We start from the raw sequence: 49930 nt of genomic DNA on the forward strand, positions 1-49930 counted from the left end.
GGCGGGGGCGCGGGCCAAGCGGTTGGCCAAGGCGTTGGAATCTTCATCGGGTTGAAGGGCCTCATCGCGGGCAAGCCTTGCTCCCACAGGTGCAATGCCAAATGACAGTCTGCTGAAGACCTTTGGGAGCAAGGCTTTCGCTAGACCTGTGGGAGCAAGGCTTGCCCGCGATGGCGTCAGCACTGTCGACACAAGTCCCCAAACTGTCATCAAGTCTGAATAGGCTCCGAAGGTTCAACCCTGCGAGCCCCAAGTATGTCCAAAGGCTGGTTCCTGATTCCGCTGTTGTTGCTCAACCTGAGCGCCCACGCCGAAGACTGGCCCGGCGAGCAATGGCCAAGCGGCCCGACGCCGAGCGGGCCGGCCATCGAAGCCTTGGCGCAATACGCCTTCCCACCCCGGGACGATGAGAGCCGCGAGGGCATCCGCACCGATGCGCTGCTGGTGATCCAGGATGGTCGGCTGGTCTATGAACGCTACGCCGGGCCAACCACCGCCCAGACCCCGCACCTGACCTGGTCGATCAGCAAAAGCCTGCTGGCGACGGTATTCGGCGTGGCCTATGGCGAACAGCGCTTTGCCCTGGACGATCCGGCCGCCAAGTACTACCCGCCGCTGAACCGACACCCGGGCCTGACCCTGGCCGATCTTTTCCATTGGGCGTCCGGCCTCGACTGGCAGGAAGACTACGAATACGCGCCGCTGAAGTCATCGGTGGTGGCGATGCTCTACACCCGCGGGCGTCATGACATGGCGGCGTTTACCGCGCAGCATGAAAGCTTCAGTCCGCCGGGGCGGGCGTTCCGTTATTCCAGCGGTGACAGCAACCTGTTGGCGGCGGCCCTGAAAAATATCGTCGGCCCGGCACGTTATCCCGATTACCCCTGGACCGCTCTGTTCGAACCCTTGGGCATCCGCAATGCCACCTGGGAAACCGACGCCAGTGGTACGTTCGTGGGGTCGTCCTACGCCTACCTGACGGCGCGGGATTTGGCGCGTGTCGGCTTGTTGATGCAACGGGACGGCCGCTGGGGCGAACGGCAGCTGATTTCCAAGGCTTGGGTCGCGTTCAGCCGTGAACCGTTCGTGCACTTCCAGGCCGGCCAGGATGAAGCCGTGCCGGGCGGGCACTGGTGGCTCAACCGCGCCGCCGATCCGGCGATCCACCCCTGGCCCGACGCGCCGCCGGACACCTTCGCCGCCCTGGGCCATTGGGGCCAGGCGCTGTACGTCATTCCCAGCGCCAAACTGGTGATCGTGCGCTACGGCGACGACCGCGACGGCCGCTATCGCCATAACGAACTGCTCAAGCGGGCCATGGCGGCGTTCGCCGGGACGGTGCAGCCATGAGGCGCAACGTGTTGCTGACCCTGCTGTCGGCGGTGCTCATCGCCCTGTTCAGTTGGATGTGGCTGGAGCGGGTGGCGTTGCGGGCCTTTCCCGACATCATTAGCGCCTACACCGCCAAGGAATACTGCTCGTGTCGCTATGTGATGGAGCAATCGGCGGACTACTGCCGTGGCTATGTGAAGCAGTCGGTGCCCACCAGCGACTTTCTCGAGACCGCAGACGCGAAACGCATCACCGTCAGCGGGTTGGGGCGTAGCAACAGCGCGCGGTGGATGGGGGAGCGGCAGGGGTGTCGGTTGGAACCCTGAAAGTTGATTCGATGATGGCTTTTGTGGCGAGGGAGCTTGCTCCCGCTGGGCTCTGTAGGAGCTGGCGAAGCCTGCGATCTTTTGATCTTTCGCTTGAGACTCAAGTGTCTGGGGAAAGATCGCAGCCTCGTTGCACTCGACAGCTCCTACGGCCCAGCGGGAGCAAGCTCCCTCGCCACAAAGGTTATGTGCGCAGCAGCGATGTTCTGAAACAGACAGTTTGCAAGCGCCCTCGGCCCGGTTAAGGTTCGCCACAGGTTTATCTACCCTCCGAGTGCATATGTTCAAGCGGTTCTTCCCACGCGTGGTCGCCAGCGTGCTGCTGGCCTGCGCAGCGCTGCCGGCCCAGGCCGACTGGTACCTGGACGGCGAGTCGTCGCGGCTGTCGTTTATCAGCAGCAAAAACGGCAACATTTCCGAGGTCCAGCGTTTCCTGGTGCTGCACGGCCAAGTCCAGCCCGACGGCTTGGCGCGCCTGGAAGTGGAACTCGAATCCATCAACAGCGGTATCCCCCTGCGGGATGAGCGCATGCGCGCCGAGCTGTTCGACATCAAGCAATTCGCCGAGGCCACGGTCACCGCCAAGATCGACCTGATGCCGATCCAGGACCTGGCCAACGGCGCACAGCTGGAATTGCGCCTGCCGCTGACGGTGAACCTGCACGGCAAGCAGCATGAATATCCCGTTGAGTTGCTCGCGACGCGCCTGGATGAGCGTCGCTTCCAAGTGGTGACCCTCGAACCGGTGGTGCTCAACGCGGCGGATTTCGATTTGGCGCCGGGCCTGGAAAAGCTGCGCAACCTGGCCGGGTTATCGGCCATCAGTTTGTCGGTGCCGGTGAATGCGGTGCTGATTTTCACGGCGCGCTGACATGAGCGGCCCGGTCTTTCCCTGGCGTGAAGGCAATCGCTTCGAGCTGTTGGTCGACGGCCCGGAATTCTTTCCGCGCATGCTGGTGGAAATCGCCCGTGCCCGGGAACAGGTCGAGCTGGAACTGTACCTGGTGGAGGCGGGGGCCTGCGCCGAAGCACTGGTCCAGGCACTGGTCCAGGCCGCCGAGCGTGGCGTTCGCGTGCGCTGCCTGTTCGATGACTACGGCAGCCTGGCGTTTACCCTGGCCCTGCGCAAGCGTCTGACCGAGGCCGGGGTGGAGTTGCGTTTCTACAATCGCCTGAGCTGGCGGCGCTGGGTGCGCAATCTGTATCGGGATCATCGCAAGCTGTTGTTGGTGGACCAACGCCTGGCCGTGGTCGGTGGCACCGGGGTGACCGATGAATTCTGGAACCCCCTCGACGACCGCAGTGAGTGGCACGAAGTGATGGTGGAAATCGTCGGCCCGCTGGTGCTCGACTGGCAACTGCTGTTCGACCGCCAGTGGCTCGCCAACCGCCATCGGCGTGCCTGGAAACCGGCGTCCAACTTCGGCTTGCCGCGCCTGCCTCGCGTGCCGCCGGTGGGCGAGGGCATGGGCCGGGTGGCGTATGCCGACGCCCGTCAGCATCGCGACATCCTGCAATCGCTGTCCCGGGCATTGAACAGCGGCCAGAAACGCATCTGGATGGCAACGCCGTACTTCCTGCCGACCTGGAATGTGCGCCGCTCCTTGCGCAAGGCCGCCGCCCGCGGCATCGATGTGCGCCTGCTACTGACCGGCCCACGCACCGATCACCCGTCCGTGCGCTACGCCGGGCACCGTTACTACCCGCGACTGCTCAGGGCCGGCGTGCAGATTTACGAGTACCAGCCGTGTTTCCTGCACTTGAAGATGGTGCTGGTGGATGATTGGGTCAGCATTGGTTCCTGCAATTTCGATCATTGGAACCTGCGTTTCAACCTGGAAGCCAACCTCGAAGCCTTGGACTCCAAGCTCAGCAGCGCCGTGGCGGCCAGTTTCGAGCGGGATTTCGCCCAGAGCCTGCAAGTCAGCCTCGACGCCTGGCAGCGCCGACCGCTGTGGAAGCGGTTCAAGCAGCGGCTGTGGGGGTGGGTGGATCGGTTGGTGGTGAATCTGCTGGATCGGCGGGGTTAAGCGCAATCCTTGAAAACACATGGAACCCCATGTGGGAGCGGGCTTGCTCGCGAAGGCGGTGTGTCAGCCGACTCAATTGCTGACTGATACACCGCCTTCGCGAGCAAGCCCGCTCCCACAGGGTCATGCATGTTGTTGGGTCAGAGCAACTCAAAACTCTGCTGTTTCACATCCTGGGAGTCCAGGCCGATCTGCACGTTGAACTTGCCCGGCTCCGCGGCGTACTTGAGCTGGGCGTTGAAGAACTTCAGGTCGTCTTCGGTGATGGTGAAATGGATGACTTTCTTCTCGCCGGCCTTGAGCATCACCTTGCGGAAGTTCTTCAGCTCCTTCACCGGGCGGATGATCGAGCCGGTCACGTCCTGGATGTACAGCTGCACCACGGTCTCGCCGTCACGCTTGCCGGTGTTTTCCAGCGTCACGCTGGCATCGAGCTTGCCGGTCTTGTTCAGCGTGGTCGACGACAGCGCCATGTCCGACAGGCTGAATTCGGTGTAGCTCAGGCCGTAGCCGAACGGGTAGAGCGGGCCGGTGGTGTCGTCGAAATACTGCGAGGTGTAGTTGCCCGGCTTGCCCGGCGTGAACGGCCGGCCAATGCTCAGGTGGTTGTAGTAGGTCGGAATCTGCCCTACCGAGCGTGGGAAGGTGATCGGCAGCTTGCCAGACGGGTTGTAGTCACCGAACAGCACGTCCGCGATGGCGTTGCCGCCTTCGGTGCCGCTGAACCAGGTTTCCAGGATCGCATCGGCCTGCTGCTTTTCTTCCAGCAACGACAGCGGACGGCCGTTCATCAGCACCAGCACCAGGGGCTTGCCGGTGGCCTTCAGGGCCTTGATCAGCTCGCGTTGGCTGGCGGGGATGTTCAGCTCGGTACGGCTCGACGATTCATGGGACATGCCCCGGGACTCACCCACGGCGGCCACCACCACGTCGGCGGACTTCGCGGCCTTCACCGCTTCGTCGATCAGCACTTGGGCCGGGCGCGGGTCATCCACCACTTCCGGGGCGTCGAAATTGAGGAAGTTCAGGTAGTCCAGGACCTTCTTGTCGCCGGTGATGTTGGCGCCACGGGCGTAGATCAGCTTCGACTCACCGCCCAGAGCGCGGGTCATGCCGTCGAACAGGGTGACCGACAGCGCCGGGCGCCCGGCGGCAGCCCAACTGCCCATCATGTCGATGGGGGCCTTGGCCAAGGGACCGACCAGGGCGATCTTCGCGGTTTTCTTCAGGGGCAGGGTCTGGTTGCGGTTTTCCAGCAGGACCAGGCTGCGGCGCGCCACATCCCGGGCATCGGCGCGGTGCATGCGGCTGTCGGCGTAGACGTCGGCGGGGTCATCCTCGGCCTTGCCGATGCGCAGGTACGGGTCCTTGAACAGGCCCATGTCGTACTTGGCCGCGAGCACTTCGCGCACCGCATTATCGATGTCGCTCTGCTCGATCTCGCCAGCTTTCAGCAGCCCTGGCAACTCCTTGCCGTAGAGCGAGTCGTTCATGCTCATGTCGATGCCGGCCTTGATCGCCAGCTTCGCCGCTTCGCGACCGTCCTTGGCGACGCCGTGCTTGATCAGTTCGAAGATGGCGCCGTGGTCACTGACCGCGAGGCCCTTGAAGCCCCATTCCTTGCGCAACAGGTCGTTCATCAGCCAAGTGTTGGCCGTGGCCGGCACGCCGTTGATGGAGTTCAGCGCGACCATCACCCCGCCGGCACCGGCGTCGATGGCGGCGCGGTAGGGCGGCAGGTAGTCCTGGTACATTTTCAGCGGACTCATGTCCACGGTGTTGTAGTCCCGACCGCCTTCCACGGCGCCATACAGGGCGAAGTGCTTGACGCTGGCCATGATGCTGTCGGCGGCGTTGGCCCCGGTGCCCTGGAACGCCTTGACCATCACCCCGGCAATGCGCGACACAAGATAAGTGTCTTCGCCGAAGCCTTCTGAAGTCCGGCCCCAGCGCGGGTCGCGGGAAATATCGACCATGGGCGCGAAGGTGATGTCGATGCTGTCGGCCGCCGCCTCCTTGGCTGCGATTCGGCCGGAGTGGTAGATGGCGTCCATGTCCCAGCTTGAAGCCAGGGCCAGGGGGATCGGGAAAATCGTGCGGTGGCCGTGGATCACGTCATAGGCGAAGAACATCGGGATCTTCAACCGGCTGCGCATGGCCGCGTCCTGCATCGGACGGTTCTCATCACGGGTGATGGAGTTGAACGTGCCGCCGATGTTGCCGGCGGCGATTTCCTTGCGAATCATCTCCCGGGGCATTTCCGGGCCGATGCTGATCAGGCGCAATTGGCCGATCTTCTCTTCGAGGGTCATCTGCTTCATCAGGTTACTGATGAACGCATCCTTGTTCTCCATGGGGGCGGGCAGGTTGTCGGCTAATACGGAGTGACTGGCCAGACTGACAAACAGGCCCAGCAAACACAGCTTCTTCATGAATAATTTTCTCGCAAGCCTAAAGGGCGGTGATCAAGACACGCCGGTCAGCCAAAATGTGAGGAGCGGCTATTGTTGTTCAGTTAAATGCAGCAGACTTTCGAACCCATTGGGCTGAACTTAGTTTCGCACTGCGCATCTTTTAGCCCATCGGCCCGTTTCAATCCAGCGCGACGGCAGATTATGCCCCAGACGTCGGCGGGATAGGTGGCCGGGTTTTCCTATGTCATGCAAGGGAGCGCCATATCCGATGAATCCTCGACTGAATCACCTTCGCAGCCTGCCGATGCTGGCGCTGATGCTGCTCACCACGTTGTTGGCCGGTTGCGGCATCAACAACATCCCGACCCTGGACGAACAGGCCAAGGCCGCCTGGGGCCAGGTGCAGAACCAGTACCAGCGCCGCGCCGACCTGATTCCCAACCTGGTGGAGACCGTCAAGGGCTACGCCCAGCACGAGCAGGACACCCTGACCGCAGTGATCGAGGCGCGGGCCAAGGCCACGTCGATCCAGGTGGACGCCAGCACCTTGGACAACCCGGAAAAACTCAAGCAGTTCCAGCAGGCCCAGGACCAACTGAGCGGCGCATTGAGCCGGCTGATGGTGGTGGTCGAGCGTTATCCGGACCTCAAGGCCAACCAGAATTTCCTGGCGTTGCAATCGCAGCTCGAAGGCACCGAGAACCGCATCGCCGTGGCCCGCCGCGACTTCATCCTGGCGGTGCAGAAGTACAACACCGAGATCCGCACGTTCCCGGGGCGCCTGTGGCACAGCGTGATGTACAGCGACCTGCCGATCCGCGAAACCTTCGAGGCCACCAGCCCCAATGCTGAAAAAGCCCCTGAAGTGAAGTTCTGAAAAAACTGTGGGAGCGAGCCTGTGGGAGCAAAGCTTGCTCGCGATGAACGATAACGCGGTCATTAAAAAGACCGAGGTGCCTTCATCGCGAGCAAGCTTTGCTCCCACAGCAGCTCGCTCCCACACAGGAGTTGCGATGCGAGCGTTGAAATTTGGCCTGGTGCTGGTGCTCTGGGCGTTTGCCATCACGGCCCAGGCCGAATTGAAGTTTCCGGAACTGACCGGGCGGGTGGTGGACGCCGCCCAGATGCTCGAACCCTCGGTGCGCACGCAATTGGACTCGCAGCTCCAGGCCCATGAACAGGCGACCGGCGAACAGGTGGTCGTCGTGACCCTGGCGGACTTGCAGGGCAGCAGCATCGAGGACTTCGGCTATCGACTGGGGCGACATTGGGGCATCGGGCAAAAGGATAAAAACAACGGCGCGCTGCTGATCGTCGCTCGGGATGACCGTAAACTGCGCATCGAAGTGGGGTATGGCCTGGAGGATCGCCTGACCGACGCCCAGAGTTCGGTGATCATCCATCAGGTGATCACACCGGCCTTCAAGACGGGCAACTTCAATAAAGGTATCAGCGACGGCGTCGCGGCGATGCTGGTGGTGCTGGGCGGCAACCCGCTGGACGAGCCCGCGACTGCTTACAATGCAGATGGGCAGCAGGGCGATTTTGTCGAGCGTCACCCGGGGCTGTTCATCTTCCTGGTGATACTGTTTATTTTGACGGTATTGGTCTGCCAGATGCTCGGTATCCTGCCGGCCGGACGCGGTGGCTCCAGCGGCTCGGGCGGTTACGGTTACGGTGGCGGAGGCTTTGGCGGCGGAGGCGGTGGGGGCGGCTTCAGCGGCGGTGGTGGCAGTTTTGGGGGCGGCGGTTCGTCGGGCGGCTGGTGATAATAATAATGAGCAGGCACTTTTAACCATGGCATTACTGACTGAACACGAACAACGCAAGGTTGCCGAGGCCATCGCCCGGGTCGAGCGGCATACCGACGCCGAACTGGTCACGGTACTGGCCGCCCGCGCCGACGACTACGCCTATATCCCGCTGCTGTGGGCCAGCTTGCTGGCCCTCGTGGTGCCCGGCGTGGTCCATTACCTCAGCGGGTGGCTGGCCGTGCACAGCCTGCTACTGGTGCAGTGGGTCAGTTTCATCGTGTTGTGCCTGGTGTTCCGCATCCCCAAGATCACCACGCACCTGATTCCCCGTTCCGTGCGCCACTGGCGGGCCTCCAACCTGGCGCGCCGGCAATTCCTCGAACAGAACCTGCACCACACCGTGGGCAGCACGGGTGTGCTGATCTTCGTCTGCGAGGCCGAGCGGTATGTGGAAATCCTCGTCGATGAAGGCATCTCCAAGCACCTGGACAACACCTGCTGGGACGCCATTGTCGCAGCGTTTACCCAGCAGGTTCGCCAGGGGCAGACCTTGCAGGGTTTCGTGACGTGCATCGAAGCCTGCGGAGAATTGCTCAAGGAACACGTGCCGCTGACCCAGGAGCGCAATGAACTGCCGAATCGGTTGGTGGTTTTAAGCTGATTGTCGATCACCATGGCCAGAGCCGCTTTTGTGGCGAGGGAGCTTGCTCCCGCTCGGCTGCGAAGCAGTCGTCGATTTGCGAGCTCGTTGCCCGACCTTGGAGCCGATGGGGACCGCTTCGCGGTCCAACGGGAGCAAGCTCCCTCGCCACAAAAGCTCCCTCGCCACAAAAAAGCCCCAGTGAGCCACAAAAAGCTCAGTGAGCCGCAAAAGCCGGGGCCTTCGTAAAAAGGGCCTGGATTTTCTACCACTGGGGAAATTCCCCGTGCCCTCGCTGCCCATCCCCCCTAAAATACCCGCCATTCCCGATCCGCCCGCCCCGAGGCCGCTTGTTCATGTCCGCCACCGCAACTCCAGCCCGTCCCGCGCCGGATCACCACGCCCAATTCATCGAGCTGCTGCGCACCAGCCTTGAACAAAACGCTTTCATCAAACTGGTACTGGCCAAGTACGTGGGGGACGAAGCGGACCTCCAGCGGCTGATCATCAAGCAGCTGACGGTCAAGGACCAGCCATGCCTGTCTTTTGTCTACCGCTACAAGACCCGCGACATCACCAAGAATTTCCCACTGGCCGAAGGCGTGGACACCATCGCCGCGCTGTTGCCGGCGTCGTTCAAGAACGCGCATTTGCTGGCGGTCACCGACGAGGCGCAGTTGGAGTACAGCAAGAAGGGCAAGAGCTCACTATTCAAGAGCAAGCCCCAGCAACTGCGGGAAGTGCCGTCTGCCGAGCACAACCGTGAGAAAAATCGCTTTCTCGACCTGAACCGGCCATTTTTGGCTGACCTGGGCGTGACCAACCACAAGCACGAGCTGATTCCGGCAATGTCGCGCAAGTGGAAGCAAATCAACAAGTTCATCGAGGTCTTCAGCCATGCGCTGACCTCTTCGCCCCTGGCCTTGGACAAACCGGTGCGGGTCTCGGATTTCGGTTCGGGCAAGGGCTACCTGACCTTCGCCATCCATGATTACCTGCGCAACACCTTGCAGGCCGAGGGCGTGGTGACGGGTGTCGAGCTGCGCGAAGACATGGTCAAGCTGTGCAACGAAGCCGCCGCGCGCCTGGAGCACCCGGGCCTGAGCTTCCAGCACGGTGACGTGCGCAGCGTGGCGCCGAGCGCGGTGGATGTGATGATCGCCTTGCACGCCTGCGATATCGCCACCGACTACGCGATCCACATGGGCATTCGCTCGGGCGCCTCGATCATCATGTGCTCGCCGTGCTGCCACAAGCAGATCCGCCTGCAGATCCAGAGCCCGGCGTTGCTCAAGCCGATGCTGCAATACGGCCTGCACCTGGGCCAGCAGGCGGAAATGGTCACTGACAGCTTGCGGGCGCTGTTCCTCGAAGCGTGTGGCTACGAGACCAAGGTGTTCGAGTTCATCTCCCTGGACCACACCAACAAAAACAAGATGATCCTGGCCGTCAAACGCGCCGAACCGGCGGACCCCACCGAGCTGCTGGCAAAAATCGAAGAACTCAAGGCCTTCTACCACATCACCGAGCACTGTCTCGAAACGCTGCTGCGGGCGGATGGCTATCTCGCCTGACCTCGCCCTGCTAGCACCAACCCCCTGTGGGAGCGGGCTTGCTCGCGAAAGCGGTGTGCCAGCCGACTGAATAGCTGACTGACACACCGCTTTCGCGAGCAAGCCCGCTCCCACGATATGCAGTCCGTCAGGTTATCAGCGCTTATCCCTCACCTACCGACGTACCGGGCTACCTTTAATGCGTCAACCCCTCACGCATTCCCAAAGGAGCCCTTCCCATGGCCGCCAAGAAAATCCTGATGCTGGTCGGCGATTACGTCGAAGATTATGAAGTCATGGTGCCGTTCCAGGCCTTGCAGATGATCGGCCACACCGTGCACGCCGTGTGCCCGGACAAAACCGCGGGCCAAACGGTGCGCACGGCGATCCACGATTTCGAAGGCGACCAGACCTACAGTGAAAAACCGGGGCACTTGTTCGCCCTCAACCATGACTTCGCCAACGTCCAGGCCGCCGACTACGACGCGCTGCTGGTGCCGGGTGGGCGGGCGCCGGAATACCTGCGCCTGAACGAAGCCGTCCTGCAACTAGTGCGTGATTTCGATCTGGCGGGCAAGCCGATTGCCGCGGTGTGCCACGGTGCGCAATTGCTGGCGGCGGCGGGCATCCTCGAAGGGCGTGAATGCAGCGCCTACCCGGCGTGCGCCCCGGAAGTACGGCTGGCGGGCGGGACCTATATGGACATTCCCGTGACCCAAGGCCATGTCCAGGGCAACCTGGCGACCGCACCGGCCTGGCCTGCGCACCCGAACTGGCTGGCGGGATTCCTGACGCTGCTGGGCACGGCCATCACTTTGTAATAACGCCGCACAGCGGACTGGCAAGGCAAGCGCAACGGGTCTTTACTCTCGGGGCATGTCTTCATTGCCAGGAGAGAAATCATGTCCGGATGGTACGAAATCAGCAAAAGCAGCAGTGGCCAGTTTCGGTTTGTGCTCAAGGCGGCCAACGCCGAGACAATCCTGACCAGCGAGTTGTACACCACCCGCAGCGGCGCCGACGGCGGCATCGCTTCGGTGCAGAAAAACAGTCCACTGGCCGAACGCTATGAGCTCAAGACCACCAAGGACGGCCATCCGTACTTCAACCTCAAGGCCGGCAACCACGAAGTGATTGGCAGCAGTGAGGCGTATTCATCGGATGCAGCCCGGGACAAAGGCATCGCCAGCGTCAAGGCCAATGGACCGACGACAGTCATCAAGGACAAGACCGTGGCTGCGCTCTGAACCCATCCCTATGGGAGCGAGCCTGCTGTAACGAGTGGGCTTTTGTGGCGAGGGAGCTTGCTCCCGCTGGACCGCGAAGCGGTCCCCATCGGTTCCAAGACCAGGCAGCAGGCTCACAAAATGACGACTGCTGCGCAGCCGAGCGGGAGCAAGCTCCCTCGCCACAGTCATGCGCTGACCTGGCATTGAGTTTCCAGGTCATGTAGTCCGAGGCTAAACCTCCACCGGCACCGACAATTTCGGATCGCCCAACGGATGGCTCTTGGCATCGAAGAAGCGCAATTGTACGTCCAGCCCCTCGAACACCTTGGCGTAATGCCGCTTCTGATGCTGGATGAACGCCTGGCTTCGCGGATAGATCGAAACCGCCACGGTTTTCGGGGCGGCCAGGCGCAGGGCATGGACAATGTGCCGGTCCTGCTCGCCGAGGGCATGGCCGAACAGGCACAGATTATCGCCATGCTGCAGCAACTGGTCGTAGCAGAACGACAGGTAATCGCTGCTGCGGATGGTCTTGAGCTTGTCGGTGCTGGGACCTTCATTGACGAACAGCGGCACGTCGTCGAGGGTCTTGATCGTGTTGTTGATGGCGAAACTGCCCAGCAAGGTGCCTTCGGTGGACGTGAGTTTGCGCGCCGTGCCGTCCTGGTTGCGCACCAGGTGCAGGCCGCCGTGGAGATACAGTAGGCGTGGTTTGTCCGCGCCCGCCTGGCTCAGGTCGAAACTGTGGTCATCGCCACAGAACAGATCGCTGAGGGTCTCGGCCCCATGCTGGATCGCCCAGTAATTGAGCAAGTCGTAATTGGTGGTGAACACCGTGCGGTAGCGGCTCAGTTCCTGATTGATCGTCGCCAGGGTCGATGGCTGCACCAACCGCCACGGGATATGCACCGCATGCACGGTGTTGATCAGCGCTTCCTTGATTGCGTAGTAGCGGTTACGCGGGGCGGCGGAGCTGACGGCCAGGGCCTTGTTGACCCGACTGGTGGTTTTCAGCGCCCCGAGCACCTGTTCGAAGCTGCGCGTCTGCATCGCGTCGAACACGCTCAGTTCCGACGGGCTCAAGGGTTTTTCCTCAACGGTGCGGGCATTTTCGAACAGCGAGTCATAGCCGAAATCGTCCCACACCGCACGGCTGGCGCCATTGCCCAGCAGCAGGCCGCTGAAGGCAGTGTCGGCGCGCAAGGCCTCCCAGTCTTCGAGCCGGGTGTCGTATTCCTGGAAATCGGTCATCGCAAGGATCATCTCAAAACGTGGCAAAGGCAGGCCGCGACTTTATCACGACCCAGTCTTGAGCCAGATCAAGATACGTCGTGACTACTCGGTCAATCCTGTACGCCCCTGCCGATTCGGCCTCTTCCAGGAGCGTGTGCCATGAGCAGCACTTTTTTCATCCCCGCCGTGAACATCATGGGTCTGGGTTGCCTCGACGAGGCCATGACCGCCATTCGCAACTACGGCTTTCGCAAGGCGCTGATCGTCACCGACGCAGGGCTGGCCAAGGCCGGCGTCGCCACCAAGGTGGCCGAGTTGTTGGCGCTGCAGGACGTCGACTCGGTGATTTTCGACGGTGCCAAGCCCAACCCGAGCATTGCCAATGTCGAGCTCGGGCTGGGCTTGCTCAAGGAAAGCCAGTGCGATTTCGTCGTGTCCCTGGGCGGCGGTTCACCCCACGACTGCGCCAAGGGCATCGCCCTGTGCGCCACCAACGGCGGACAGATCCGTGACTATGAAGGGGTGGACCGTTCGAGCAAGCCGCAACTGCCGCTGATCGCCATCAACACCACGGCGGGCACCGCCAGCGAGATGACCCGTTTCTGCATCATCACCGACGAGACCCGCCATGTGAAAATGGCGATTGTCGATCGCAACGTGACCCCGCTGATGTCGGTGAATGACCCAGCGTTGATGGTGGCGATGCCCAAGGGCCTGACGGCCGCCACTGGCATGGATGCGCTGACCCATGCGATCGAGGCTTATGTCTCCACCGCCGCCACGCCGATAACCGATGCCTGCGCCCTGAAGGCCATTACCCTGATCAGCAACAACCTGCGCCTGGCCGTGCGCGACGGCACCGATCTGGCGGCGCGGGAAAACATGGCCTATGCGCAATTTCTCGCGGGGATGGCGTTCAACAATGCGTCGTTGGGTTTCGTGCACGCGATGGCGCATCAACTGGGTGGTTTTTACGACTTGCCTCACGGCGTGTGCAATGCCGTGCTGTTGCCCCATGTACAGAGTTTCAACGCCTCGGTGTGCGCCGCTCGCCTGACTGACGTGGCCCATGCCATGGGCGCCGATACACGGGGTTTCAGCCCGGAAGAGGGGGCCCGGAACGCCATTGCGGCGATCCGCAGCCTGGCCCAGGACGTGGACATTCCGGCCGGCTTGCGTGATTTGGGCGTGCGCCTCAACGACGTTCCGGTGCTGGCCGCCAACGCCTTGAAAGACGCGTGTGGCCTGACCAACCCACGGGCGGCGGACCAGCGGCAGATCGAGGAGATTTTCCGCAGCGCGTTCTAGGCTTTGTATGAAAAGTCGCCGAGCGGCGATCAGGCAAGGCGAAAACAGGCGAGGAACGGCCGGGGTCGCGCTCGACTTGACGGTTGTCAATGAGCATTCTGCGCCTGTTTTCAACGCAGCATGATCGTCGCGCAGGCACTTTTCGTACAAAGCCTAAGCGACCCGGGGTGGCACGAACCTCACACAGAGCATCGCCGCCGCCCCCAGCAGTGCGCACAACGCCGCCAGCGGCCAGGCTTGCTGGCTCAACAGCAGGCTGGCCATGGCGCCGATCACCGACGCCATCAATTGATGCAGGAACCCGCTCAATGCCATGGCATAAGCGCCGGCCACCGGTGAGCCTTCATTGGCCAGGGACAGGCTGATGGGGTAGATCAACGACTGGCCGAACACCGCGAAGCAGTACGGCAGCCAGAAGAGCAACGCGATGCCGCTCAGGGTGAGGCTGCCTGCCAGCATGGTCATGCTGCCGCCGAGCACCAGCGCGATGCCCCAGCCCATCATTCGCCGTTGACCGGTGCGCAGCACAAAGGCGTTCACCGCCAGTGCCCCGAACAGGTACGCGGCACTGATCGGCCAGCCCAGCAAGCCATATTCAATGGCCGACCAGTGGAAGCTCTCCTGCAGGATCAGCGGCGCGGCGGTATTGAACGCGACGATCACGCCGTAACCCAGCCCACCGGCGAAGGCCGGCAGCAGGAACGCCCGTTGCCGGAATATCTGCCCGTAGATGCCCCACGCCGATTGCCCGTTGCTGCCCTGTATCAGCGCCGGGAAACGGGCCCTGGACACCGCCGCTGCCATGGCCAGGCTGACGGCGCCCAATCCCTGGAAAATCGCCTCCCAGCCAAACGCCGCCTGGATCAGCGAGCCCAGGTACTGGCCAATACCGAGGGCAATCACAAAGGCGATCGATATCCAGGACAGGGCCTTGGCCAGCAGGTCACCGCTGAAGCTGTCACGAATCAGGACCCGCGCCATCACCGAGATACCGCTGGCGCCGATGCCCTGGATCAACCGGAGCATCAGGAACGCCTCGATTGTCGTGCCCAGCGGCAAGGCCAGGTTGCCCAGGCCGTACAACCCCAAAGCCGCCAGCAAGACCGGCTTGCGCCCCAGGCGCTGGCTCAGGCTGCCCCACAACAACATGGGCAGCGCCATGCCGATCAGGTACACCGACAGGCCCCAGGACACCCGGGATGCATCGGCACCGATATCCCGGGCGATATCCGGCAGGGCCGGCAAATAGATGCTCATGCCCAGTTGTGCCAGGAAGACGGTGGTGCAAGTGACGATCAGGGTTGTACGGTTCTTCATCAAGCGTCCTGTCTCAGGGGCGGAGGTCACGCCCGTGGGTCAGCAGCAGTTCGGTGATCTTTTCGCAAAAGGAGCGAATCACGTCAGGCTCCATGTCGGCGCGCAGGGTAATGCGAATGGCGGCCTTGCCTTGCGGCACCACGGGAAAAAACACCGCTGAGGTGAAATACCCCAGTTCGGCCAATTCGACCGCCAGGCTGTTGGCCAGGGATGCTTCACCGCAAGGCACCATACGGATCGCCATGGGAGTGCCGCGCTGTCCGGTCCGCACGAGGCTGTCGAAGAGGCGGATATTAGCCTGCAAACGCGCCTGCAAGGCGCTGAATTCCAGACTGCGGTGCAGGCGGATCGAAGCCATGCCGGCACCGATGGCCGCTGCGTTCAGGCTCTGGGACCAATTGCTCGGTCCACCGTAACGCTGCACCAGCGCCTTGTGCCGTTCACTGCCAAACATGACCAGCCCGCCACTGGCGCCGAATGACTTGGCCAGCGAGGCGACGACCAGGGTGCGCTCGTCCACCGCCGGGATACGCGAACGGACCAGGCCGGCGCCGGATTCCCCGACCGCAGACAGGGCGTGGGAATCGTCCAGGTAAAGAAACAAGCCATAGCGCTGCTTGAGGTACATCAGGCTGTCCAGGTCCGCCATCCCGCCCATGCTGTAGGCGCCGTCGGCTACATACGCCACCTCGCGCTGGCGTTTGCACACGTCCTCGATGAAATCCATGTCGTTGTGCGGGCAGGTGATGACCTGGGTTTCGTCGGCGCAGGCGGCCTTGCTGTGGTTCATCGAATAATGGGCCTGTTTGTCGAACACCATGACGGGCGCACGATTTTGCGTGAATGCACCGCTGGCCAGCAGCGGCAGGATTCCGGCGCTCGCCGCACTGCAAGACAGGGCGCTGAGACAACAGGCGCCAAACAGCTCCGACAACTGGGTTTCGTACTGGTCCAGGATCGCCAGCTTGCAGCGATTCCTTGAATTGGCGACCCGCAGGGTCCCGGCCTCCCACAGGGCGGACATGGCACCGTCCAGCAACGCAGGGTGATAGTCCAGGCCCAGGTAGGATGTCGTGCAGAAGTGATGAAAAGCCCGGCCGTATTGGTCGACCAGCACGTTGGGTGTATTGACCTCGACATTCAGCCCTGAGATTTTCCCGGCTTCGGTGCTTTGCCAATCCTGGTCTGCAAGGGAAATGAGTTTGCGGTAGTTGGTGAAGTAATGAGGTGATTGAGCCGTCTGGTTCATGGTGCGTTTACATTCCTTGGTGAGTGGTGCTGTCCGTGGGGTGTTTCGATTGCGGCGTGTTTCCAGACTTTACAGATTGTTGTGCAGGGCTTTGAATCGGCTGTTTCCGGCGTGCTTGAGTGTCACTGGAGATTTCTGCGTAGGACTTTGCCTAGGACCTTGGACGGGGAATCCATCAATAGTGTCGGAGCTTCGGAGCACCGTGGATTTGCCCCAAGCCCGCTGGGTTATCACTCTTTTCGGAAGGTAGCTTGCTGATGCTCTCAGGTCTCAATCATCTGACCCTTGCGGTCACCGATCTGGATCGCAGTGTGGCTTTTTATGGCGAGCTCTTGCAGCTGCGTCTTGAGGCCAAATGGAACAGCGGGGCATATTTGTCGCTGCCGGGGTTGTGGTTGTGCCTGTCTCTCGACCCGTTACGCGGGCCCGAGCCGGCGGCGGACTACACCCATTACGCGTTCAGCATCAGCGCCGGCCATCTCCCGCTGCTGGTGGCGCGGCTGAACGCGGCCCAGGTGTCGTCGTGGCGAGACAACCGCAGCGAGGGGGATTCGTTCTACTTTCTCGACCCTGACGGGCACAAGCTGGAGGTCCATGTGGGTGACCTCGCGTCGCGGTTGAAGGCTTGTCGGCAGGCACCGTATGCCGGCATGGTGTTTTTTACAGAGCTGTGATGGGGCTGTGTCGAGTCGCGTGGCTGATCTACTGGGCGTTTCGTCCACTACGGTTGATTGCCTGCGCTATCCTCACCGGTATTGGGTACGTTGGTCACGCACTGACCATCACCCGCTTCGTTCACCGCTGCATTACCCGGATGACCTCCAGCCCCATGGACACTTCAAGTTCCGCGCCGCTGGCCAGCTACATCGACCTTCTGCTGGACGCCGTGTGTGCCGTCGACGGTCAAGGGCGTTTCGTGTTTGTCAGTGCCGCCTGCGAGCGTATTTTCGGCTACACCCCGCAGGAGCTGATCGGCCAGCCGATGATCGATCTGGTACACCCCGCCGACCGCCAGCGGACCCTCGAGGCGGCGCGGGAAATCATGGGGGGCGAGCCCAAGCTCAATTTCGAGAACCGCTACCTGCGCAAGGACGGACGGGTGGTGCACATCCTGTGGTCGGCGCGCTGGTCGCCGGTGGACCAACTGCGCATTGCCGTGGCCCGGGACATCACTGAACGCAAGCAGGCCGAGTCCCGGCAAGCGGCGTTGTATGCGATTTCCGAAGCGGCCCATGCCGCGGCTGACTTGCTGGCGCTGTTCAAGCGCATCCACCTGATTATTGGCGAGTGGCTGCCGGCGCTGAATTTCTCGGTGGCGCTGTATGACGAACAATGCTCACAGTTGAATTTCCCCTATCACGTCGATGACCGGGAAGGGCAACCCGAATTGCCGGGCACGGTCACCGGGCGTTTGTGCGCCGAGGTGATTCGCAGTGGCCAGCCGATCCTCCTGACGCCTGGTGGCAGCGCGTTGCCAGCGGGGTTCGACGATTTGGTGGCGCAACCGGACGCGCCATGCTGGCTGGGCGTGCCGCTGAACGCCCAGAGCGGCACGATTGGCGCGCTGATCGTCAAGAGTGCGCCGGACAACGAACGCTACACCGAACAGGACAAGGAGCTGCTGCAATACGTTTGCGCACAAATCACCGTCGCCATCGAGCGCAAGCAGTTGCACGCACGGTTGCAGCACATGGCTCAGTACGATCAGTTGACCCAGGTGCCCAACCGCGAATTGCTCCGTGAACGGTTCAAGTGCGCAGTGGCGGCCGCTCGTGCTGCGTCCGGGCGCATGGCCTTGTTGTATATCGACCTGGATCGTTTCAAGCAGGTCAACGACACCTATGGCCACGGCGTGGGTGACATGCTGCTGCAAGCGGTGGCCAGTCGCCTGAAGGGCTGTATCCGCGACACCGACACCGTGGCGCGTATTGGTGGAGATGAATTCGTGGTCCTGCTGCACAGCATCCAGGCCTTGGAGGATGCCCATCGCGTGCGGGACAAAATCCATCATGCACTGGCCCAGCCGCTGCGTCTGGACGGGCATTGCTTGAGCATCGAACCGAGCATCGGCGTGGCCTGCTTTCCCGACCATGGCACTGAAGACATCGCACTGTTCCGCCACGCCGACGAGGCGATGTATGCCGCCAAACGCCACAATCACCGGGCGTTCGGCATCTGAAAACGCGTCACCGTTCGTCGTGGCGCCCGCAGCTTTCTCAAACCTTCAGCCCGCATCCCATTCGAATATAGGGCAGGGCCCGCGCGCCCGGCATTCACGAATACGGAGGGCTGAACCATGCCTGGTTCAAGCAGTATTTATCCGACAAACAGTGCCCATGATCGAACGAAGGTGTCCGAAGCAGGTCGCAAAAGTGGGAGAACCACCATCACGGCCGTCGATCGAAACCCGCCGAAAGCCGAAATTGGCCGAAAACCGGGCCGGACGTCTCGCTGAATACTCATGGGTGGTTCTGATTCAAGGTGGATAACCCACTAGAACTTTTATCAGAGGAGGGCGCGATCATGAGCCGTATGGCCAGTTTATTTCGCACCACCAGTCTCGTCGTGCTGATGGGCCTGGGTGCCAACAGTGCCTGGGCCCAATCGCCTGTCGAATTCATCAACGATGCTTCCGCCAAAGGCATGGCCGACATCGAGACCAGTCGCATGGCCCATGGGAAAGCCGAATCCAGGGAGGTCAAGGACTACACCATCATGGTGATCAACGATCGCACCACCGCCAATCAACATCTGGCGAAGATTGCCAAGAAGCTCGACTTGCCCGTCGCCCCCCGGGAGGAAGTGGCCGACAAGGCCAAGGCCTTGATGCCGCAGGTCAAGGATGGCGAGTCGTTCGAAGCCGCGTATGCCGCCAGCCAGGTCAAGGCCACCGAGGAGGCCATCGCGCAGATCCAGCAGGAAGCCCAGACCACCGAAGTGCCGGAAATAAAGGCTTTCGCCGACGAAACCCTGCCCAAGTTGCAGACCCATCTCGAAATGGCCAGGGCGCTGCAGGCCAGCCGTTGACCTGCCGCATCTGGTTTTACATTCAGGACCGGGGCGTCAGCGTCCCGGCAGATTTTGCCCGCCGAAAAGGAGAACCTCGATGTCCACACGCCGAGAACCCAACCAATACGCGATGCAGAACCCACTGACCCAATATCCGCGCCCGGAATTTCCCGACCAACCGCAATCGCCGCCTGGCATCGATCAGGACATGCTGCCGCAACCCGATCATGGCGAAAAAAGTTACCAAGGTTTCGGCCGCCTGGAGGGGCGCAAGGCGCTGGTCACTGGTGGCGACTCGGGGATTGGTCGCGCCGCGGCGATCGCCTACGCCCGAGAAGGTGCCGATGTGGCGATCAACTACCTACCCAGCGAAGAGCGCGACGCCCGGCAAGTTATCGAGTTGATCGAAGCCGAGGGCCGCAAGGCGATTGCGATTCCTGGCGACCTCAAGGACGAAGCGTTCTGTGTGCAAATGGTCAAGATGGCGCAACAACAGCTCGACGGGCTGGATATCCTGGTAAACGTTGCCGGTAAGCAGGAAGCGCAAAAAGACATTGCCGACATCACCACCGCGCAGTTTGACGACACCATGAAGACCAACATCTATGCGATGTTCTGGATCTGCAAGGCAGCGGTGCCGCTGATGCCGGCAGGGGCGACCATTATCAATACCGCCTCGATCCAATCCTACGACCCGTCCGCGACCTTGCTAGATTACGCCACCACCAAAGCGGCCATCGTAGCGTTTACCAAGGCGCTGGCTGGGCAGGTCATCGGCAAGGGCATCCGGGTCAATGCCGTGGCACCGGGGCCGATCTGGACCGTGCTGCAACCGAGCGGCGGTCAACCTCGGGAAAAGATTCCCACCTTTGGCTCCCAGGTACCCATGAAGCGCCCGGGCCAACCGGCCGAGTGCGCGCCGCTCTATGTCCTGCTGGGATCGCAGGAGTCGAGCTACATCACCGGGGAAGTATTTGGCGTGACGGGCGGTAACCCGTTGCCTTGATGCCAGACAAATGCGCGAGTGGTTGACGCCACTCGCGCATAGGCATCAGCACTGGTTCAGGTCGATCTTGTTCTTTTGTTCCACGCCATCAAGGCCCTTGGCTTCGTCCTTGCCCATGTCTTGATAGCGCTTGCGCAGCGCTTCAAGTTGCTTGAGGTCCAGCGACTCGAGGCCGAGCATTGCGTTCTGTGCGTCCTTGGACGCCCGCAGCAATTCATCCACTTTCAAATGCAGGATGTCCGTATCGCGGTTCTGGGTGTTCTGGATCAGGAACACCATCAGGAACGTGATGATGGTGGTCGAGGTGTTGATGATGAGTTGCCAGGTGTCGTTGAAGCCGAAGAAAGGTCCGCTGGCGGCCCAGATCGACAACAACACGATGGCGCCTAGAAAGGTTTTGGGGCTCCCCGCCCAAAGGGATAGTTTTTGCGCGATTTTTGCGAACGTCATTGCCGTGTTTCCTTATGGGATGCACCTGTCTGGTGTGACAGCAACGAGTCGGCGAAAATTCTACTTACATTTCAATCGCAAACATCCGTCGACGTTCATCGTCCGGCACGAAGACAGTCGCAACCATTGCCACGCTCGCAGGTCACTCCTTAAAGCCCCAGCATCGGAGTCCATCATGAATTTCGCCCGCACTTTTTGCCTCGCCTGCTGCTTGTTCGCCCTGCACGGCTGCTTCGACAACTCGGATAACGAGACCAAGGACAATACCGACGGCACCAAGTCTTCGGTGCAGATGCAGGAGTCCAAGTCAGAGAATAAATAGCCCTGGCATGGCTATGTAAAAACTGTGGGAGCGAGCTTGCTCGCGATGGCTGTGTGTCAGGCACCCAGGATATTGCTGACCCGACGCCATCGCGAGCAAGCTCGCTCCCACAGATTTGTGTGTCGTCAATGATTGTTCACCGGCCTTGTTGCAACACCTTCAGCGCTGCCGACGCCAGGAAGCCGGAGCGGCTCTTTTCTTCAGGATGGTGCAACACATATTCATCGATACGATTGAGCAGGTAGCCGGGCAGCGTGATGTTGAGTTTCTGCGCCTTGCCCAGGTATTTGGTCACATCGATGTCCACCAGTGCCCAGGTGCAACCGGTGTATTGCGGGTTGGCAGCGTGCAAGGTGACGGTGTTGGCCGGTGGAATCGGCGAGCCGTCTTCAGCCAGAATTTCAAAGTGCCCCTCGATGGCTTCCCGCGCCATCGCCATGGCCTCGTCCAGGTCATCGCCTGCGGAAAAACACCCCGGAATATCAGGCACTTCAACACCCCAGGCGTGCTTGTCATCGCCCATGGAAATCGCAATCGGATAAAGCATATTCATCGTCCTCCGGGAACGTCGCGCAACGGGCCGGCTGAAGCAGCGCCTGTTGCAAAATACTGATGGCCGTTTTCTTGAGCAGGTCCTTCTTCGGATGAGGAACCGTGACCAACCCCGGTTTGGTCGGGTGCTTGAAGTGATGGTGACTGCCTCGAACTCGAACCAGATACCAACCGTCTGCAATGATCTGGCTTATCAAAAATCGGCTATTCACAACACCTCCGTGTGGTGTGCTTGGTAGGTACTATACCTACTGAAAATGAATGATCAACACTATAACCACCGAAGGTGATCTCGGTAGGCGCACGCAGTCGCTGCAACAAAGTCTAGAAGCGGCGGCGCGCAAGGGCGGCGGAGGGGAGGGCGGGTTTATTTCGGGATGTGAAACCGGGCGAAAATGCTTGTGTGTGGCGAGGGAGCTTGCTCCCGTTGGGCTGAGAAGCAGCCCTGGAATTTGAGCTGTAGCTGAAAAAAGTGCGAAAAAACCGGCCACGTTGGACCGGTTTTTCTATTTTGAGATGCTGCTGCAGATTGGTGTGGAGTCGCTATGTATTACGCAACGTCCGCCAGCAGACTCTCGTAAGGGATTCGCAATCCATTATGCAGGCGTTTTATCATCGCCAGACTCAGTTTGCGTTTGCGGTTCAGTACTTCAGACACACGCCCGCTCGAACCAAGGAATGGTTCCAAGTCGCGCGCGGTCAAGCCTTGCTGATCCATCCGGAATTTAATTGCCTCAATTGGATCGGAGGGTGGCATTGGGTAGTGCTCGTCCTCGTACTTTTCTATTAACAAGGCAAGAATTTCCAGCTCATCACCTTCAGCCGAATCAACTTCCGCACCCCAAAGCTGTTCGATGCGAGCAAAGGCTGCATCCAGATCGTCCTGGTTGCGAATGGGTTTGATGTTCATCATACGGTCTCCGCGTTGATTTGGTCGTACTGGGCGTGGGTGCCGACGAATCGTACAAAACCAAGTTGGCGCTGATAATCGATTGCCAAAATTACTCGGTATTTGTTACCGCCGATGTTGAATACAACCCTCGCGCTTTTAAGAATACTGGCTGTTCTGAGTTCAGCCTTAATCTCTTGAGGCGTTCGATAGGTCGCTTTCTCCATGTGTCGATACCATTCAACCAATGGCGTCTGGGAATCGGCATAAGCCGGATTGCTTTCCCAAAATTCCCGCAAGATACCTCTCGCGATAATCCGCACCTATTTACTCCCATTTTGGGAGGAGTCTAGTCTGATTGGGTTGACGTTGCAATTGGGGTTGTTGGGAAGGTGATGAACGATTTGCTCGCCCCCTAGCACCCCATGCTAGTGCGCTGTTACCCGTTGCGAGGTAGACAATGGTTAATTGGCCACGCAGCCTATGATCCAGAGAGAAAAATGTATTCGTGGCGAGGGAGCTTGCTCCCGCTGGGGTGCGAAGCGGCCCTGGATTACCGCCCAGAATACCAAGAGCCGCTTCGCGAAACTGCAATCGTTATGACTGCTGCACAAACGTCAGCCGCACCGCAAACCCAATCAAAAGACTCCCAAATACCCACTGTTGTACGCGCTGTGCCGAAGGCGAGCGATGAAGCCAACGCCCGAGTGCGACGCCGGCCAACGCGTAGGCGCAGTCGAACAGCAGGCCGACGCCGACCAGCACCACGCCCAGGATCGCGAACTGCCCCAGCACCGGCCCGGCCTGTGGATCGATGAATTGCGGTAGCAATACCGAGCAAAACAGCAAGGCCTTGGGATTGAGCAGGTTCGTCAGCAGCCCGCGTCGAATGGCCTCGTAGTAATGCCGTTTTCCAACCTCGACAGTCGCACCTTCAAAGTTCGGCAGCAACGTGGTCCGCAGGCATTGAAAGCCAATCCATAACAGGTAGGCAGCACCCGCCAGGCGCACGACATCGAACGTCCATGGCGCGGTCTTGAACAAGGCCGAAAGCCCCAGTGCCGCCAACGCAACATGACATCCACGAGCAACTCCCAGGCCCACCGCCGTCGCGAGCGCCGCGCCCCTGCCCTGCCGGGCACCAGTTTTCAGCAGCAGGATCATGTCCGGCCCGGGCAACAGATACGCCACCGTCAACGCCATCAAAAACAACCCGAGCCCTGCCATGCCACACCCCTTTGATCAACGATTCGCAAGTGCCAAGTCTATGGCTGACGGGCAGGGCAGGTGGTTGCGAAGACAGCTTCTAAAGCATCGGAAAATGGCATAACCTGCCAAACATCTGCGTCATCCAATCGGAAAATGCCAAGTCATGAAACTGGACGCTTTCGACCGCAAAATCCTCGTCGCACTGCAACGCGACGGGCGCCTGAGCAACGTGCAACTGGCTGAAGAAATCGGCCTGTCCCCGTCACCCTGCCTGCGCCGCGTGCGGATGCTCGAAGAGGCAGGGGTAATTCGCGGTTACCAAGCCGTCCTGGACCGCGACGAAGTGGGCCTCGGGCTGACGATCTTCGTCGGCGTCAAGGTCGAACGGCACAACGACGAGCGAGCCGAAGCATTTCGCCAGGCAGTGACGGCATTGCCCGAAGTGATCTCGGCGTTCCTGGTATCGGGCGAATCGGATTTTCTATTGCAAGTCGTGGTGCCGGACCTGCGGGCTTATGACCGTTTTGTCACGGGGCAGTTGTTGAAATTGCCCGGGATCAGCGATATCCGGAGTAACTTTGCGATTAATACGGTGAAGACGCCGGGGGCGCTGCCGTTGGGGCATTTGCCTGGGGGCTGAGACGGCTGTTAGGCGCTGGATATTTAGAAACGGGGGACTAACGTTCATAGATTTCGAAATGTATCCATCCGATCATGCAGGATACGAATGATCGCAACCCCGTAAGCGGTGATTCGAAAGTAAATCATGTGCCGTTCGACGCTCCACCGACGATAACCAGGCCGGATGTGGTCACACGCTGGAGCCGTTTTGGGCTGTTGCGCCAGCTCAGAAAATGCTGTTGTGATGATGTCGATATACCGATTGGCTTGTGCCACACCCCATTGCTGGGCGGTATAGGTCCAGATTACTTCTAGGTCATGTTCGGCAGCAGGTGTAAGACGGTATTCAGCCATGCGCAGTCAGCATTCTTTTCTTGAATGCATCGGGATCGAATGAGCGAGGTTTCCCACTGGACTCACCTTCCTCAAGGGCAAGCCGGATAGCTTCAAGTTGCATGCTCCGCTCCTGCTCTCGCCGAATTAGATCCCGAATGTACTCACTATCATTGGTGTAGTGTCCCGCTTCGATCTGCGCTTTGATCCAACCGTCTTGCTGATCAGTGACGGTGATGGTTTTACGAACGGTTCCCATGTCTGAATCCCCTGGGGAGTGACTATTAACGCAAGAAATTATCATACTATTGGTGTTTTATCGAGCATCCTAAAGCTCCGTCATGGGCGGAGGATTATTTAAAATTTGCGGGAGTTCAGTGTAAAAAGCCCCGATGCTCGAAGCAGCGGGGCCCGATAGGCTTCGCAGTGCCTTGCATTTCACTGGCAGGCATGGAGGCCTATTCTTTCTCGTTTCTTTCTTTCGGGACGGTTGTTGGCCTAGGCGTAATGACTTTCACAACGTCATCAATCACTGCCTTACTCATTTCCAATAAAAAATGCGCAGCCCAGGCGTAGCGGTCGGTGTTCTTTTCAAACGCCGCGTCTTCGGCAAGCCGGTGAGCGAGATGCAAAAGATCCGACGCCCGTTCCAATGCCTCTTGGATGGGGACGCCGCCGTTGACACGGAACAGTGCTCGATCAGCGGAATAGTTGAAGGGGTGTAGCCGATGGTTTTGAGGGGGGTATCTTCGTTCATGGCCTGCCTCCGTTGATGACGAGGTAGTGAGGCCGAGAGTTGAACGAATGATCGAAAAGCGAGTTGCTGTGCATTGTCTAGCTCCTTGACGTCTGTAGCTGCCACTTTCGTTCCAAGCGAATGGGTGGCAGCTGTGCGCAGGTTGGAAACCGGGAGTCAAGGAAACCGGCACGCCCAGAGGCGTCCCACGCACAGCCGCCAAAAACACAAGTTTACAGGCGTAAAACTACCTCTGCACTTATGAGGCGTGCGGTTTCGTGACTCACGGGTTTCCAAGCCCGATCGCTGATTTGCAGCGACGTCTGGAGAGTAGCCATCGAAGGGCAAGGGCAACAAGGCGAAAACTGGCCGAAAAGCAAAGTAAGCGCGCGCCCTACGCAATTCTCGGATTTTACCTACAAATCTGCCGGGGAACGCGAGACGTGGCGAGGGAGCTTGCTCCCGCTGGGCTGCGCAGCAGCCCCTCTTGTGAGCGCTTCGCACTCAAGCGGGAGCAAGCTCCCTCGCCACGGGACTCATTGTTCTCAGGACAATTATCTATTTTTCCTGCAAAGGTCCCGTTGTTGAGGTTGCGCAACGTCCCGCTGGCCATAGTCGGCTTTGCAAACTTGCCGGCGTGCCCGTAGGCGCCAGAGCGTGAAAGCAGGTTACGGCAGAATGAAAAAGCCCGGCGGTCGGCCGGGCAGTTTTGGAATCCAGCAACGTGATCAGGCTTGCTTTGCTCGGGCAGCCAACATCACTTCATTCTGTTTTTTGGTAGCTTCGGTCAGTACTTCACTGTAGACGCGTTTTTTTTCTTCCGATTTCGCATTACGAATGAAGTCTGCGAATGGACTCGTGGACTCCTTTGTGGATCCGAGTTTCATGGTAAACATGGGGTTGCTCCGTCATTTATCCCAAGCATGGCCATCAGATCGTGTCGCGTATGCTTCTCGGGGATATGGTAGTCGATCTTGTCAACGCCAGCCTTGTAGAGGCGTCCAGAATTATCAATGTGCTTCACAAGCAGATCGACATGTAGATCTTCGGCGCGACCACCAAGGGAGCAAAACCCCACAAAACACCAGACCAAAAAAAACCGGCCACCAAGAGCCGGTTTTTTTAATCCCCCGTCAAAAACACACAACGCAGGACCAGAATTCGATTGGAGCGGGTGAAGGGAATCGAACCCTCGTTATCAGCTTGGGAAGCTGGAGTAATGCCATTATACGACACCCGCTCAGAGCGGCTGACTTTGTACCAGATGTGGGCACGGATTTGAAGTTTTTCTTCGCATCGTGTGCGACCAGTCGTCTACGCGAGCCTCAAACCAGAGCGGTCGTTGGCGGGCAAGCCCCTGTGCTGAAGGGGCGAAGGGGCTTGCTCGCCAGGACTCGGTTTCAGATGGCCAGTGCATGGTAGCCCTGCACGTAGCTGTAGCGCGGTCGGCTTTCGTGGGGTTCCGGTGTGAGGAAAGCCATCAGGGCGTTGCGGCTGTCGCGGCAGGCGGCCTTGTGTTCCATGTCCAGGAAGTGCCCGGTGGCTTGCAGCGTGCTGAAGGTGCTGTGCTCGACGTGGTTGGCGAACAGCCTGGCGTCGTCGGCCGAGGTGTATTCATCCCATTCGCCGTTCAGGAATAGCACCGGCACGTTGATTTTCTTGGCCGCGTTGATATAGCACTGTTGGTCGCTGTGGAGCACGTCGGTGATGTGGAAGTGCATCTGCCCGTACTCGTGCTCGGCCAGGCTGCTGACATGGCGATAGTTGAAGCGCTTGAACAGCGGCGGCAGATGCTTTCCGATGGTGCTGTTGACCAAGTGGCCGACACGGTCTCCGTCCAGGCTGCCCAGGTAGTCCACACCACGCTCCAGGTAGTCGCGCATCGGCGCATTGAGCACCGGCGAGAACGAGCTGATCACCGCTTTTTCGATGCGCCGTGGCCGTTGGGCCAGGGCGCTCAGGGTGGCGGCGCCGCCCCAGGAAAACGACAGCACGTGCTCGGCGGCGAAGTGGTCGATCAGTTCCAGGAGGATCTGCCCTTCGATCTCCTTCGTCAGCATTTTCTCGTGCCGATTGTGGGCCTTGGACTTGCCCGCGTAGGGCTGGTCGTACAGCACGACGTTGAATTGCGGGTAGAGGTTTTTGGCGGTCTGTGCAAACGACGCGGTGGTGGCCATTGAGCCGTTGACCAGGATGATGGTCTTTTGTGCGGCGTCTGCGCGATAGAACTCCGTGTAAACCCGATACTGACCCTGTATATCCAGCACAGCGATTTCTGGCCTCATGTCATAAGACTCCTGGCAAGCGGGTATGCGCGCAATGAGATTGCACGGGCAATGTGACAGGTAGGCATACGCCTGGAAGATAAGGCCCATGTCGATCCATGAAAGCCGGTCGACGGGTATTGTTATGGCGGGCAGTTTGCCGGGCGGATAAGGCGGAACCTGAGGGTTCCCGCCGGCAAAAAGTTTCTTAGAGGTATGAGGTGACTCATCGGTCACATTTCGGCCGACGGTTTGATTCAAGCAGGGGGGCGACCGTTGCGCAAGTCCCTATCGGAAAATTGTTCGACACTTCTGCCCAGCGGTAGCGGGCTCAGATGAGCTGGACTTCTTCAGGGCGCAAGGCCCGGTATTGGCCAGGCGCTAAATGAGCGTCCAACACCAGCGGGCCCATGCGCTCGCGGTGCAGGCGCAGCACCTTGTTGTTGAAGTGGCCGAACATGCGTTTGACCTGGTGGTAACGTCCTTCCACGATGCTCAAGCGCGCCGACTTTTCCCCCAGCAGTGTCAGTTCTGCCGGCTGGGTGGTGAGGTCTTCGAAGGCGAAGTACATGCCTCGGGCGAAGGTGTCGGCGTATTCGGCGGTGATGGTTTGCTCGGTTTCGACGTAGTAGACCTTGGGCAGTTTGGTCTGCGGTTGGGTCAGGCGTCGGGACCAGGTTCCATCATTGGTGATCAGCATCAGCCCGGTGGTGTTGAAATCCAGGCGCCCGGCGATATGCAGATCGTCCTTGTCCGGTTCGTCCAGCCAGTCGAGCACGGTAGGGTGTTGCGGATCGCGCGTGGCGCTGACACAGCCGGGCGGCTTGTGCAGCATGAAGTAGCGCGCGGGGCGGCCGGCTTGCAGCACGTCGTCATCGACTTGGACACGACTGAACTCACGTACCGGGGCATGGGGATCGCTGACGGTCTGGCCGTCGATTCGCACTCGGCGTTCCACCAGCAACAGGCGCACTTGTTGGCGATTGAATCGCGGCAGATTGCTGAGGAAACGGTCGACGCGCATGGGCAGTTCAGGCAGGGCAGCGGAGGGCGGGCATCTTACGCGATTGGCCGGGGCTTGGCGCGCAACTGGATGTCGACCCGCGCGCAATGCGGGCACAGGCAGGACTGATTCCGCAGCTCGGCCGGCAATGCTTCGAGCACGGCCGGGTCAATGCTTACGCTGTAGCACCAGCAGGCCCGGTCGGCGGTTCGTGGATCGGCCAGGGTGCAGTCGTTGGTGCTGCCGCAGGCCGGGCAAAGGTCGGGTTTATTCATAACTGGAGTGAGGCATTTCCACGCAGGTTCGGTTGCACCCGGTCTGCCGGGCGCGTTGCAGCGCATGATCGGTCCGCGACAGCAGGCTGTGCAAGGTGTCTTCGTCCTGCAGGGTGGTGAGCCCGAGGCTGACGGTGACCTGCAATTGTTTTCCACTGCAGAAATAACGCTGTTTTTCGATGTGCTGACGAATTTTCTCAGCGATTCTCAGACCGGTCTGTCCATCGGTGTCCTTGAGCAGGACGACGAAGGCGTCGGCGCTCCAACGACACACGATGTCCGAATGCCGCAGGCTCTCGGTCAGGTTGCGGGCGAAGCCGGTCAGCAGTTGATCGGTGGCGATATGACCGTGGGTGGTGTCCAGCCGCTTGAAGTCGTCCAGCTCCACCAGCAGCGCCGTCAAGGGCCTGGGCTCGCGCTGGGCTTCGTGCAGGGCTTGCACGGCCAGCAGGTCGAAGCCACGGCGGTTAGGCAATTCGGTCAGGCCGTCTAGGGTGGCCTGGGCATCGATGCGCTGTTGGTAGCTGTTGATTAGCCGATAGAGGATGGCCAGGACAGCCAGTGTCACGAGCAGGCCGATCAGCAGGTTCACATACAGGGTCTTGAGAATGTGCTCGCGTACCGAGACATGGGCCGCGTAATAGCCCAGCAATGCAATGATCAGGAAACCTGTACCGAGCAGCGCGACCACGGCAAGCAGCGGCTTGCGCTGGGAATACAACGGCGAACGGAGCGACATGGCGATTCCCTTGGCGCAGACCCAATGAAGTCAGTTTAGTGGCCTTGTGGGAAAAGACATTCGGATTTTCAGGTTTGTAGGACGGTGATGAGGAACAAGTGCCCTCACCACTGGTTCAGCCTTATTCCAGGCTACGCAGATAAGCCCGCCATCCTCCCAGGTGACTGATGTCCCGCGCGCCTTCCAGGCCATACGGCTCGCAGATGAATCCGCTTTCCCAGCGGCCATCGGCCAGTTGCACCTTGCCCAGCCCCAACGGTGCGGGAATACCCGTCAGGAACGAGCCCAGTTCACTGCTCGGCAGTTCCCAGACCTCGACCTCGATCGCCACGCCGCCTTCCCTGACCCGAACCATGCCGGGACGCAAGGGTGGGTCGCCGGCCAAGGCGTGGAGACGGTAATCCGCTGAGCTTTGGGTGGCCTCGATCAGTTGGGCACTGCGTTGCTTGAGCTGCCAGTTCAGCGCCAACCCGTCCAGGTGGGCGCCGCACACGACCAGCCGCGCCCGGTCGTGGCGCGCCGGGTTGGCGGGCGCTGGCAAGGCTTTGTTCTGTTGCCGTTGCAAGGCATCGGCCACGCTCAAGAGGTATTGATCGGTGAAGGCTCGACCGAACAGCGTCACGCCCCAGGGCAAGCCGTTGCTCATGAAAGCACTGGGAACGGCGACGGCGGCGTAGTCCAGCAGGTTCATGAAATTGGTGTAGTACCCCAGCTCCGAGTTGCGCAGCACCGGTTCGGCGGCCAGTTCGGCGAGGGTCACCGGACGACCGATGGTCGGGGTGAGGACGCAATCGAGCGTGTCCATGGCCCGGTCGCATAGGGCTTTTAGCGCTTGCAAACGGTAGCGGGCACGGAAGGTTTGTACGCCATCCACCGTAGGCGCTTTCGCCAGCACCGCACGGATGACCGGCAGTACGGCCTCCGGCTCGCGTTCCATCAATGGCCCGGCAACGCTGTAGCGTTCGGCCACCCAGGGGCCTTCATACAGCAACCGTGCGGCCTCCAGGAACGGTGATAAGTCCAGTTCCACGGCTTCGCCGCCCAGTTGTTCGAGTCGCTCGATGGCTTCCTGGAACAGTTGCGGACCTTCATGACAGCCGAAAAACGCCAAGTCCTGTTGGCGCGGCACGCCGAAACGAAAGCGCCGGGGCACGCCGAATGCGATGCCATCGTTCCACCGCGGGTTGCGGCGGCTGTAGTCGTCACGAGGGTCTGGCCGGGCCGTCAGCGCCAAGAGCTGGCTGGCTTCCTTTGCTGTCGCCGTGAAGGTCGTGACGCAGTCCAGCGTGCGACAGGCCGGGACCACGCCCGCCGTGGAGATCAACCCCAGGGTGGCTTTCAATCCCACCAGATTGTTCAGCGCCGCGGGTACCCGACCGGAGCCGGCGGTATCGGTGCCCAGGGCAAAACTCGCCACGCCCAAGGCCACGGCCAAGGACGAGCCGGCGCTCGAACCACCGGCCGGGAAGTCGGGCAACACGCTGTTGCGGCAGGCGCCGTAGGGCGAGCGGGTGCCATTGAGCCCGGTGGCGAATTGGTCGAGGTTGGTCTTGCCCAGGGGGATCGCGCCCAGTGCCAGCAACTGCTCGACAATGGTCGCCGAGCGTGGCGGTACGTAGGCAAATGCCGGACAGGCTGCGGTGGTTGGAATGCCGGCCAGGTCGATGTTGTCCTTGATGGCAAACGGCACGCCGTACAGCGGCAGGCTCTCCAGGTCGCGGCTTTCCAATGCGGTCAGGTAGGGTTCCAGTTCTTCGGCCGTCAGCAGGTGGATGAATAGGTGATAGTCCGGGTTCAGCGCCGCGGCCTTTTCTCGCAGGCCCAACAGCAATTGGCGTGGCGTCAGTTCGCCGCTGCGGTAGGTGTTGCGCAGGTCGTCCAAGCGAAGAGAGAGGTTCATCGTGTTAATCCTTTGATTGAGTTCAGTCACGGTCCAGTACCACGACGCGCTGTCCGGCGCGCACCGCCGAGCCAGGCTGCACGCGCACCTCGCGCACCACGCCGGCGGAAGGCGCAAGCAGCGGGATTTCCATTTTCATCGACTCCAGAATGACCAGCACATCACCGACGGCGACCCGCGTGCCAACGTCGACCTGCACCTGCCAGAGGTTGCCGGCGATGTGGCTGTCGACACTCAGTTGACCGTCGCTCAACTGCGAATCTTCGCTTGGCGCGATGGTCGGTTCTTCGCTGTCGAAATGCGCCTGGCCACTGGCGATCCAACGCTCGCGCTCGGCGTCGAAGGCGCCTTGTTGCTGTTGTCGGAACGCGGCGATGCTGTCGGCTTCCTGCACCAGGAAACGCTGGTAGTCGGCAAGGTTGAGCTGGCGGTGCTCGATCTCCAGGTCGAAGCGGCCCAGCGGGAATTCGCGGCGGATGTGCAGCAGTTCGTCGGCACTGACCGGGTAGAAGCGGATCTGGTCGAAGAATCGCAGCAACCAGGGCTTGCCGTCGAAGGCAGCGACCTCCCGATACCGATTCCACATCTGCAACGTGCGCCCGACGAACTGATAGCCGCCAGGCCCTTCCATGCCATATACGCACATATAGGCGCCGCCGATGCCCACCGAGTTTTCCGCGGTCCAGGTCCGGGCCGGGTTGTATTTGGTGGTCACCAGTCGGTGGCGTGGGTCGAGCGGCGTGGCGACCGGCGCACCGAGGTAGACGTCCCCCAGGCCCATCACCAGGTAGCTGGCATCGAACACCGTGCGTTGCACCTCGTCGAGATTGGGCAGGTCGTTGATGCGTCGAATGAACTCCAGGTTGCTCGGGCACCAGGGCGCGTCCTTGCGCACCGTGGTCATGTATTTTTCAATGGCCAGCTGACAGGCCGGATCATCCCAGGACAGCGGCAGGTGGACGATGCGCGAGGGCACTTGCAGGTCCTGCGCGGCGCACACCGCGTCCCATTCACCGACGACGATGCTCAGCAGCTCGGCCAGGGGCATTTGCTCGGGTTGGTAGTGCACTTGCAGCGAGCGAATGCCTGGCGTCAGGTCGATCACGCCGTGCAGTTGTTTGTGTTCCAAGGCCTGCATCAAGGCGTGGGCGCGGAAGCGCAGGACCAGGTCCAGTTCGGCGGCGCCGATTTCCAGCAGCAGATGGGTGTCGCCCGATAGCCTTGCCACCAGGCGCGTATCGTCCTGGCCGATATCCAACACCACAGGCGACCCCAGCCCCTGTGGGAGCGGGCTTGCTCGCGAAAGCAATGGCACAGTCAACATTGATGTATCTGACAGACCGTTTTCGCGAGCAAGCCCGCTCCCACATTGATCCCATTTCAAGGCGAGAGATCGGGCGGTGGAGATATCTACCGGCACAAACCGCACCTTGTCCCCTGCCTTGAGCTGCCCCAACTGCCAGAGGTCCGCTTCGATCACCGTCACCGGGCAGACAAAACCGCCCAGGCTCGGGCCGTCGGGGCCGAGGATGACGGGCATGTCGCCAGTGAAGTCCACGGCACCGATGGCGTAGGGGTTGTCATGGATATTGGACGGATGCAGCCCAGCCTCGCCCCCGTCGGCGCGGACCCATTCGGGTTTCGGCCCGATCAGTCGCACGCCGGTGCGGCTGGAGTTGAAGTGCACTTCCCAGGCGGTGTCGAAGAATGTCTGGATGTAGCGCTCGGTGAAATATTCGGGCGCGCCGTGGGGACCGTAGATCACGCGGATCTGCCGCACGCTCGGCAACTCCAGGACCGGTGCGCGCGTTGGCGCCAGCGTCGAGTGCTTGTCCAGCGGCGCCAGGTGCAGCACGTCACCGGTGCACAGCGCGCGTCCGCCATGGCCGCCGAACTGGCCGAGGGTAAAGGTGCTTTTACTGCCCAGGTAATCCGGTACTTGCACGCCGCCTTGCAGGCACAGATAGCTGCGCGCCCCGGCACCCGCGATGTTGCCAATCGCAAGGGTAGAGCCGGCAGCAATCGACAACGGAGTGTTCATCGGCACGGCTTCACCGTCGAGCGTGAGGCCGATCACCGCACCGGTCACCGCCACCCGGGTAGCGCAGTTGAAACGCAGCAGCGGCCCGTTCATGGTGATTTCCAATGCCGCCGCACCGTCCTCGTTGCCGAGCAGGCGATTGCCCAGGCGCAGCGAGCGGCTGTCCATCGGTCCCGACGGCGGCACCCCCACCGCCCAATAACCGAGACGGCCGGGATAGTCCTGGACGCTGGTCTGGGTGCCGGGGCTGAGCATTTCCACGGTGTTGGCGCGGTAGACCAATGCCTCCAGACAGCGGGTCCAGGGTTGGCCGCTGGCAAACGGCGGGTCGAGGAGAATCTGTTGCAGGTAATGGCGGTTGGTTTCGACGCCGTACAACACGCTTTCGTCCAGCGCTTGGTGCAAGCCCAGGCGCGCCTGCTCGCGGGTCGGCGCCCAGCGAATGACCTTGGCGATCATCGGGTCGAAGTAGGGCGGGACCTGGCAACCGGCCTCGACCCAGGTGTCGATGCGCAACTGTTTGCCGTCGGCCTCCGGGAATTTCACGGCGGTCAGCAGCCCCGGACTTGGCTGGAAATCCCGGCCTGGGTCCTCGGCATACAAGCGTGCCTGGATCGCGTGACCCTCGGCTTTCAATCCCTGGCGCAACTCGCTCAGCGGCGGCAGATCACCGGCCGCCAGTTGCACCATCCAGCGCACCAGGTCCACGTCCCAAACCTGCTCGGTGACGCCGTGCTCGACTTGCAGGCGGGTGTTCACTTCCAGGAAATAGAAGCGCCCCGCGTCGCTGTCGAGCACGAACTCCACGGTGCCGGCGCTGCGGTAGTTCACGGCCTGGGCCAGCTGGATCGCCGCCGTGCAGAGTGCCTCGGCCATGCCCTCGGGCAGGTTCGGCGCCGGGGTTTCCTCGAGGACTTTCTGGTTGCGCCGTTGTACCGAGCAGTCGCGCACGCCCAGGGCGATCACTTGGCCCTGGCCGTCGCCGAACACCTGCACTTCCAGGTGCCGCGCGCGTTCGATGTACTTTTCGATGAACACCCCGGCGTCGCTGAAGTTGTTCTGGCCCAGGCGCTTGACCGCTTCGAAGGATTCGCTCAGGTCGGCGGCGCTGCGACACACGCGCATGCCGATGCCGCCGCCGCCCGCGGTACTTTTGAGCATCACCGGATAGCCAACCTGTGTGCCGGCCAACAGCGCGGCGTCGAGGCTGTCGAGCAGTTCGGTGCCTTCGAGCAGCGGCACGCCGTGGCGACGCGCCAGGTCGCGGGCGGTGTGCTTGAGTCCGAACACACGCAGTTGCTCTGGCGTCGGACCGATGAAGGCAATACCGGCAGCTTCGCACGCTTGCGCGAAGGCGGCGTTTTCCGAGAGAAAGCCGTAGCCGGGATGGATCGCGGTCGCGCCACTGCTTTTGGCAATCGCCAAAAGCTTGTCCACCGCCAGGTAAGTACCGGCCGCCGCGCCTTCGCCCAGGCAGTGGGCTTCATCGGCCTGGAGGATATGCAAGCTGGCGGCGTCGGCCTGGGAATACACTGCGACGCCTTCGACCTTCAGCTCACGCAAGGTCCGCAGGATGCGGCAGGCGATGGCGCCACGGTTGGCGATCAGGATTTTTTCGAACATGGCATTGCCCCCTCAGGCATGCGTGCTGCCTGAACTGGGATGCGGGCCGTCCCGCAGTTTTCGATGGCCGCCGGGGTCGTCCCTGGCGACAAACCTCCAAACACCACTGCCCCCCCCTTGTGGGAGCGAGCCTGCTCGCGATAGCGGTGGTACATCCAGCATCAATGTGACTGACAGACCGCTATCGCGAGCAGGCTCGCTCCCACAGGGGATGGGTGGTGTTCATAAAATCTGTGTTTATTTGATGCACTGCCCCGACCGGCTCTGGCACAACACAAACAGCCAGCGGCGCAGGCGGGTGAGTTTCAGTTCCATATCAAGAGCTCCGCTGGCGTGGGGTTGTAGGCGTTGCATGGGTTGTTCAGTTGCGGGCAGTTGGAGATCAACACGATCACGTCCATCTCGGCCCGCAGGTCGACGTATTTTCCTGGTGCCGAGATCCCGTCTTCGAAGGTCAGGCCGCCGTCGGCGGTCACCGGCACGTTCATGAAGAAGTTGATGTTCGGCCCGATGTCACCCTTGCCCAGCCGTCCGTCGTGGGCGCAGGCCCGCAGGTAGTTGTCGCGGCAGCTGTGCATGTAGCGTTTTTCCAGGGCGTAGCGCACGGTGTTGCTTTCCTGGGCGCAGGCACCGCCGAGGGTGTCGTGGCGCCCGCAAGTGTCTTCGACGATGGTCAGCATCGGGTGGCCGAGGTTGGAATACAGCACGCTGCCGGTGCTCAGGTAAACGCTGTTCTGCCGGCGCAGGGTGCGCTGCACGTCGTAGCGCTCCTTGGGGTTGGCCAGGCTGTAGAACAGCGTATCGACCGCCTGGTTGCCTTCCAGGTCGAGGATGCGCAGGGTCTGGCCCTTCTTGACCTCCACCAGCCACGGTTCCCCGGCGGGGATGGTGGCGCGATAGATGGCGGCGTCAGGCTGCTTTTGTACGGTGGCGATGGCGAGTGACATGGCAGCGATCCTCAGGCGATCAGGCGGTCGGTGTTGATGAAGCCGCGCTGGTTTTCCGGGCGCGAATGGCGACAGTGCTCGGCGACGCTGGCGTCAGCGTTCATCCAACTGAGCTTGAGCGGTTGTGGGGCGTATTGCGGGTTCGGGTCCATCGGGTGCTGCAGCGCGGTCAGCACCACCAGGGTGTCCATCGGCGCGTACAGCTCGATGTAGTCGCCGGCCTGGGAGTTGCCTTCAACGAAATGAAAGCCTCCGGCCTCATCGACATCGACCCGGCTGAACAGGTTGAGGGTCATCAGCAGGTCGGACAGGCCCAGCCCCCATTTGCCCAGCTCCACCAGCAGGTTGTCGGTGCCGTTGCGAAAGAAGCCGTTGCGCAGTTCCTGATAGCGGCCCTGACCGTATTTTTCAGCGACTTCCTCAGCGCAAAGCACACCGCCGAGGCTGTCGCTCCAGCCGCAGGTGTCGGCGGTGATGGCCGCCAGCACCCGGCCCATGTCGGAGTAGAGGCAATGGCCGGTGGTGAGCTTGGCGGTGTGTTGGCATTTGAGGCTGTCGGGCAGGTTCAGCCGTTCGGTTTTTTCGTTGGCGTTGAGCAGCGTCAGGCTCACGTTGGCCCCGCCGCGCAGGTCGGTCAGGCGCAGCAGTTGACCGCGCTTGAGTACGAAGGAACGGTGGCCGCCGCCGGGCAGCAGTTCTTCGGCGAAAGGTGTAAACAATTGGGTCGAGTCGGTCATGGTAAAAACTCCTTTCAAGCGATACGCAACGTGCCGGCCAGTTCGGCGGGCAGGGCGTCGACGGCGGCACGGGCGGTGCGGCGGTCGCTGTTCAATGGAATGTCGTAGGTAATGCGTGCGCCATAGGCGCCGGGGGCGTGCGGGTCGACACGGACCTTGTCGAACACCAGCAGGCGTGTGCCGAGGCTGAAACCTTCGGACAGGTCATGGGTGACCATGAACACCGTCAGCCGGGTTTCGCGCCACAGCTCCAGCAACAGGGCGTGCATGTCTTTGCGAATGCCCGGGTCGAGGGCGCCGAAGGGCTCGTCGAGCAGCAGGACACGCGGCTTCATGATCAGTGCCTGGGCGATCGCCAGCCGCTGTTGCATGCCGCCGGACAGTTGCGCCGGGTACTTATCCAGCGCATGGCCCAGGCCGACCTTGTCCAGCAGTTGCGCGGCGTCTTCGCGGGCCTGGTGCTTGGCGCTGCCAAACAGGCGGCCCAACAGCGGCGAGCGCGGCAACTCCAGGCCCAGGGTCACGTTGTCCAGCACCGTCAGGTGCGGGAACACCGAGTAGCGCTGGAACACCACGCCCCGGCTCGCGTCGGGTTCACCGGCCAACGGCTGGCCATCCAGCAGGATTTGTCCGCGACTGGCGCGTTCCTGGCCCAGCAGCAAGCGCAGGAAGGTCGACTTGCCGCAACCCGACGCGCCCACCAGGGTGCAGAACTCACCCTCAGAGACGCTCAGGTTCAAACGCTCCAGGACCACCTGGTCGGCATACTGTTGCCAGACGTTGTTCACCGTAATGAAGCTCATGCCTTCGCCCCCTCGTACCAGGGGAACGCTCGGCGGGTCAGGCGCTTGAGGCCCCAGTCCATCAGCCAGGCGAGCAGGGTGATCCACATCACATACGGCAAGATCACGTCCATCGCCAGGTAACGACGCACCAGAAAAATCCGATAGCCCAGCCCATCCGTAGAGGCGATGGCTTCAGCGGCGATCAGGAACAGCCAGGCCGAACCGAGCATCAGCCGCAGGGAAATCAACAGGCGCGGCAGCAGTTGCGGCAGCACCACCCGCAGCATCAGGGTCCAGGTTGAAGCACCGAGGGTCTGGGCCTTGATCAGCAGCTCGGGCGGAATTTCCCGGGCGCGCTGTTCCAGGTCGCGCGCCAGGCACGGTGTGATGCCAATCACGATCAGCATCACTTTCGACAGTTCGCCCAGACCGAAGACGATGAACAGGATCGGCAGGATGGCCAGCGGCGGCACCATCGACACCACGGTGAGCAACGGTGACAGCGGTGCGCCAAACAGTGGCAGCGTACCGGCGGCTATGCCCAGGCACAGCCCGGCCAGGGCGCTGATGCCCAGGCCGATGGCCAACCGACGCAGGCTCGACGCGGTGTCTTGCCAGAGCAGATAGTCGCCGCTGCGGGCATCGGCTGTGAAGGCCAGGCGTTTGACCGCGTCGGCCATTTGCACGGCGCTGGGCAGGAGCTTGTCGTTGGGGTTGTCCGTCAACCGTTCGGCCGAGCCCATGAAGTAGGCGAACAACACCAGCGCGAATGGCAGGATCACCAGCAACAAGCGGCTGGGACGATCCGGGTAGCGGTTGATCAGGCGCATGCCAGGTCCTCCGGTTTACAGCTTGGCGTCGGCGGCCAGCTGTACGTAGGTCGGGTCAAAGCGCAGCTTGAGGTTGGCCTTGTCGCCGCGGGTCAGGCCATTGGCGAACGTCATGCCGACCGCGTCGGTGCCCTTGGCGCCTTCGCCCAACAAGCCGTGCTGGAACGAGAACTCGGCCACCTTGCCCATGGTGGCGGGCAGTTGCTCGCTGGTGGCGAAGCTCAGGGCTTCCTTGGGCGTGGCGAACAGCTTGGTGGTGTCCAGTTGCGCCTGGAAGCCGGCCAGGTCGGTGCCCGAAGCTTTGGCCATGTGTTCCAGCGCCGTCTTGCTCGCGGCGTTTTTTGCGTTCATCAGTGCCACCACTTCAAACCAGGCGCCGGTCAACGCTTTGCCCAGGGCGGGGTTGTCCTGGAGGGTCTGGGTGTTGACCACCATCATGTCCATGATCTCGCCGGGCACCTGGCTGGAGTTGAACACTTCGCTCACGCCTGGCTGGGCCTTGATGTCCGAGAGCATCGGGTTCCAGGTGGTGACGGCCTTGACCTGGTCGGTGTTGAAGGCGGCGGAGATATCGGCGTCGGAGGTGTTGATGACTTTCAAGTCTTTCTCGGCGAGACCAACCGAATCCAGGGCACGGGCCAGCAGGTAGTGGGACACCGACAGTTCCACCAGATTGACGTCCATGCCCTTGAGGTCGGCGACTTTCTTGCCCTCGCCCTTGAGGACGATGCCGTCGTTGCCGTTGGAGAAATCGCTGATGATCAGTGCGGTGCTGTCCACGCCACCGGCGGCGGGAATGGTCAGGGCGTCCATGTTGGTCATGGTGCAGCCGTCGAACTGACCGGCGGTGTACTGGTTGATGGATTCGACGTAGTCGTTGAGCTGCACGACATCGATCTGGATGCCGTACTTTTTCGCCCATTTATCGACGATGCCTTGGCTACCGGCGTATTCCCAGGGCATCCAACCGGCGTAAATGGTCCAGCAGACGCTGAAGTGGTCTTTTTGGGCGGCGGCGGATGAGAAGCTCGCGAGGGCCGAGAGGGCAGCGAGGAGCAGGGCGGAAAGACGAAGCTTGAGCATGGTGGTTCTCCAGTTGATCAAGGGCGGACAGGAGCAACGCGGCACCGCGAACGGTGGCTTGTCTCCCGGGCTTTTGTCCCGCCGTGTAACCTCAACTGGAGGTCGCCAACTCTCGGACCAGCCACTCGCCAGAAGCGAGCCGGAACCCTAGTCAGCCATTGCAAATTGTGGTGCCGCGAACCTGTGATGACTCCTGCACGGAGTTTGTTAAAGCGAGAGCCGTGCCAACTGGAGTCAAGGCCCGGTCCAGAGAGGGCGGGTGCCGCAAGACGGTGGCTGGGGACTGGCGGGGTGCGCAATTGTGGTGCCGCTGCGCACCGGCATGAGGCAAAGAGCTACATGTTTCAACTTATTGCTGGAGCGCACCAGATCTCGATTTCGCTGTCAGATTAATCGTCAGTCACCCAATAGATGACTGCCGCCCATCAGCGTCGCTGATGTGGCCCATCCGCGGTCCAGGAGGCCGCCATGTATCGACGACTGCTGCTCATTGCGTTTCTCGGTTTGACTCTTTCGGCCTGCGTGCCTTATTACGACGGAGACTCGAGCTACTACCGTTCCGAGGTCTACACCTCACCGGCGCCTGTCTATTACGGTGGCGGGAGTTATTATTCGGCACCGCGTGGTTATTACGCCCCGCGGTATTACCAACCGGCGCCGCGCTACTACTCGGCACCGCGTTACTACCAACATGGCCCACGCCACTACTCGCCGCCGCGAGCGGCGTACCGACCTTATCCACACCGTGGGGGCTGGGACGGCCATAACCGGGGTGGCTGGAATGATGACCGACGGGGTCGAGGCGGGCGTGATCATCGGGGACGCGGTGATTATGATCGTGGACGCGGCGATCACGATGGACGACGCAACCACCGCTGATCCCAGGGCAGAAAAAAGCGGCGCATTAAGCGCCGCTTTTTTCTGCCTGCAATAAACCCGATGGGATAAGGCTTGTGGGAGCAAAGCTTGCTCGCGATGACAGGGGGGCAGTCAGCCTCTCTGTGACTGGCATACCGCTATCGCGAGCAAGCTTTGCTCCCACAGATGTCACTCTCACAGAATGTCACTCCCACAGTGTGTCACCCAGGTTCTTTATTCGTTGGACAAATCCGCCAACGGATGCCGACCTTCCCACGCTTTGTGAAAGTGCGCCTCGACCGCCGCTTCGGGCACATGGTTGATGTCCGGCCAGTGCCAGCGGGGCTTGTGGTCCTTGTCGATCAGGCGCGCGCGTACGCCTTCGCTGAATTCCGGATGGCGGCAGCAGTTGAGGCTCAAGGTGTATTCCATCCGGAACACACCGGCCAAGGACAAATGCCGGGCCCGGGCAATTTGCTCCCAGACCAGATGTGCGGTCAGCGGCGAGCCTTCGCTCATGGTCTTGGCGGCCCGGGCGATCAGTGGATCAGGATGATCCACCAACAGGCTGAGGGCTTTCCAGGCGCAGCGCACATCACTGACATCCAGCCACTCGTCGATTTTTGGCCGCCGCGGCAGCCATTGGGCTTCGGGCAATTGGGTGATGGCTTCCTGCTGCAAGGCCTTGAGCAAGCTGTTGAGCTGCATCTCCGTCTGCTCCTGCCAGTTGAGTTGCAGCAGGCCCTCGATCAGATCGTCCTGTTGTTCGTCCAGCAGAAAGCGGTCAGCCAGGCCCAGGTCGATGGCGTCCCGGGCGTTCATGTGGGCGCCGGTCAGGCCGAGAAACAGCCCGAGCTTGCCGGGCAGGCGCGACAAGAACCAACTGGCGCCGACATCCGGGTAGAGGCCAATGCTGATCTCCGGCATCGCCAGGCGGCTGCTGGGCGTGACGATGCGGGTACTGGCGCCTTGCAGCAATCCCATGCCGCCGCCCAGTACATAACCGTGGCCCCAGCACAGTAGGGGTTTGGGGTAGGTGTGCAGGTTGAAGTCCAAGCGGTATTCCGCTGCGAAGAATTGCGCCGCCAGCGGCGGTACTTCGCCGGGATGCGCGCGGCAGGCCTCCACCAGGCTGCGCACTTCGCCGCCGGCGCAGAAGGCCTTGGCGCCGTTGCCACGCAACAGCACACACACGACCTGCGGCTCTCGGGCCCAGGCATCGAGGCGATCACGCAAGGCGTTGATCATGGGCAGGGACAGGGCGTTCAGGGATTTTTCGGCATCCAGCGTGGCGATGCCGATACGGGCACCGTCGATGCCGGTGAGTTCTTCGAAGTGCAGATTCATCGGGACCTCGATCGGAAATTTGAATGTTCAGTATGACCGCTGCGTGGGAAAGTGCCGGTTCTGCGTCAGATCAATTGACAAGCCCTGTAGGCTTTCCTAGGGTGCGCCCACTGTTTTTACCGGATGCAACCATGACTGCCGACGACCGTATCAAACTCGAACCGAGCTGGAAGCAGGCCTTGCGTGCCGAGTTCGACCAGCCCTACATGGCGGAGTTGCGCGAGTTTTTGCGCAGTGAATACGCCGCCGGCAAGGAAATTTATCCACCGGCACCGTTGATCTTCAATGCCCTCAATTCCACGCCGCTGGACAAGGTCAAGGTGGTGATTCTCGGCCAGGATCCGTACCACGGTCCAGGCCAGGCCCATGGCTTGTGCTTCTCGGTGCAACCGGGCGTGCCGACGCCGCCGTCGCTGGTGAACATCTACAAGGAATTGAAGCGCGATTTGAACATCGACATCCCGAATCACGGTTACCTGCAAAGCTGGGCCGACCAGGGCGTGTTGCTGCTCAATACGACCCTCACCGTGGAGCGCGCCAATGCCAACGCCCATGCCAAGAAAGGTTGGCAACACTTTACCGACCGGGTCATCGAAGTGGTCAGCGAACACCAGCCGAACCTGGTGTTCCTGCTGTGGGGCGCCCATGCCCAGGGCAAGCAGAAGTTGATCGATGCGACCAAGCACTTGGTGTTGACCTCGGTCCACCCGTCACCGCTGTCGGCCCACCGAGGCTTCATCGGCTGCGGGCATTTCAGCCGGGCCAACAAGTTTCTCCAGCAGCATGGCGAGCAGCCGATCGAGTGGCGGTTGCCGCCGGTTTGATGAGCTAGTCGAGCGGGCCCCATCGCGAGCAGGCTCGCTCCCACATAGGTTTTGTGGTGGGACGCAAAATGTGTGCTCGCCGCAGGACTCCTGTGGGAGCGAGCCTGCTCGCGATGAAGACAACTCGGTCTACAAATCCGACGCCGACCTGCTCGTCCAATACCTGAACAACGGCTCTGCCAGGAACAGCACGAACAACAACCGCATCACTTGCAACGCCGTCACCAACGGCACCGACAGTTGCAGCGTCTCCGCCGTCAGGCTCATTTCCGCGATGCCGCCGGGCATCATGCCCAACGTCAACGAGCGCAGATCCAGATGGGTCAAGGTGCTCAAGCCAAGGGCTGCCAGTGTGGCGATCAGCATCGTCAACACCGTGCCAACCAACGTGCGCCCCATGAATGACGGTGCCCGACGAAAGAACTGCCGGTTGAAATGACAACCCAACCCGCTGCCGATCAGCCACTGGCCAAGCTGGCTGGCGCCGTCGGGCAGGCCAATGTGCAGGTCCCAACCGACACTCACCGCCGCGCTCACCAGCAACGGCCCGAACAACCAGGGATTGGGTTGGCGCAAGCGCTCCCAGACCCAGGCGAGCAGGGCGCCCGCCGGGAACAGGATCGCCAGCCACAGCCAGTCCACCGTCGTGGCGTGTTGCATCGGCGTACCTTCACCCAACAAGTACTTGAAGGCCGCCGGCACACACAACACCACCACCAGCACCCGCAGGCTCTGGCCCGCTGCAACGCGGCTGAGGTCCGCGCCGTTGCGGGCGCCGAGGTTAACCATTTCGCCGGAACCGCCCGGCATGCTCGAAAAGAACGCGGTGGCACGGTCCTCGCCGGTGCGACGCATCAGCCAGACACTCACCACGCTGGACACGCTGGTGATCAGCGCGCCGAAGAAGATCAGGCCGAAGTGGCTCAGGACTTGCTCCATCACCACCGGTGTAAAGTGCAGGCCGATACCGATGCCCACCACCCATTGGCCGCATTTGCGGCCGCCGGGGATTTCCATCAATTGCCACGGCGTGAGACAGCGCACCAGGATGATCGCCAACAACGAGCCGACCATCCAGGGCAGGGGCCAGCCGATCAGGCTGGCCAGGTAACCGCCGGCCAGACCGACCAGCGGTGTTCCCCACCATTGTCTGAAGGTTGTTGCCTCAGACATTGGCCAGGGCACGACGCTGGGCACTGCGACGACGCCAGATGCGCAGCAGCGGCAGGAACAACATGATCGCCGTCAGGATCCAGCAACCGAAGGTGATCGGGCTCGACCAGAGGATCTCCAGCGCACCGTTGGAAATCGACAGCGCACGGCGCAGGTTCTGCTCCATCAGCCCGCCGAGGATGAAGCCCAGCAAGACCGGCGACAGTGGGAAATCCAACTTGCGCAGGATGTAGCCGAAGATGCCGATGCCGATCATCAGGAACAGGTCGAACGTGGTGGCATGCACCGCATAGACACCGATCCCGGTGATGATCGCAATGACCGGTACCAGCGCCCAGTTCGGCACGGCCAGGATGCGGGTGAAGATGCGGATCATCGGGATGTTGAGGATCACCAGCATGATGTTGGCGACGAACAACGAGGCGATCAGGCCCCAGACGATGTCCGGCTGTTGCTGGAACAGCAGGGGACCGGGGGTGATGTTGTACAGCGACAGCGCGCCGATCATCACTGCCGTGGTGCCCGAGCCGGGAACGCCAAGGGTCAGCATCGGCACCAGCGCACCGCAGGCTGCGCCGCCGATGGCGGTTTCCGGCGCCGCGAGGCCACGCTTGTCGCCCTGGCCGAACGTGCCACTGGCACCGGCCATGCGTTTTTCAGTCATGTAGGCCACGGCGCTGGCCAGGGTCGCGCCCGCCCCAGGCAATACGCCCATGATGAAACCCAGCACGCCGCAGCGGATGTTCACCCAGAACACCGAGGCGGCTTCCTTGAGGTTGAACATCATCCGCCCGGTGGCTTCCACCGCTTCCTGGCCGCGATGGGTTTTCTCCAACAGCAACAGGATTTCACTGATGGAGAACAAGCCCAACACCAGCACGACGAACTGAATCCCGTCGGTCAGGTGGATGTTGTCACCGGTGAAGCGATAGACGCCGCTGTTGGCATCGATCCCGACGCTGGACAGGAACAGGCCGATCAGCGCCGCGATGAAGGTCTTGAGCGGACGATCGCCGGCCATGCCGCCGAGGCAGACAATGGCGAACACCATCAGGACGAAGTATTCCGCCGGCCCGAACGCAATCGCCCATTTGGCCAGCAACGGTGCGAACAGCACCATGCCACAGGTGGCGATGAGCGCGCCGATGAACGAACTCCACGCCGACAGCGACAACGCCACCCCGGCCAGGCCTTGGCGGGCCATCGGGTAGCCGTCGAGGGTGGTCATCACGGTGGAGGCTTCACCGGGGATGTTAAGCAGGATCGAACTGATACGCCCGCCGTATTCGCACCCCAGGTACACCGCCGCCAGCAGGATCAGCGCCGACTCCGGCGGCAGCCCCAGTGCGAAGGCGATCGGGATCAGCAGCGCCACGCCGTTGATCGGGCCCAGGCCCGGCAGCAGGCCGACCACGGTGCCGATCAGGGTACCGCTCAGTGCCGTGACGAGGTTGTAGGGGGTCAGTGCAACGCCAAAACCCTGGCCGAGATAATTCAGGGTATCCATATCAATTCTCCAGGACGTCGAGCAGGCCCAGGGGCAGCGGCACGTCCATCAGCTTGTCGAACAACAGATAAAGACCGATGGCCATCAGGCTGATGATCACCACGCTCGGTACCCAGCGACCGCCATACAGGCGCGCCATCGGCACACCGACCAAGATGCTGGCGACGATGAAGCCCAGGGGTTCGAAGGTCCCGGCGAAGACCAGCAGCAGCGCGACGCAGATGCCGATCTTCTGCAGGGTTTCACGGTCCAGTTGCGGGTCGTCCTCGCTGTGTACGACGGGCGTAGGGCGAAACAGCATGTACAGCAGCGCCAGGCCCATCAGTCCCAGGATCAATAAAGGAAAGGCGCGCGGGCCGACCGGTTCGTAGGAAAAGGCGGCCTGATACGGCCAGGCCATCAGCGCCAGGCCGATACAGGCCAGCAGCAGCACCGCGGCAAAAATACGTTGGATGGTGAGCATGACTAACTCCTGGGCGGCGCCGGTTGTGCCGGCGCCGCCGCGAGAACAGGGAGGATTACTGGATCAGGCCGAACTCTTTGGCCAGCACCTTGTAATCAGCCACTTGCTTCTTCACGTAGGTGTCCAGTTCCGGACCGGTCATCGCAAACGGGAACAGCTCGCGCTGGTCGCGCAGCTTGGCGAACTCTTCGGAAGCCAGCAGCTTGTCGAAAGCGTCTTTCCACCATGCGTAGTCTTCATCGCTGACCTTCGGCCCGAGGTAGAAGCCGCGAACCACCGGCCAGACGATGTTGTAGCCTTGTTCCACAGCGGTCGGAATGTCCTTCATCTCCGGCTCGTCGATGCGCTTCTCGGCAAACACGGCGAGCAGGCGCATGTCGCCGCTCTGGATGTGCGGCATGGAGTCGGAAATGTCCGTACTGCCGACCTGGATGTGCCCGCCAAGCAGTGCGGTGGCGATTTCGCCGCCGCCTTCGAGGGCCACGTAACGCAGGTCGCGAGGGTTGATGCCGGCGGCCTTGGCGATGAGGGCGGTCTGCATCCAGTCCTGGCTACCGACGGTGCCGCCGGAGCCGATCACCACCGAGCCCGGATCTTTCTTCAGGGCCTGTACCAGATCGTCGAGGGTCTTGTAGGGCGAATCGCTTTTCACGGCAATGGCGCCATAGCTGGTGCCCACGGCGGCCAGCCAGCGCACGGCACTTTCATCGAAACGACCGAACTTGCCTTGGGCCAGGTTCAGCAGTGAGCCGCTGGACCAGGCCACCAGCGTACCGGCGTCGGCCGGGCGCTGGGCGACCACTGCGTTGTAGGCCACCGCGCCGACACCGCCGGGCATGTAGGTGACGCGCATCGGTTTGGTCAGCAGCTTCTGGTTGACCAGCGCGCTTTGCGCCAGCTTGCACGTCAGGTCGAAACCGCCACCGGGGGAGGCCGGGGCGATGCATTCCGGGCGCTTCGGCTCTTTCGATGGATCAGCGGCGAGCAATTGCCCGGCGAACATCAGGCATCCGGCTGCCAGGGCTACTTTACGCAGTGATAGGTTCATTGTTGTCTCCACAGGAGTTGTTGTTGTGTGTTGTAGATGGGGCATTGCAAGCTTGAAGCTGTAGCGCAACTGCGCAGCGTTTCAACGACGCGGCAGGTCACGTTGCGCGCATGCACCTTGTCGTCGATGCAAATCGGCGCAGGCGTCGGCACAGGCAAGGGTAGTCTGGTTGGAGCGTAAAAGAGGGGCGGGTGTGAAGGCCTGGAGGTGCATGGACAGCATGATGAATACTCCGCTTATTGTTTTTATTCGGCGAAAACGCTTCGAGGCGTTTTTCGTTCGCGATCTGTTTCGCGACCGGCAGTCGTAACTGTCCGTTTCAAGACTCTAACGGCCCAACCTTTCGCTAACCTTTCAAAACCTTTCAGCGTGTTTTTTGGCTTCACAGTGGCGGATGCGGCTGTAAACTCCGCGCCAAAGAATGGCGTCGGCCATCCCTGAATCGAGGAATAACCCATGCGTGTCCTGCTCGTCGAAGACCATCTGCAGCTCGCCGAAAGCGTTGCCCAGGCGCTCAAGAGCACCGGTTTGACCGTGGATGTGTTGCATGATGGCGTCGCGGCCGACCTGGCCTTGAGCAGTGAGGAATACGCCGTGGCGGTCCTTGATGTCGGGCTGCCGCGCATGGACGGTTTCGAGGTGCTGGCGCGTCTGCGGGCCCGTGGCAAGACGTTGCCGGTGCTGATGCTGACTGCCCGCAGCGACGTCAAGGACCGCGTCCATGGCCTCAACCTGGGGGCCGACGATTACCTGGCCAAGCCATTCGAGCTCACCGAGCTGGAGGCCCGGGTCAAGGCCCTGCTGCGCCGCAGCGTACTGGGCGGCGAACGCCAGCAACGTTGTGGCGGGCTGGTCTATGACCTGGACACCCGTCGTTTTACCCTCGACGACGAACTGCTGACCCTGACATCCCGCGAGCAAGCCGTGCTGGAGGCGTTGATTGCCCGGCCAGGGCGGGTGATGAGCAAGGAACAACTGGCGGCCCAGGTGTTCGGCCTGGACGAAGAGGCCAGCCCCGACGCCATCGAAATCTACGTCCATCGCCTGCGCAAGAAACTCGACGGCCATGCGGTGGCGATCGTGACGTTCCGCGGCTTGGGCTACCTGCTGGAAAACCGCAATGCATAAGCCCGACAGCCTGCGCTGGCGGTTGCTTCGCAACCTGGCCTTGCTGCTGGTGGTGCTGATGCTCGCCAGCGGTTTGAGCGCCTACTGGAACGGTCGCGAAGCGGCGGACACCGCTTATGACCGGACCCTGCTGGCCTCGGCCCGGACCATCGCCGCTGGCCTGTCCCAGCGAGACGGCAGCCTCAGCGCGGATGTGCCCTACGTGGCCCTGGACACTTTTGCCTACGACAGTGCCGGACGCATTTATTACCAGGTCAACGACATCGACAAGAAGTTGATTTCCGGCTACGAAAACCTTCCCGGCCCGCCGCCCGGAACGCCCCGCACGGACGACTACCCAGCCTTGGCGCGTTTTTACAACGCTCAATACCAGGGGCAGAACGTGCGCGTGGTGAGCCTGCTCAAGGCCGTGAGCGAGCCGAACATGAACGGCATGGCGGAAATTCGCGTGGCCGAGACTGAAGAGGCGCGGGTCAGCATGGCCCGCAGCCTGATGGCCGACACGCTGTTGCGCCTGGGCATGCTGGCCGTGGGCGCGCTGCTGTTGGTGTGGTTCGCCGTCAGCGCGGCGCTGCGCCCGCTGGAGCGTTTGCGCACGGCAGTGGAGGAGCGTCAGCCGGACGATCTGCGGCCGTTGCCGCTGGTGGAGGTGCAGCACGAGTTATGGCCGCTGGTGCGGGCCCTCAACCATTTCACCGAGCGCCTGCGCGGGCAGTTCGAACGTCAGGCGCAGTTCATCGCCGATGCCGCCCACGAACTGCGCACGCCCTTGGCCGCGCTCAAGGCGCGCCTGGAGCTGGGCTTGCGCGCCAGCGAGCCGGTGACCTGGCGGGAAACCCTGGAAACCGCGGCCCAGGGGACCGATAGATTGACCCACCTGGCCAACCAGTTGCTGTCCCTGGCGCGGGTGGAAAATGGCGCCCGGGCCATTGCCGAAGGCGGTGCGCAGTTGCTCGATCTGAGCCAGTTGGCCCGTGAGCTGGGCATGGCCATGGCCCCGCTGGCCCATGCCCGAGGCGTGGCGCTGGCCCTGGAGGCCGACGAACCGGTATGGCTGCGGGGCGAGCCGACCTTGTTGAACGAGCTGTTGAGCAATCTGGTGGACAATGCCCTGGCCCACACGCCGTCGGGCGGCAACGTAATCCTGCGGGTGTCAGCGCCGGCGGTGCTGGAAGTCGAGGACGATGGCCCCGGCATTCCGTTGCATGAGCGGGACCGGGTGTTCGAGCGGTTCTATCGACGTAACCAGCAAGTGGCCGGCTCGGGCCTCGGGTTGGCGATCGTCGGCGAAATCTGCCGCGCGCATCTGGCGCAGATCACCTTGCACGACGGGCGGGAGCGTGGGTTGAAGGTGCGGGTGAGTTTTGTCCCGGGATAAACCTGGCGATGCAAAACCCTGTGGCGAGGGAGCTTGCTCCCGCTGGGTTGCGAAGCAGCCCTAAGCTTTTGCGGCCGCTACGCGACCGAGCGGGAGCAAGCTCCCTCGCCACAAAAGCGTTCCTGACCACAAAAGAGAGGCATGGCCAGAGAGGTCTTCATGGTTTCAGATGTTCCTAGTAGAACATCGACCGCGCTTCTTCGATATCCGCGCATCTAGCGCAGATCACCTTGCACGACGGGCAGGAGCGTGGGCTGAAGGTACGGGTGAGTTTTGTCCCGGGATAAACCTGGCGATGCAAAACCCTGTGGCGAGGGAGCTTGCTCCCGCTGGGTTGCGAAGCAGCCCTAAGCTTTTGCGGCCGCTACGCGACCGAGCGGGAGCAAGCTCCCTCGCCACAAAAGCGTTCCTGACCACAAAAGAGAGGCATGGCCAGAGAGGTCTTCATGGTTTCAGATGTTCCTA

The 49930-nt window shown here is 61.5% G+C and carries 48 protein-coding genes, 1 tRNA gene, 3 pseudogenes and 1 riboswitch; of the genes and pseudogenes, 21 read left to right on the forward strand and 31 right to left on the reverse strand.

Annotation, left to right across the window (positions count from 1 at the left end; genetic code table 11):
- The first annotated feature begins 255 nt into the window (after window positions 1-255).
- The 4 genes from HU767_RS22910 to HU767_RS22925 all read left to right on the forward strand — a co-directional run bounded on the left by HU767_RS22910 (window position 256) and on the right by HU767_RS22925 (window position 3688).
- Entirely contained in the window at window positions 256-1350 is a 1095-nt protein-coding gene (locus tag HU767_RS22910) for a serine hydrolase (RefSeq protein WP_186730533.1), read from the forward strand.
- Window positions 1347-1658 (forward strand): amidase, encoded by a 312-nt coding sequence (locus HU767_RS22915; RefSeq protein WP_186730534.1) that lies wholly within the window; start codon window positions 1347-1349, stop codon window positions 1656-1658. Before HU767_RS22910 ends, HU767_RS22915 begins: the two co-directional genes overlap by 4 nt.
- A gap of 280 nt (window positions 1659-1938) precedes the next feature.
- The gene (locus HU767_RS22920; protein WP_186704503.1) at window positions 1939-2529 is read left to right on the forward strand and encodes a YceI family protein; all 591 of its coding nucleotides are present in this window, start codon (window positions 1939-1941) and stop codon (window positions 2527-2529) included.
- Between the two features lies 1 nt (window position 2530).
- The gene (locus HU767_RS22925) at window positions 2531-3688 is read left to right on the forward strand and encodes a phosphatidylserine/phosphatidylglycerophosphate/cardiolipin synthase family protein (protein ID WP_186730535.1); all 1158 of its coding nucleotides are present in this window, start codon (window positions 2531-2533) and stop codon (window positions 3686-3688) included.
- A gap of 140 nt (window positions 3689-3828) precedes the next feature.
- On the opposite strand, the gene bglX is transcribed toward HU767_RS22925, so the two are convergent.
- Complete coding sequence (bglX, locus tag HU767_RS22930) at window positions 3829-6120, reverse strand: beta-glucosidase BglX (protein ID WP_186730536.1); 2292 nt, start codon at window positions 6118-6120, stop codon at window positions 3829-3831.
- A 250-nt stretch (window positions 6121-6370) separates the two neighbouring features.
- On the opposite strand from bglX, the gene HU767_RS22935 reads away from it, so the two are divergent.
- From HU767_RS22935 to HU767_RS22960, 6 genes are all read left to right on the forward strand, one after another.
- Window positions 6371-6979, forward strand: coding sequence for a LemA family protein (locus HU767_RS22935; protein ID WP_186704506.1), 609 nt, complete (start codon window positions 6371-6373; stop codon window positions 6977-6979).
- Between the two features lie 136 nt (window positions 6980-7115).
- Window positions 7116-7871: a TPM domain-containing protein gene (locus tag HU767_RS29095; RefSeq protein WP_186730537.1), complete on the forward strand. Its 756-nt coding sequence runs from the start codon at window positions 7116-7118 to the stop codon at window positions 7869-7871.
- 28 nt (window positions 7872-7899) lie between these two features.
- On the forward strand, window positions 7900-8517 hold the full coding sequence (locus HU767_RS22945) for a hypothetical protein (protein ID WP_186704508.1): 618 nt from the start codon (window positions 7900-7902) through the stop codon (window positions 8515-8517).
- A 335-nt stretch (window positions 8518-8852) separates the two neighbouring features.
- Entirely contained in the window at window positions 8853-10070 is a 1218-nt protein-coding gene (locus HU767_RS22950; protein ID WP_186704509.1) for an SAM-dependent methyltransferase, read from the forward strand.
- A 218-nt stretch (window positions 10071-10288) separates the two neighbouring features.
- Window positions 10289-10870: a DJ-1/PfpI family protein gene (locus HU767_RS22955; RefSeq protein WP_186704510.1), complete on the forward strand. Its 582-nt coding sequence runs from the start codon at window positions 10289-10291 to the stop codon at window positions 10868-10870.
- 81 nt (window positions 10871-10951) lie between these two features.
- Window positions 10952-11296, forward strand: a complete 345-nt coding sequence (locus HU767_RS22960) for a YegP family protein (RefSeq protein WP_186730538.1) — start codon at window positions 10952-10954, stop codon at window positions 11294-11296.
- 213 nt (window positions 11297-11509) lie between these two features.
- Here HU767_RS22960 and HU767_RS22965 read toward each other — a convergent pair whose 3' ends face one another.
- Window positions 11510-12529 carry a DUF4917 family protein gene (locus tag HU767_RS22965; RefSeq protein WP_186704512.1) on the reverse strand — a complete coding sequence of 340 codons (1020 nt, stop codon included), beginning with the start codon at window positions 12527-12529 and terminating at the stop codon, window positions 11510-11512.
- Window positions 12530-12670: 141 nt separating this feature from the next.
- Here HU767_RS22965 and yiaY point away from each other — a divergent pair, with 141 nt between their 5' ends.
- On the forward strand, window positions 12671-13819 hold the full coding sequence (yiaY, locus tag HU767_RS22970) for an L-threonine dehydrogenase (protein WP_186704513.1): 1149 nt from the start codon (window positions 12671-12673) through the stop codon (window positions 13817-13819).
- A gap of 153 nt (window positions 13820-13972) precedes the next feature.
- Here yiaY and HU767_RS22975 read toward each other — a convergent pair whose 3' ends face one another.
- On the reverse strand, window positions 13973-15136 hold the full coding sequence (locus tag HU767_RS22975; protein WP_186730539.1) for an MFS transporter: 1164 nt from the start codon (window positions 15134-15136) through the stop codon (window positions 13973-13975).
- Between the two features lie 13 nt (window positions 15137-15149).
- On the reverse strand, window positions 15150-16385 hold the full coding sequence (locus HU767_RS22980) for an aminotransferase class I/II-fold pyridoxal phosphate-dependent enzyme (protein ID WP_186730540.1): 1236 nt from the start codon (window positions 16383-16385) through the stop codon (window positions 15150-15152).
- A gap of 257 nt (window positions 16386-16642) precedes the next feature.
- On the opposite strand from HU767_RS22980, the gene fos reads away from it, so the two are divergent.
- From fos to HU767_RS23000, 4 genes are all read left to right on the forward strand, one after another.
- Window positions 16643-17059, forward strand: coding sequence for a fosfomycin resistance glutathione transferase (gene fos / locus HU767_RS22985; RefSeq protein ID WP_186730541.1), 417 nt, complete (start codon window positions 16643-16645; stop codon window positions 17057-17059).
- A 155-nt stretch (window positions 17060-17214) separates the two neighbouring features.
- Window positions 17215-18564, forward strand: a complete 1350-nt coding sequence (locus HU767_RS22990) for a diguanylate cyclase (RefSeq protein WP_186704743.1) — start codon at window positions 17215-17217, stop codon at window positions 18562-18564.
- A gap of 344 nt (window positions 18565-18908) precedes the next feature.
- The gene (locus HU767_RS22995) at window positions 18909-19412 is read left to right on the forward strand and encodes a DUF4142 domain-containing protein (protein ID WP_186704517.1); all 504 of its coding nucleotides are present in this window, start codon (window positions 18909-18911) and stop codon (window positions 19410-19412) included.
- Between the two features lie 79 nt (window positions 19413-19491).
- The gene (locus HU767_RS23000) at window positions 19492-20400 is read left to right on the forward strand and encodes an SDR family oxidoreductase (RefSeq protein ID WP_186704518.1); all 909 of its coding nucleotides are present in this window, start codon (window positions 19492-19494) and stop codon (window positions 20398-20400) included.
- Between the two features lie 45 nt (window positions 20401-20445).
- On the opposite strand, the gene HU767_RS23005 is transcribed toward HU767_RS23000, so the two are convergent.
- Window positions 20446-20850, reverse strand: a complete 405-nt coding sequence (locus tag HU767_RS23005; RefSeq protein WP_186704519.1) for a low affinity iron permease family protein — start codon at window positions 20848-20850, stop codon at window positions 20446-20448.
- A 175-nt stretch (window positions 20851-21025) separates the two neighbouring features.
- Here HU767_RS23005 and HU767_RS23010 point away from each other — a divergent pair, with 175 nt between their 5' ends.
- Window positions 21026-21172 (forward strand): hypothetical protein, encoded by a 147-nt coding sequence (locus tag HU767_RS23010; protein WP_186704520.1) that lies wholly within the window; start codon window positions 21026-21028, stop codon window positions 21170-21172.
- A gap of 136 nt (window positions 21173-21308) precedes the next feature.
- Here HU767_RS23010 and HU767_RS23015 read toward each other — a convergent pair whose 3' ends face one another.
- The 5 genes and pseudogenes from HU767_RS23015 to HU767_RS23035 all read right to left on the reverse strand — a co-directional run bounded on the left by HU767_RS23015 (window position 21309) and on the right by HU767_RS23035 (window position 23840).
- Window positions 21309-21719 carry a type II toxin-antitoxin system HicB family antitoxin gene (locus HU767_RS23015; RefSeq protein WP_186730542.1) on the reverse strand — a complete coding sequence of 137 codons (411 nt, stop codon included), beginning with the start codon at window positions 21717-21719 and terminating at the stop codon, window positions 21309-21311.
- A 40-nt stretch (window positions 21720-21759) separates the two neighbouring features.
- Window positions 21760-21936 (reverse strand): annotated as a pseudogene (locus HU767_RS23020) (type II toxin-antitoxin system HicA family toxin); the annotation flags it as partial.
- Between the two features lie 338 nt (window positions 21937-22274).
- Window positions 22275-22634, reverse strand: coding sequence for a transcriptional regulator (locus HU767_RS23025; protein ID WP_186730558.1), 360 nt, complete (start codon window positions 22632-22634; stop codon window positions 22275-22277).
- A complete protein-coding gene (locus tag HU767_RS23030; protein WP_186730543.1) occupies window positions 22634-22936 on the reverse strand; it encodes a type II toxin-antitoxin system HigB family toxin in 303 nt (100 codons plus the stop codon). Before HU767_RS23030 ends, HU767_RS23025 begins: the two co-directional genes overlap by 1 nt.
- A gap of 274 nt (window positions 22937-23210) precedes the next feature.
- Window positions 23211-23840 carry a LysE family translocator gene (locus tag HU767_RS23035; protein ID WP_186730544.1) on the reverse strand — a complete coding sequence of 210 codons (630 nt, stop codon included), beginning with the start codon at window positions 23838-23840 and terminating at the stop codon, window positions 23211-23213.
- Window positions 23841-23985: 145 nt separating this feature from the next.
- Here HU767_RS23035 and HU767_RS23040 point away from each other — a divergent pair, with 145 nt between their 5' ends.
- Entirely contained in the window at window positions 23986-24462 is a 477-nt protein-coding gene (locus HU767_RS23040) for an Lrp/AsnC family transcriptional regulator (RefSeq protein ID WP_186730545.1), read from the forward strand.
- A gap of 44 nt (window positions 24463-24506) precedes the next feature.
- On the opposite strand, the gene HU767_RS23045 is transcribed toward HU767_RS23040, so the two are convergent.
- The 16 genes and pseudogenes from HU767_RS23045 to HU767_RS23120 form a co-directional block, all read right to left on the reverse strand.
- A complete protein-coding gene (locus HU767_RS23045; RefSeq protein ID WP_186730546.1) occupies window positions 24507-24797 on the reverse strand; it encodes a type II toxin-antitoxin system RelE/ParE family toxin in 291 nt (96 codons plus the stop codon).
- Window positions 24790-25035 (reverse strand): type II toxin-antitoxin system ParD family antitoxin, encoded by a 246-nt coding sequence (locus HU767_RS23050; RefSeq protein ID WP_186730547.1) that lies wholly within the window; start codon window positions 25033-25035, stop codon window positions 24790-24792. Before HU767_RS23050 ends, HU767_RS23045 begins: the two co-directional genes overlap by 8 nt.
- A gap of 199 nt (window positions 25036-25234) precedes the next feature.
- Window positions 25235-25533: pseudogene (locus HU767_RS23055) on the reverse strand (DUF3077 domain-containing protein).
- 707 nt (window positions 25534-26240) lie between these two features.
- Window positions 26241-26408 (reverse strand): hypothetical protein, encoded by a 168-nt coding sequence (locus HU767_RS23060; RefSeq protein WP_003198738.1) that lies wholly within the window; start codon window positions 26406-26408, stop codon window positions 26241-26243.
- 270 nt (window positions 26409-26678) lie between these two features.
- Window positions 26679-26752: transfer RNA gene (locus HU767_RS23065), tRNA-Gly, on the reverse strand.
- A 160-nt stretch (window positions 26753-26912) separates the two neighbouring features.
- A complete protein-coding gene (locus tag HU767_RS23070) occupies window positions 26913-27797 on the reverse strand; it encodes an alpha/beta hydrolase (protein ID WP_186730548.1) in 885 nt (294 codons plus the stop codon).
- Window positions 27798-28107: 310 nt separating this feature from the next.
- The gene (locus tag HU767_RS23075) at window positions 28108-28800 is read right to left on the reverse strand and encodes a pseudouridine synthase (protein WP_186730549.1); all 693 of its coding nucleotides are present in this window, start codon (window positions 28798-28800) and stop codon (window positions 28108-28110) included.
- Between the two features lie 35 nt (window positions 28801-28835).
- On the reverse strand, window positions 28836-29054 hold the full coding sequence (locus HU767_RS23080) for a cysteine-rich CWC family protein (RefSeq protein WP_186730550.1): 219 nt from the start codon (window positions 29052-29054) through the stop codon (window positions 28836-28838).
- Window positions 29047-29664: pseudogene (locus tag HU767_RS23085) on the reverse strand (GGDEF domain-containing protein); the annotation flags it as partial. The pseudogene HU767_RS23085 and the gene HU767_RS23080, both read right to left, overlap by 8 nt.
- A gap of 250 nt (window positions 29665-29914) precedes the next feature.
- Window positions 29915-31693, reverse strand: coding sequence for an allophanate hydrolase (gene atzF / locus HU767_RS23090; protein WP_186730552.1), 1779 nt, complete (start codon window positions 31691-31693; stop codon window positions 29915-29917).
- A gap of 22 nt (window positions 31694-31715) precedes the next feature.
- Window positions 31716-35357 carry an urea carboxylase gene (gene uca, locus HU767_RS23095; protein WP_186730553.1) on the reverse strand — a complete coding sequence of 1214 codons (3642 nt, stop codon included), beginning with the start codon at window positions 35355-35357 and terminating at the stop codon, window positions 31716-31718.
- 305 nt (window positions 35358-35662) lie between these two features.
- Window positions 35663-36304 (reverse strand): urea amidolyase associated protein UAAP2, encoded by a 642-nt coding sequence (locus HU767_RS23100; protein ID WP_024616098.1) that lies wholly within the window; start codon window positions 36302-36304, stop codon window positions 35663-35665.
- Between the two features lie 11 nt (window positions 36305-36315).
- The gene (locus tag HU767_RS23105; RefSeq protein WP_186704533.1) at window positions 36316-37041 is read right to left on the reverse strand and encodes an urea amidolyase associated protein UAAP1; all 726 of its coding nucleotides are present in this window, start codon (window positions 37039-37041) and stop codon (window positions 36316-36318) included.
- Window positions 37042-37055: 14 nt separating this feature from the next.
- Window positions 37056-37844, reverse strand: a complete 789-nt coding sequence (locus HU767_RS23110) for an ABC transporter ATP-binding protein (protein ID WP_186704534.1) — start codon at window positions 37842-37844, stop codon at window positions 37056-37058.
- Window positions 37841-38656: an ABC transporter permease gene (locus tag HU767_RS23115; protein ID WP_186730554.1), complete on the reverse strand. Its 816-nt coding sequence runs from the start codon at window positions 38654-38656 to the stop codon at window positions 37841-37843. Before HU767_RS23115 ends, HU767_RS23110 begins: the two co-directional genes overlap by 4 nt.
- A gap of 15 nt (window positions 38657-38671) precedes the next feature.
- Window positions 38672-39739, reverse strand: a complete 1068-nt coding sequence (locus HU767_RS23120; protein WP_186704535.1) for a putative urea ABC transporter substrate-binding protein — start codon at window positions 39737-39739, stop codon at window positions 38672-38674.
- A 60-nt stretch (window positions 39740-39799) separates the two neighbouring features.
- Window positions 39800-39901: riboswitch (guanidine-I (ykkC/yxkD leader) on the reverse strand.
- Window positions 39902-40207: 306 nt separating this feature from the next.
- Here HU767_RS23120 and HU767_RS23125 point away from each other — a divergent pair.
- On the forward strand, window positions 40208-40618 hold the full coding sequence (locus HU767_RS23125; RefSeq protein ID WP_186704536.1) for a hypothetical protein: 411 nt from the start codon (window positions 40208-40210) through the stop codon (window positions 40616-40618).
- A 213-nt stretch (window positions 40619-40831) separates the two neighbouring features.
- Here HU767_RS23125 and HU767_RS23130 read toward each other — a convergent pair whose 3' ends face one another.
- Window positions 40832-41944 carry an enoyl-CoA hydratase/isomerase family protein gene (locus tag HU767_RS23130; RefSeq protein ID WP_186730555.1) on the reverse strand — a complete coding sequence of 371 codons (1113 nt, stop codon included), beginning with the start codon at window positions 41942-41944 and terminating at the stop codon, window positions 40832-40834.
- Between the two features lie 131 nt (window positions 41945-42075).
- On the opposite strand from HU767_RS23130, the gene ung reads away from it, so the two are divergent.
- Window positions 42076-42768, forward strand: coding sequence for a uracil-DNA glycosylase (ung, locus tag HU767_RS23135; RefSeq protein WP_186704538.1), 693 nt, complete (start codon window positions 42076-42078; stop codon window positions 42766-42768).
- A gap of 129 nt (window positions 42769-42897) precedes the next feature.
- On the opposite strand, the gene HU767_RS23140 is transcribed toward ung, so the two are convergent.
- The 4 genes from HU767_RS23140 to HU767_RS23155 are packed head-to-tail and all read right to left on the reverse strand — an operon-like array spanning window position 42898 to window position 46959.
- The gene (locus HU767_RS23140; RefSeq protein ID WP_186730556.1) at window positions 42898-43941 is read right to left on the reverse strand and encodes an AbrB family transcriptional regulator; all 1044 of its coding nucleotides are present in this window, start codon (window positions 43939-43941) and stop codon (window positions 42898-42900) included.
- The gene (locus HU767_RS23145) at window positions 43934-45448 is read right to left on the reverse strand and encodes a tripartite tricarboxylate transporter permease (RefSeq protein WP_053120026.1); all 1515 of its coding nucleotides are present in this window, start codon (window positions 45446-45448) and stop codon (window positions 43934-43936) included. Before HU767_RS23145 ends, HU767_RS23140 begins: the two co-directional genes overlap by 8 nt.
- Window position 45449: 1 nt before the next feature.
- A complete protein-coding gene (locus tag HU767_RS23150) occupies window positions 45450-45911 on the reverse strand; it encodes a tripartite tricarboxylate transporter TctB family protein (protein WP_186704540.1) in 462 nt (153 codons plus the stop codon).
- Window positions 45912-45966: 55 nt separating this feature from the next.
- Window positions 45967-46959, reverse strand: a complete 993-nt coding sequence (locus HU767_RS23155; protein ID WP_186704541.1) for a tripartite tricarboxylate transporter substrate binding protein — start codon at window positions 46957-46959, stop codon at window positions 45967-45969.
- Window positions 46960-47415: 456 nt separating this feature from the next.
- On the opposite strand from HU767_RS23155, the gene HU767_RS23160 reads away from it, so the two are divergent.
- Window positions 47416-48087: a response regulator gene (locus tag HU767_RS23160; protein ID WP_003198779.1), complete on the forward strand. Its 672-nt coding sequence runs from the start codon at window positions 47416-47418 to the stop codon at window positions 48085-48087.
- Window positions 48080-49465 (forward strand): sensor histidine kinase, encoded by a 1386-nt coding sequence (locus HU767_RS23165; protein ID WP_186730557.1) that lies wholly within the window; start codon window positions 48080-48082, stop codon window positions 49463-49465. The genes HU767_RS23160 and HU767_RS23165 overlap by 8 nt, the downstream gene beginning before the upstream one ends.
- The last annotated feature ends 465 nt before the right edge of the window (window positions 49466-49930 follow it).

This window comes from Pseudomonas sp. SWRI179, assembly GCF_014268705.1.
GTDB classification, from domain to species: domain Bacteria; phylum Pseudomonadota; class Gammaproteobacteria; order Pseudomonadales; family Pseudomonadaceae; genus Aquipseudomonas; species Aquipseudomonas zanjanensis.

Bases quoted from the DNA above. Each gene is read 5' to 3' on its own strand.
- HU767_RS22910 (WP_186730533.1), top strand. From the start codon at position 256: ATGTCCAAAGGCTGGTTCCTGATTCCGCTGTTGTTGCTCAACCTGAGC.
- HU767_RS22915 (WP_186730534.1), top strand. From the start codon at position 1,347: ATGAGGCGCAACGTGTTGCTGACCCTGCTGTCGGCGGTGCTCATCGCC.
- HU767_RS22920 (WP_186704503.1), top strand. From the start codon at position 1,939: ATGTTCAAGCGGTTCTTCCCACGCGTGGTCGCCAGCGTGCTGCTGGCC.
- HU767_RS22925 (WP_186730535.1), top strand. From the start codon at position 2,531: ATGAGCGGCCCGGTCTTTCCCTGGCGTGAAGGCAATCGCTTCGAGCTG.
- bglX (WP_186730536.1), bottom strand. From the start codon at position 6,120: ATGAAGAAGCTGTGTTTGCTGGGCCTGTTTGTCAGTCTGGCCAGTCAC.
- HU767_RS22935 (WP_186704506.1), top strand. From the start codon at position 6,371: ATGAATCCTCGACTGAATCACCTTCGCAGCCTGCCGATGCTGGCGCTG.
- HU767_RS29095 (WP_186730537.1), top strand. From the start codon at position 7,116: ATGCGAGCGTTGAAATTTGGCCTGGTGCTGGTGCTCTGGGCGTTTGCC.
- HU767_RS22945 (WP_186704508.1), top strand. From the start codon at position 7,900: ATGGCATTACTGACTGAACACGAACAACGCAAGGTTGCCGAGGCCATC.
- HU767_RS22950 (WP_186704509.1), top strand. From the start codon at position 8,853: ATGTCCGCCACCGCAACTCCAGCCCGTCCCGCGCCGGATCACCACGCC.
- HU767_RS22955 (WP_186704510.1), top strand. From the start codon at position 10,289: ATGGCCGCCAAGAAAATCCTGATGCTGGTCGGCGATTACGTCGAAGAT.
- HU767_RS22960 (WP_186730538.1), top strand. From the start codon at position 10,952: ATGTCCGGATGGTACGAAATCAGCAAAAGCAGCAGTGGCCAGTTTCGG.
- HU767_RS22965 (WP_186704512.1), bottom strand. From the start codon at position 12,529: ATGACCGATTTCCAGGAATACGACACCCGGCTCGAAGACTGGGAGGCC.
- yiaY (WP_186704513.1), top strand. From the start codon at position 12,671: ATGAGCAGCACTTTTTTCATCCCCGCCGTGAACATCATGGGTCTGGGT.
- HU767_RS22975 (WP_186730539.1), bottom strand. From the start codon at position 15,136: ATGAAGAACCGTACAACCCTGATCGTCACTTGCACCACCGTCTTCCTG.
- HU767_RS22980 (WP_186730540.1), bottom strand. From the start codon at position 16,385: ATGAACCAGACGGCTCAATCACCTCATTACTTCACCAACTACCGCAAA.
- fos (WP_186730541.1), top strand. From the start codon at position 16,643: ATGCTCTCAGGTCTCAATCATCTGACCCTTGCGGTCACCGATCTGGAT.
- HU767_RS22990 (WP_186704743.1), top strand. From the start codon at position 17,215: ATGGACACTTCAAGTTCCGCGCCGCTGGCCAGCTACATCGACCTTCTG.
- HU767_RS22995 (WP_186704517.1), top strand. From the start codon at position 18,909: ATGAGCCGTATGGCCAGTTTATTTCGCACCACCAGTCTCGTCGTGCTG.
- HU767_RS23000 (WP_186704518.1), top strand. From the start codon at position 19,492: ATGTCCACACGCCGAGAACCCAACCAATACGCGATGCAGAACCCACTG.
- HU767_RS23005 (WP_186704519.1), bottom strand. From the start codon at position 20,850: ATGACGTTCGCAAAAATCGCGCAAAAACTATCCCTTTGGGCGGGGAGC.
- HU767_RS23010 (WP_186704520.1), top strand. From the start codon at position 21,026: ATGAATTTCGCCCGCACTTTTTGCCTCGCCTGCTGCTTGTTCGCCCTG.
- HU767_RS23015 (WP_186730542.1), bottom strand. From the start codon at position 21,719: ATGCTTTATCCGATTGCGATTTCCATGGGCGATGACAAGCACGCCTGG.
- HU767_RS23025 (WP_186730558.1), bottom strand. From the start codon at position 22,634: ATGAACATCAAACCCATTCGCAACCAGGACGATCTGGATGCAGCCTTT.
- HU767_RS23035 (WP_186730544.1), bottom strand. From the start codon at position 23,840: ATGGCAGGGCTCGGGTTGTTTTTGATGGCGTTGACGGTGGCGTATCTG.
- HU767_RS23040 (WP_186730545.1), top strand. From the start codon at position 23,986: ATGAAACTGGACGCTTTCGACCGCAAAATCCTCGTCGCACTGCAACGC.
- HU767_RS23045 (WP_186730546.1), bottom strand. From the start codon at position 24,797: ATGGCTGAATACCGTCTTACACCTGCTGCCGAACATGACCTAGAAGTA.
- HU767_RS23050 (WP_186730547.1), bottom strand. From the start codon at position 25,035: ATGGGAACCGTTCGTAAAACCATCACCGTCACTGATCAGCAAGACGGT.
- HU767_RS23060 (WP_003198738.1), bottom strand. From the start codon at position 26,408: ATGTTTACCATGAAACTCGGATCCACAAAGGAGTCCACGAGTCCATTC.
- HU767_RS23070 (WP_186730548.1), bottom strand. From the start codon at position 27,797: ATGAGGCCAGAAATCGCTGTGCTGGATATACAGGGTCAGTATCGGGTT.
- HU767_RS23075 (WP_186730549.1), bottom strand. From the start codon at position 28,800: ATGCGCGTCGACCGTTTCCTCAGCAATCTGCCGCGATTCAATCGCCAA.
- HU767_RS23080 (WP_186730550.1), bottom strand. From the start codon at position 29,054: ATGAATAAACCCGACCTTTGCCCGGCCTGCGGCAGCACCAACGACTGC.
- atzF (WP_186730552.1), bottom strand. From the start codon at position 31,693: ATGAACCTCTCTCTTCGCTTGGACGACCTGCGCAACACCTACCGCAGC.
- uca (WP_186730553.1), bottom strand. From the start codon at position 35,357: ATGTTCGAAAAAATCCTGATCGCCAACCGTGGCGCCATCGCCTGCCGC.
- HU767_RS23100 (WP_024616098.1), bottom strand. From the start codon at position 36,304: ATGTCACTCGCCATCGCCACCGTACAAAAGCAGCCTGACGCCGCCATC.
- HU767_RS23105 (WP_186704533.1), bottom strand. From the start codon at position 37,041: ATGACCGACTCGACCCAATTGTTTACACCTTTCGCCGAAGAACTGCTG.
- HU767_RS23110 (WP_186704534.1), bottom strand. From the start codon at position 37,844: ATGAGCTTCATTACGGTGAACAACGTCTGGCAACAGTATGCCGACCAG.
- HU767_RS23115 (WP_186730554.1), bottom strand. From the start codon at position 38,656: ATGCGCCTGATCAACCGCTACCCGGATCGTCCCAGCCGCTTGTTGCTG.
- HU767_RS23120 (WP_186704535.1), bottom strand. From the start codon at position 39,739: ATGCTCAAGCTTCGTCTTTCCGCCCTGCTCCTCGCTGCCCTCTCGGCC.
- HU767_RS23125 (WP_186704536.1), top strand. From the start codon at position 40,208: ATGTATCGACGACTGCTGCTCATTGCGTTTCTCGGTTTGACTCTTTCG.
- HU767_RS23130 (WP_186730555.1), bottom strand. From the start codon at position 41,944: ATGAATCTGCACTTCGAAGAACTCACCGGCATCGACGGTGCCCGTATC.
- ung (WP_186704538.1), top strand. From the start codon at position 42,076: ATGACTGCCGACGACCGTATCAAACTCGAACCGAGCTGGAAGCAGGCC.
- HU767_RS23140 (WP_186730556.1), bottom strand. From the start codon at position 43,941: ATGTCTGAGGCAACAACCTTCAGACAATGGTGGGGAACACCGCTGGTC.
- HU767_RS23145 (WP_053120026.1), bottom strand. From the start codon at position 45,448: ATGGATACCCTGAATTATCTCGGCCAGGGTTTTGGCGTTGCACTGACC.
- HU767_RS23150 (WP_186704540.1), bottom strand. From the start codon at position 45,911: ATGCTCACCATCCAACGTATTTTTGCCGCGGTGCTGCTGCTGGCCTGT.
- HU767_RS23155 (WP_186704541.1), bottom strand. From the start codon at position 46,959: ATGAACCTATCACTGCGTAAAGTAGCCCTGGCAGCCGGATGCCTGATG.
- HU767_RS23160 (WP_003198779.1), top strand. From the start codon at position 47,416: ATGCGTGTCCTGCTCGTCGAAGACCATCTGCAGCTCGCCGAAAGCGTT.
- HU767_RS23165 (WP_186730557.1), top strand. From the start codon at position 48,080: ATGCATAAGCCCGACAGCCTGCGCTGGCGGTTGCTTCGCAACCTGGCC.